41 protein-coding genes, 1 tRNA gene and 1 pseudogene (1 of these 43 running past the window's edge) are annotated in these 57,671 nt (G+C 47.7%); 22 read left to right on the forward strand and 21 right to left on the reverse strand.

Annotation, left to right across the window (positions count from 1 at the left end):
- Together EV202_RS07000 and nudC are read left to right on the forward strand one after the other, a co-directional pair.
- Nucleotides 1–215, forward strand: a pseudogene (locus tag EV202_RS07000) (IS5/IS1182 family transposase); the annotation flags it as partial.
- Nucleotides 216–382: 167 nt separating this feature from the next.
- On the forward strand, nt 383–1,192 hold the full coding sequence (gene nudC / locus EV202_RS07005; RefSeq protein ID WP_131926348.1) for an NAD(+) diphosphatase: 810 nt from the start codon (nt 383–385) through the stop codon (nt 1,190–1,192).
- Nucleotides 1,193–1,316: 124 nt separating this feature from the next.
- Here the strand turns inward: nudC and EV202_RS07010 are convergent, their stop codons facing one another.
- From EV202_RS07010 to EV202_RS07030, 4 genes are all read right to left on the reverse strand, one after another.
- Nucleotides 1,317–2,054, reverse strand: coding sequence for a Fic family protein (locus EV202_RS07010; protein WP_131926350.1), 738 nt, complete (start codon nt 2,052–2,054; stop codon nt 1,317–1,319).
- A gap of 186 nt (nt 2,055–2,240) precedes the next feature.
- Nucleotides 2,241–2,312 (reverse strand) — tRNA-Cys (locus tag EV202_RS07015).
- A 282-nt stretch (nt 2,313–2,594) separates the two neighbouring features.
- Complete coding sequence (gene feoB / locus EV202_RS07025) at nt 2,595–5,066, reverse strand: ferrous iron transport protein B (RefSeq protein WP_131926354.1); 2,472 nt, start codon at nt 5,064–5,066, stop codon at nt 2,595–2,597.
- Nucleotides 5,067–5,553: 487 nt separating this feature from the next.
- Nucleotides 5,554–6,561: an endonuclease/exonuclease/phosphatase family protein gene (locus EV202_RS07030; RefSeq protein WP_131926356.1), complete on the reverse strand. Its 1,008-nt coding sequence runs from the start codon at nt 6,559–6,561 to the stop codon at nt 5,554–5,556.
- A 254-nt stretch (nt 6,562–6,815) separates the two neighbouring features.
- Here EV202_RS07030 and EV202_RS07035 point away from each other — a divergent pair, with 254 nt between their 5' ends.
- From EV202_RS07035 to EV202_RS07045, 3 genes are all read left to right on the forward strand, one after another.
- On the forward strand, nt 6,816–7,067 hold the full coding sequence (locus EV202_RS07035) for a type B 50S ribosomal protein L31 (protein ID WP_106068279.1): 252 nt from the start codon (nt 6,816–6,818) through the stop codon (nt 7,065–7,067).
- Between the two features lie 79 nt (nt 7,068–7,146).
- Entirely contained in the window at nt 7,147–9,489 is a 2,343-nt protein-coding gene (locus EV202_RS07040; protein ID WP_131926358.1) for a transglycosylase domain-containing protein, read from the forward strand.
- A gap of 91 nt (nt 9,490–9,580) precedes the next feature.
- A complete protein-coding gene (locus EV202_RS07045; protein WP_106068281.1) occupies nt 9,581–11,092 on the forward strand; it encodes a M48 family metallopeptidase in 1,512 nt (503 codons plus the stop codon).
- A gap of 96 nt (nt 11,093–11,188) precedes the next feature.
- Here EV202_RS07045 and gcvT read toward each other — a convergent pair whose 3' ends face one another.
- The 5 genes from gcvT to cdd all read right to left on the reverse strand — a co-directional run bounded on the left by gcvT (nt 11,189) and on the right by cdd (nt 19,110).
- Nucleotides 11,189–12,274, reverse strand: a complete 1,086-nt coding sequence (gene gcvT, locus EV202_RS07050) for a glycine cleavage system aminomethyltransferase GcvT (protein WP_131926360.1) — start codon at nt 12,272–12,274, stop codon at nt 11,189–11,191.
- A 37-nt stretch (nt 12,275–12,311) separates the two neighbouring features.
- Nucleotides 12,312–13,535 (reverse strand): peptidase T, encoded by a 1,224-nt coding sequence (gene pepT / locus EV202_RS07055; protein WP_131926431.1) that lies wholly within the window; start codon nt 13,533–13,535, stop codon nt 12,312–12,314.
- A gap of 128 nt (nt 13,536–13,663) precedes the next feature.
- Nucleotides 13,664–15,073, reverse strand: coding sequence for an amidophosphoribosyltransferase (locus EV202_RS07060; protein WP_131926362.1), 1,410 nt, complete (start codon nt 15,071–15,073; stop codon nt 13,664–13,666).
- 1,172 nt (nt 15,074–16,245) lie between these two features.
- Complete coding sequence (locus EV202_RS07065; protein WP_131926363.1) at nt 16,246–18,408, reverse strand: glycoside hydrolase family 97 protein; 2,163 nt, start codon at nt 18,406–18,408, stop codon at nt 16,246–16,248.
- A 219-nt stretch (nt 18,409–18,627) separates the two neighbouring features.
- Complete coding sequence (gene cdd / locus EV202_RS07070) at nt 18,628–19,110, reverse strand: cytidine deaminase (RefSeq protein ID WP_106068285.1); 483 nt, start codon at nt 19,108–19,110, stop codon at nt 18,628–18,630.
- Between the two features lie 101 nt (nt 19,111–19,211).
- Between cdd and EV202_RS07075 the strand changes: the two genes are divergently transcribed.
- The 11 genes from EV202_RS07075 to EV202_RS07125 all read left to right on the forward strand — a co-directional run bounded on the left by EV202_RS07075 (nt 19,212) and on the right by EV202_RS07125 (nt 34,208).
- Nucleotides 19,212–20,135, forward strand: a complete 924-nt coding sequence (locus EV202_RS07075; RefSeq protein ID WP_131926365.1) for a glucosaminidase domain-containing protein — start codon at nt 19,212–19,214, stop codon at nt 20,133–20,135.
- A gap of 340 nt (nt 20,136–20,475) precedes the next feature.
- Nucleotides 20,476–21,726 carry an efflux RND transporter periplasmic adaptor subunit gene (locus EV202_RS07080; protein ID WP_131926367.1) on the forward strand — a complete coding sequence of 417 codons (1,251 nt, stop codon included), beginning with the start codon at nt 20,476–20,478 and terminating at the stop codon, nt 21,724–21,726.
- A gap of 30 nt (nt 21,727–21,756) precedes the next feature.
- Nucleotides 21,757–23,079, forward strand: coding sequence for an ABC transporter permease (locus tag EV202_RS07085; RefSeq protein ID WP_131926369.1), 1,323 nt, complete (start codon nt 21,757–21,759; stop codon nt 23,077–23,079).
- Nucleotides 23,080–23,124: 45 nt separating this feature from the next.
- Nucleotides 23,125–24,423: an ABC transporter permease gene (locus tag EV202_RS07090; protein WP_131926371.1), complete on the forward strand. Its 1,299-nt coding sequence runs from the start codon at nt 23,125–23,127 to the stop codon at nt 24,421–24,423.
- Nucleotides 24,424–24,860: 437 nt separating this feature from the next.
- Nucleotides 24,861–25,526, forward strand: coding sequence for an ABC transporter ATP-binding protein (locus EV202_RS07095; protein WP_131926373.1), 666 nt, complete (start codon nt 24,861–24,863; stop codon nt 25,524–25,526).
- Between the two features lie 41 nt (nt 25,527–25,567).
- On the forward strand, nt 25,568–26,188 hold the full coding sequence (locus EV202_RS07100; protein WP_131926376.1) for a GIN domain-containing protein: 621 nt from the start codon (nt 25,568–25,570) through the stop codon (nt 26,186–26,188).
- 3 nt (nt 26,189–26,191) lie between these two features.
- Nucleotides 26,192–27,484 carry an ABC transporter permease gene (locus EV202_RS07105; RefSeq protein WP_131926378.1) on the forward strand — a complete coding sequence of 431 codons (1,293 nt, stop codon included), beginning with the start codon at nt 26,192–26,194 and terminating at the stop codon, nt 27,482–27,484.
- A gap of 33 nt (nt 27,485–27,517) precedes the next feature.
- The gene (locus tag EV202_RS07110) at nt 27,518–28,765 is read left to right on the forward strand and encodes an FtsX-like permease family protein (protein WP_131926380.1); all 1,248 of its coding nucleotides are present in this window, start codon (nt 27,518–27,520) and stop codon (nt 28,763–28,765) included.
- A 29-nt stretch (nt 28,766–28,794) separates the two neighbouring features.
- Nucleotides 28,795–30,060, forward strand: a complete 1,266-nt coding sequence (locus EV202_RS07115; RefSeq protein ID WP_131926382.1) for an ABC transporter permease — start codon at nt 28,795–28,797, stop codon at nt 30,058–30,060.
- Nucleotides 30,057–31,307 carry an FtsX-like permease family protein gene (locus EV202_RS07120; protein WP_131926384.1) on the forward strand — a complete coding sequence of 417 codons (1,251 nt, stop codon included), beginning with the start codon at nt 30,057–30,059 and terminating at the stop codon, nt 31,305–31,307. Before EV202_RS07115 ends, EV202_RS07120 begins: the two co-directional genes overlap by 4 nt.
- A gap of 288 nt (nt 31,308–31,595) precedes the next feature.
- Entirely contained in the window at nt 31,596–34,208 is a 2,613-nt protein-coding gene (locus EV202_RS07125) for a sensor histidine kinase (RefSeq protein WP_131926386.1), read from the forward strand.
- Between the two features lie 16 nt (nt 34,209–34,224).
- Here EV202_RS07125 and EV202_RS07130 read toward each other — a convergent pair whose 3' ends face one another.
- Nucleotides 34,225–35,460: a fucose isomerase gene (locus EV202_RS07130; RefSeq protein ID WP_131926388.1), complete on the reverse strand. Its 1,236-nt coding sequence runs from the start codon at nt 35,458–35,460 to the stop codon at nt 34,225–34,227.
- A gap of 200 nt (nt 35,461–35,660) precedes the next feature.
- Between EV202_RS07130 and EV202_RS07135 the strand changes: the two genes are divergently transcribed.
- Entirely contained in the window at nt 35,661–36,860 is a 1,200-nt protein-coding gene (locus EV202_RS07135) for a pyridoxal phosphate-dependent aminotransferase (RefSeq protein WP_125238457.1), read from the forward strand.
- 20 nt (nt 36,861–36,880) lie between these two features.
- The gene (locus EV202_RS07140) at nt 36,881–38,125 is read left to right on the forward strand and encodes an ABC transporter permease (RefSeq protein ID WP_106068294.1); all 1,245 of its coding nucleotides are present in this window, start codon (nt 36,881–36,883) and stop codon (nt 38,123–38,125) included.
- A gap of 6 nt (nt 38,126–38,131) precedes the next feature.
- Here the strand turns inward: EV202_RS07140 and EV202_RS07145 are convergent, their stop codons facing one another.
- Nucleotides 38,132–39,304 carry a glycosyltransferase gene (locus EV202_RS07145; RefSeq protein ID WP_131926390.1) on the reverse strand — a complete coding sequence of 391 codons (1,173 nt, stop codon included), beginning with the start codon at nt 39,302–39,304 and terminating at the stop codon, nt 38,132–38,134.
- Between the two features lie 347 nt (nt 39,305–39,651).
- On the opposite strand from EV202_RS07145, the gene EV202_RS07150 reads away from it, so the two are divergent.
- Nucleotides 39,652–40,659, forward strand: a complete 1,008-nt coding sequence (locus EV202_RS07150; RefSeq protein WP_106068295.1) for a class II fructose-bisphosphate aldolase — start codon at nt 39,652–39,654, stop codon at nt 40,657–40,659.
- A gap of 387 nt (nt 40,660–41,046) precedes the next feature.
- Here the strand turns inward: EV202_RS07150 and EV202_RS07155 are convergent, their stop codons facing one another.
- The 7 genes from EV202_RS07155 to mce form a co-directional block, all read right to left on the reverse strand.
- Nucleotides 41,047–42,897 (reverse strand): glycoside hydrolase family 13 protein, encoded by a 1,851-nt coding sequence (locus EV202_RS07155; protein WP_131926392.1) that lies wholly within the window; start codon nt 42,895–42,897, stop codon nt 41,047–41,049.
- Between the two features lie 112 nt (nt 42,898–43,009).
- Nucleotides 43,010–44,362, reverse strand: a complete 1,353-nt coding sequence (locus EV202_RS07160; protein WP_106068297.1) for a tetratricopeptide repeat protein — start codon at nt 44,360–44,362, stop codon at nt 43,010–43,012.
- A 170-nt stretch (nt 44,363–44,532) separates the two neighbouring features.
- Nucleotides 44,533–45,693 (reverse strand): sodium ion-translocating decarboxylase subunit beta, encoded by a 1,161-nt coding sequence (locus EV202_RS07165; protein ID WP_106068298.1) that lies wholly within the window; start codon nt 45,691–45,693, stop codon nt 44,533–44,535.
- A 1-nt stretch (nt 45,694) separates the two neighbouring features.
- The gene (locus EV202_RS07170; RefSeq protein WP_106070400.1) at nt 45,695–46,135 is read right to left on the reverse strand and encodes a biotin/lipoyl-containing protein; all 441 of its coding nucleotides are present in this window, start codon (nt 46,133–46,135) and stop codon (nt 45,695–45,697) included.
- Nucleotides 46,136–46,160: 25 nt separating this feature from the next.
- Nucleotides 46,161–47,093: an OadG family transporter subunit gene (locus tag EV202_RS07175; protein WP_131926394.1), complete on the reverse strand. Its 933-nt coding sequence runs from the start codon at nt 47,091–47,093 to the stop codon at nt 46,161–46,163.
- A 31-nt stretch (nt 47,094–47,124) separates the two neighbouring features.
- On the reverse strand, nt 47,125–48,678 hold the full coding sequence (locus EV202_RS07180; protein WP_106068300.1) for an acyl-CoA carboxylase subunit beta: 1,554 nt from the start codon (nt 48,676–48,678) through the stop codon (nt 47,125–47,127).
- Between the two features lie 76 nt (nt 48,679–48,754).
- A complete protein-coding gene (gene mce / locus EV202_RS07185) occupies nt 48,755–49,168 on the reverse strand; it encodes a methylmalonyl-CoA epimerase (RefSeq protein WP_125238466.1) in 414 nt (137 codons plus the stop codon).
- A gap of 713 nt (nt 49,169–49,881) precedes the next feature.
- Here mce and EV202_RS07190 point away from each other — a divergent pair.
- The 3 genes from EV202_RS07190 to EV202_RS07200 all read left to right on the forward strand — a co-directional run bounded on the left by EV202_RS07190 (nt 49,882) and on the right by EV202_RS07200 (nt 54,184).
- The gene (locus EV202_RS07190) at nt 49,882–51,369 is read left to right on the forward strand and encodes a TolC family protein (RefSeq protein WP_131926395.1); all 1,488 of its coding nucleotides are present in this window, start codon (nt 49,882–49,884) and stop codon (nt 51,367–51,369) included.
- Between the two features lie 99 nt (nt 51,370–51,468).
- A complete protein-coding gene (locus EV202_RS07195; protein WP_131751306.1) occupies nt 51,469–52,824 on the forward strand; it encodes a sigma-54-dependent transcriptional regulator in 1,356 nt (451 codons plus the stop codon).
- 46 nt (nt 52,825–52,870) lie between these two features.
- Nucleotides 52,871–54,184, forward strand: a complete 1,314-nt coding sequence (locus EV202_RS07200) for a sensor histidine kinase (RefSeq protein WP_131926397.1) — start codon at nt 52,871–52,873, stop codon at nt 54,182–54,184.
- A 263-nt stretch (nt 54,185–54,447) separates the two neighbouring features.
- On the opposite strand, the gene EV202_RS07205 is transcribed toward EV202_RS07200, so the two are convergent.
- The 3 genes in view from EV202_RS07205 to EV202_RS07215 are tightly spaced (at most 45 nt apart) and all read right to left on the reverse strand, a layout consistent with a single transcriptional unit that may run on beyond the window.
- A complete protein-coding gene (locus tag EV202_RS07205) occupies nt 54,448–55,755 on the reverse strand; it encodes a phenylacetate--CoA ligase family protein (RefSeq protein ID WP_131926399.1) in 1,308 nt (435 codons plus the stop codon).
- Nucleotides 55,756–55,800: 45 nt separating this feature from the next.
- The gene (locus EV202_RS07210) at nt 55,801–56,382 is read right to left on the reverse strand and encodes an indolepyruvate oxidoreductase subunit beta (protein ID WP_131751304.1); all 582 of its coding nucleotides are present in this window, start codon (nt 56,380–56,382) and stop codon (nt 55,801–55,803) included.
- A gap of 4 nt (nt 56,383–56,386) precedes the next feature.
- Nucleotides 56,387–57,671 carry the 3' portion of a thiamine pyrophosphate-dependent enzyme gene (locus EV202_RS07215; RefSeq protein WP_131926401.1) on the reverse strand. Its footprint extends 308 nt past the window's final position, so only the last 1,285 of its 1,593 coding nucleotides appear in the window; its start codon lies off the right edge, out of view — the gene reads right to left on this strand; it ends in the stop codon at nt 56,387–56,389.

Raw genomic sequence — 57,671 nt, forward strand, 5'->3', positions numbered from 1 at the left:
GCATCAATAAAAGAAACGGGACTCCCAATAATACCGTTGTGGACGAACTGTTGTATGCTGAACGTTATGCCATTGAGAGGACCAATGCATGGATGGACAGTTACAGGACTATTTTAAATCGATTTGAAACAACGGTTAGGAATTGCGAATCATGGAACTATATTGCATTTATGGTAATTCTGCTAAGGAAATATTTGAGAAAAAGAAAAGTTTAAATCACTTCTTATTATAAATTGGTATCTTTGACCCATTGGAAACAGTTTATTGAGGCCTATTTACAATAAGGATTATTCCGTTGTGAATACATTAGGTGCCTCGGCCTTTATTCGGGGGCAATCCTCTGCCACGGCAGAGGATTTTTGTTTTGTGGAATATATGAATTATGAAAAAGAATATCAATACTAACGTTACGCAATGGTTTGTTTTCTTCAAAGACCAATTGCTACTGCATAAAGGGTATACGAACAATGGAGAGGCTATGTACAGTATACCTGTTGGAGAAGAATCGCCATTGGGACTTGATAATGGGGCCAACGTCCATGAGGTGGTTGCTTTCGCCGGTGAGCAGGCGAGGGCATTTGCGGTAAATGAGCCTATAGCGGAAACGGAAGAATGGGTGATGATGGGGTTGAGGGCATCGTATGATTATATCACTACGGATGCATATCGTTCTGCCGGGAAAGCTTATCAGATTCTTTATTGGGATGAACACAGCCGCTTCTGTCCGGTGTGCGGTACGGGTATGGAGCAACAAACTCCTATCATGAAGAAATGCCCTAGCTGTGGGAACGAAATGTTTCCGCCTGTTTCTACGGCTATCATTGTATTGATAAGAAAAGAAAAAGAGATATTGCTGGTGCGCGCTCATAACTTTCGGGGAACGTTCTATGGGTTAGTGGCCGGATTTCTTGAAGCTGGAGAGACATTAGAGGAATGCGTGGAGCGTGAGGTATTGGAAGAAACCGGTCTGAAAGTGAAGAATATCCGATATTTTGGCAGTCAACCTTGGCCTTATCCCAGTGGCTTGATGGTGGGCTTCATAGCCGACTATGAAAGCGGAAATATAAAGATACAGAAAGATGAACTTAGTGCAGCTGCATTTTTTTCCAAAGACTCTCTACCTGAGATACCACGTAAGCTGAGCATTGCCCGGAAGTTGATAGATTGGTGGCTAAGCGAAAATGAAGATTAAAGTCCTTTTATCTAATCCAATGTTGATAAGGAAGAGAGGATTGCTTTTATTCGGGATAGATAACAGTATAAACAGTATTATTGAGGTGATTTTGGAAAAGATGAAACGGGCAAGTGAATAATAACTATTCTATCTCTTTGATTCGTTCAATCTGACGATTCAGAAAGTAGTCGGCATAGAGGCTGCAATCTTCTTTTTCGTAGAAAGCTATCAGTCCTTTTCTGTAACTCAGAATATCGGAATCCTTTGTGGAATATACGGGAATGAGGCCTGCATTCATCAGAGCAATACTTTCTATCATCCTTGCAGTCCGTTTATTCCCGTCAATGAACGGTTGTAAACGAGCAAGATTACAATGCAAATATACCGCCTTTTCTAAATTAGTATATTCATCTTGTTGAAAAAGAATCTCGTTCAGCTTGCTTTCTATTTCTTGTGAGTTCTTGGGAGGAACGTAGTTCGTTCCGCTAATACGCACTGCTCGTACCCGTAATGCCCCCGATTCTTCATTAGATACTAATCCCGTAGAAATAGACTGATGTACTCTGAAAAGAGTGCGCTCGTCTATAATTTCTTGATTCTTTTCTTTGTGGATATATTCTAGTTCGGAAATGAAAGTGTTATAGAGGTTTTTAAGCATTTTGGCATCTTCGTATCTCTTTTCAGAAGTAATGCCGTCTTTCAGTAATGCTTCAGTTTCAACGTAAGTGTAAGTATTGCCTTCTATCTTCCCCGAATAGTAGCACCAAACGACAGCCAAATCCTTTATTTCATTGGAATAAAGTTCAGACAACTTGGAAAGGGGATTCTCTAAAATAAAAGAAGCCTTCTTTTGCTGTTCTTCGTTGAATATCGGTTTCATACCTTAGCATATTTGATGAGGTCATTTTCTATGCCAGTAAAAGTAATTATAAGGATTCTGCTTTTACTATGCATCCCTCACCCCTTAAATCACTGGAGAATCGTTGGTTTTAAACCTCTTTTTAATCCTTAAACCAAAAATCCTTGTAACTAATTCTGATATTCAGTTAGTTACAAGGATTAAAAGAGGTTCCTGGCGGATTCGAACCGCCGTACACGGTTTTGCAGACCGCTGACTAAGCCACTCATCCAAGGAACCAAAACAAACTCAAGAATGCTTTATTTCTCGATTGCGGATGCAAAGGTAGTACATTTTCCGTAACTTCCAACTATCCGCAGCAACTTTTCTTCTTTTTTTTCCTTTCTACTCCGCATTCGCCCCGCTTTTCATCCAGTAACTGCTTTAAGTCACAACCTGTGGCACAACCGGCACACGGATTCTCATTCTTCTCCGAACGACGAAAAAAAGAGTAAAAACTCATACCGATGCGTATGCAACAAAACAATAACAAAAAGGCTACTGCCCACTCCTGCCAATTACTCATACAAACAATCCTCCTATCTGATAAATTGCAAATGACATCAACCATGCCAATGCCGTGGTATATGATGCTGCAAACAACGCCCATTTCCAACTGCCCGATTCTCCTTTAATGGCAGCCAGAGTGGCAATGCAGGGGAAATATATCAATACAAACACCATGTAGGCAAAAGCTATCAGAGGAGTAATCGGAATACGTTCGCCCAAGCTCACCGCATCTGCTTCAGAATCGTCGGCATAGAGTACTCCCAGCGTGCTCACCACCAACTCTTTTGCTCCTACCCCCGAAAGGATGCCGATGCCCAGTTTCCAATCGAAGCCTAATGGCTTGATAACCGGTTCCATGGCTTTGCCGATACGGCCGATATAGGAGTTTTCCTGCTGTTCGGCCATCGTGTCGTAGGCTTCGTGATCGGGATAGTAGCCCAAAGCCCATATCACGATGGAGGCTACCATGATGATTCCTCCCATCTTGCGCAAGTATTGTGCGCCCTTTTCCCATGTATGGCGTAGAATGGATTTGGAAGTAGGCATACGGTAAGGAGGGAGTTCCATGACGAACGGGGTATCATCGCCTTTGACCAGAAAACGACAGAAGAGCCGCGCCATGACTACTGCCAACAAGATGCCGATGGCATAAATCGACAATAACACCAGACTGGCACTGTCGGGAAAGAAAGTTCCGACAAGCAAAAGGTAGATAGGCAGACGGGCGCTGCACGACATCAACGGATTGATGAGCATGGTGACCAGGCGGCTTTTCCGATTCTCGATGGTGCGCGAAGCCATTATGGCAGGAACATTGCATCCAAACCCCATAATCAAAGGAATGAAGGATTTTCCATGCAAGCCCATCTTATGCATAATCTTATCCATGATAAAGGCGGCACGTGCCATATAGCCCGAATCTTCCATCAAAGAAATAAAGAAGTAGAGGATGAGGATATTGGGCAAAAAGACGATGACACCTCCCACACCACCGATAATGCCGTCTATCAATAAATCCTTTAACGGGCCTTCGGACATGTTCTCGTGTATCAAATCTCCCAATGCCTCGACGAGCCACTCGATGCCTTGCATCGGATAGTCGCCCAACACGAAAGTGCCTTCGAACATCAGATACAGAAACAGGAAGAAGATGGGGTATCCCCAAATGCGGTGTGTGACGATGGAATCTACGATGTGGGTGACACGCGATGTATCCTGATGGTTGTCCACGTAGGTTTCGCGCAAGGCACCGGCAATGAAACCGTACTTGGCGTCCGTAATGGCTTGTTCGCTTTCTTCGTTTATCGCATTGCGAAGGCGTTGCTCCTCCCGGTCGCGAACCTCAAGAATGTCTTTTGCGTTGGAGAAAGTCTGTACTTCTTTTTCCAAATCCTTGTCGTTCTCCAGCAACTTGATGGCCAAGAAGCGGGTGGAATATTTATGGCGGATATTTTCGTTCAGGCCGATTACACGTTTCACCCCTTCTATGCTTCGTTCCAGCTCAGGTCCATGATTGATGTGGATGTGCCTGCAAAAGCCGCGTGTATGTTCCACTTCTTCTTTGTGGCTGCCGAAATCGTGGTCGGGCACGTATTCCTGGTGCCAATTGCGAAGGTCGTCTAAGATTTCGCTGTTCATCTTGCCTGTGCGATCCAGAAAATCGGCTCCTTCGTAGATATTTATAATTACATGAAACAGTTGGTCGATGCCTTTTCCGCTACGGCTGACCGTAGGTATCATCGGTACGCCGAAAAGCCTGCCGAGCGTGACGTAATCCAGCGTATTTCCACTGGCTTCCAGTTCATCGTACATATTCAGCGCGATGACCATGCGTACATTCATATCAATCAACTGCGTGGTGAGATAGAGGTTACGCTCCAGATTGGAAGCATCCACTACGTTGATAATGATATCGGGCGTTTCATTGATGATATGGCGGCGGACATAGATTTCTTCGGGAGAATAGGCCGAGAGGGAGTACGTGCCGGGAAGGTCGACGATACGGAAGTGATAACCTTGAAAATCGAAATATCCTTCTTTGGCATCTACGGTGACTCCACTGTAATTGCCCACATGCTCGTGTGCTCCGGAAGCAATGTTGAAAAGGGAGGTCTTGCCGCAATTGGGGTTTCCCACCAAAGCAACGTTGATGGTGCGGCGCTTTCCGAGCGCAAGCCGTTTGAGGTCGGCTTCGCCCAAGCGCACTTCTTCGCTCAATCCTTTGTGGTAATCCGGCTCCACGGCCTGTGCTTTGGCTTCCTGCTCACTGATGATTTCTATCATTGCGGCTTCTTGGCGCCGCAAGGAAATCTCATAGCCCATCACCTTGTATTTAATGGGGTCTTTCAACGGAGCGTTCAGCAGCACTTTCACTGTTTTTCCTTTTATGAACCCCATCTCTACAATCCGTTTGCGGAAACCGCCGTGCCCCAGCACTTTCACGATTACCCCTTTCTCACCGGTTTTCAACTCGGACAAACGCATACTCTCTTCCCTCTTTCTGTTTAATGATGCAAAGATAGTGTTTATGCACACATACCGCAAGCAATTTAGAATGTATTTAAATAATAAACAACCGGGAATACGGTTAGGTTCTCGGTTTTGTTTTCTTTAGGGTCTGTTTAAATTTTCTTCAAGATAATGCCGGGTAGAATACAAGCAGGCTTTTACCGGAGGGAATACGTTTTTTTATTCTTTACAAAAAATGAGTCGTTTGTAAAGATTTTCGGATGCGTTCTAAAATCCTTGTCCATTTTTACTAAAAATTCACCGGATTTTTAGTAAATCTTCGGGGAATTTTTAGTAAAAATCCGGTGAGTTTTTAGTAAATTTCTACCGACCTGATTTGCATAACGTTAGAAGCGTTTTTTTTGTTTATGATTTCTTTCTTGCCAAAAGTAAAAAAACACACCACATTTAAAAGCGTCATGTCATGCGCTGTCCCCTAAGAGCATTCAGCTAAACCCTTGAGTCATTTCCGCAGATAAACGATGGTGGGCAAGTGGTCGCTGTAACCGTTGAGCCAAGTCCTTCCGCCATGTGTACGCAGCAAAGCGCCTTTGTATTTCCCTTCCTGCTGAATCATGTAATCGCGTATGAACACTTCGTTATGGTCGTATTTCAATCCTTTCCGGGCTTTCAACAGAGGTTTGGAAATGAGAATCTGGTCGAACAGATTCCATTTGCCTCGATAAAGCAACGTTCCCACTCCCTTGTCTTCCAATGTCTCCCACCATGGGTTATAAAGCCCGCCTTTCTTCACCTGTTTGGGATATTTGCGTGTGCCGAGTTCCCGCAGGCTTTCGTCCATAGGGTCATCGTTCAAGTCGCCCATTATGATGAGCTTAAGTCTTTTGTCTTCACGCATCAGCGAGTCTTTCAGGGCTTTCACCTGCCGCGCCGCATGCACGCGCACCGGCGAATCTGCTCCGCGAGACGGCCAATGATTGACGATGACGCAAACCCGTTCGCCGGCCAGCTGTCCGTCCACTATCAGAAAACCACGTGTCAAATGCATCGTATCTCCCTTGAAAGGAGTGGAAAGAACCAATTCGGAAGCGGTGACGCTGAATTGCTTCGGGTCGTACAGCAAAGCACAGTCTACCCCGCGTTGGTCGGGACCTTCATAATGTACGTATCGATAGCCGGATATGGCCGGTTGTTTAACCAAATCGTCCAGCACCCTGCTGTTTTCCACTTCCGCCACACCGATGAAAGCCGGGCCTTCGGGCACTACATCCCGCGAAAGTTCGCCCAGCACTTTGGAGAGATTCCGCAGCTTCGATGCATATTTCTCGGCAGTCCATTTATAACTGCCGTCAGGCAAAAACTCATAATCGTCTTTTCCCGCATCGTGAATCGTATCAAACAAATTTTCCAGATTATAAAACGCCACACTATATACCTTTTGCTCCGTATTCTGCGCTCCCGATGTTGCAGCATAAAGCCAAACAAAGAGTAAAACAAGTAATTTCTTCATATAATTATTAAAATTGTTTTCTGCAAAAGTCAGAAATAAAATGCGATAAACCTACTTTCCCCGCCACTTTTTTCTGTTTCAAGGCCAACGCATCGGCTCAAACCGGGCGAGTTACCCCTCTCGCAACAAAATAAATCGCATTTTATTTTGCAGTGTCTCGGACTTGCACTATCTTTGCGCTCTGAAAAAGAAGACCATTACACTATTCATTACCAAAATAGTAACAGAATAATAATTATAAAACAAATATCAAAATGAAAAAAGGTATTCATCCTGAAAATTACCGTCCGGTAGTATTTAAAGATATGTCAAACGGCGACATGTTCTTATCTCGCTCTACTTGCAACACAAAAGAGACTATCGAATTCGAAGGTGAAACTTATCCGTTGGTAAAGCTCGAAATCTCCAGCACTTCTCACCCGTTCTACACCGGTAAGTCCAAGCTGGTCGACACAGCCGGTCGTGTTGATAAGTTTATGAGCCGTTATGGTAACCGCAAGAAATAATCAGTTTTGCTTAAAGCTGAAAAAAGGGAATCTTTTTCGTTAAAGGATTCCCTTTTTTGTTATACAGGAATATTTGGCTATGAGTAACGTTCTTCATTTTCTCGTTGAATCCTGCCGGAGGTCCGGCAAATGGTACAAAAGTCTCTATCGGAACAAGCCTTGGTATAAGAGAGTATTGGCGTCTACCGTCTCTTTCGTTGTTCTTTTCCTCATCTACCTTATCATGGTAGACATCAATTTCCTTTGGCTGTTCGGCAAATCTCCCGGTCTGTCCAGTATTCATAACCCCGAACAGCCCATTGCGTCGGAACTTTATAGTGCAGACGGAAAGCTGATAGGCAAATATTTCCGCGAAAACCGCAGTCCGGTAAGTTACGAAGAAATTTCCCCCATACTCATAAAAACACTCATCAGCACCGAAGACGAGCGGTTCTACCAGCATTTCGGCATCGACTTTCAAGGGGTGTTTGCCGCCGTCAAAGACATGGCCAAAGGCGATGCGCGAGGAGCCAGTACCATCACCCAGCAATTAGTGAAGAATATGTTCAAGGTACGCTCCCAATATTCCACAGGATTGCTGGGAAAAATTCCCGGCTTGAAATTGCTCATCATGAAATCCAAAGAGTGGATTACGGCAGTCAAAATTGAAATGTTCTACTCCAAACAGGAAATCCTGACAATGTATCTCAACACGGTAGATTTCGGCAGCAATGCCTACGGCATAAAAACAGCCTGCAAAACTTACTTCCACACCACTCCCCGTGAAATAACCTGCGAACAAGCGGCTACCTTAGTGGGGTTGCTGAAAGCCACCACAACCTATAATCCCCGCCTGAACCCGGAAAACAGCATGAAGCGCCGCAATGTGGTGCTGGAGAACCTGTGCAGAAACCACGGCATCACACGGGCCGAATGCGACTCTCTGAAGAAGCTGCCCATCAATCTGAATTATAATATCGAGACCAACCATGACGGGAAAGCCCTTTATTTCCGCGAAGCCATCGCCGATTATCTGGCTCCTTGGTGCAAAGAAAACCAAATAGATCTCTACGCCGACGGTTTGAAAATATATACCACCCTCGACAGCCGCATGCAACGATACGCCGAAGTTGCTGCAAACCGCCAGATGCGCATAGTGCAACGCAACTTCAACAACCATTGGGGCAATCAGGCTCCGTGGCGCGACCGCAATCATCAGGAAATACCCCATTTTATAGAAGACTTGTCCAAACGTACCCCAGCCTACAAGATACTGGCCGGTAAATATCCCGACCGTCCGGACTCCGTAGACTACTACCTCAACTTTCCTCATCGGCTGAGAGTGTTCGATTACGACATCGGCACTCGCGACACCACCATCAGCACCATGGACTCCATCCGATACATGGAACGCTTCATGCATTGCAGCTTTGTTGCCATGGAACCGCAAACCGGACACGTAAAGGCATGGGTAGGCGACATCGACTTCGGCTCATGGAAATACGACAAAGTGCTCTCCAAACGTCAACCCGGTTCCACCTTCAAATTGTTTGTTTATACCGCCGGATTCAACGAGGGCATGTCTCCCTGCGACTACCGCATCGACAAGCAAGACGTATGGAATGTCATCGAAAACGGCAAACCTACCCAATGGATTCCGCGCAACGCCAATGGCGAATACACCGGAGACACGCTTTCTCTGAAAGCAGCCTTTGCCCGCTCGATAAATACCATTGCCGTACAAGTAGGACAAGAAGTGGGTGTACACAAAGTAGCTGAGACGGCATACGCCATGGGCATCAAAACACCGCTGGAAGAAACGCCCGCCCTCAGCTTGGGGGCTTCGGATGTTTCTCTGTTGGAGTTGGTCAATGCTTATAGCACCGTCATCAATGAAGGAAAAATGCACGATGTAGTACTCATTACCCACATCGAAGATGCCAACGGAAAAGTAATCTACAAAGACGAGACCTCACAGAAACAAGTGCTCCCTTACGAAACCGCTTTCCTGATGACCGAAATGCTGAAAGCCGGAATGACCGAGCCGATGGGCACTTCGCAAGCCCTATGGGGATACGACCTGCACCGCTACAACACTGAGTTCGGCGGAAAAACCGGTACTTCATCCAATCATTCGGATGCATGGTTCGTAGGCGTCACACCCAAGCTGATAGGAGGTGCTTGGGTGGGCGGAGAACATCGCAGCATCCACTTCCGCACCGGAGAACTTGGACAAGGCAGCCGTACGGCTTTGCCCATATTTGCCTACTTCATGGAGCAAGTGCTGAAAGACAACAGTCTGAAAGGGTATCAGGCCCGATTCCCGCAAGCCAAAGAAAAAATTAAGAAGGAATATGGCTGCCGTTCCGTAATCCTGCGCCGCGACACCGACTCCATCGCAACAGACAGCATAGTTTCGCAGACAGTTCTTGAACTCGAATAGGGAATCACCTATCGGGAAATAGGGAAAAAAACAGGAAATAGGAGAAACCTTTTTCTATTTTTGTAAGACCAAACGAAAAACATAAACAACCATGAAACGATTTACCATTCTATTCTTCATGGCATGTCTCTTTGCGGCCACGGGGGTTGCGAAACCGAAAGTTAAAGATATCAGTGGAAGTATTGCCATCAATGGCGAACTGAAAAAAAACTATCGAAACACTCCGGCCGGTACTCCCGTCATCATTCGCCGTATAATCCAGAATCCCAAAACGTTCTCTCTTCTTTACGCCATAGAAATCAATGGAATACAGGAAACTATACCTGAGGAGGAAATGTACATAATCACTCTTTCCACTCCACAGACCGACCGGGAATTCTGGCAACAAGCATACTTTAAAAACCAGCTTTACAAGCATTTCAGCGAACGAGGTTACAGACATGAGTTGCGCCGGGAAATAGACGAGGAATGCAGCGAATATCTGGACAGGCTACATGAAATAGCCTATCAGGACGATTACATCACCTCCTATGTGCAAGGCGTATTTGCCAAACTTGCTCCTGCCGGCATCGACCCGAATCGCAACGAACAATTGAATGTACGTGTCATCCAATCTACCGAACCGGATGCCTACATGCTGCCTAACGGCTCCATGCTCATCAGTACAGGGCTTCTCTGTACGCTTGATTCGGAGGATGAGTTGGCTGCCATGATAGCTACCGAAATAGCCCACTTTGTACTTGACCATCAGGTAGAAAACATATATCGTGCCGAACGTCGTTTAAAAAACGCCGTTTTTTGGGGAAACGTATTTTCCGCAACTGCGGAAGCCGCTTTCGATATAGCTTATTGGAATAATGACAGCAATGCACTTACCGTAAGTACCATAGCTTCGTTGGGTGAAGTGGCATCGCTCTTAAGCATTCCTGCCATTAACCGACTGGGAATGAGATACAAGACTAATCAGGAGATAGCATCCGACCGCATTGCTCGCGATTTGCTCAGCCTCAAAGGATACAACCCCAACGGATTATCTTCGGCCTTAGGAAAAATCATCGACTATTACAACATTCGGCATCGCACCGAAAAAATCACCCGCTACGAAAGTACCCAATTGCTGCTAAAACGCATTGAGAAAGCTGGTAAAGCCGAAAGTCAGACCAGCTATCCTTATCTGAAGAAAACCAGTGACATAGTGACTTTCAATGCAGCCATGAATATGGCCAACCAACGTTACATGGATGCGGTCCGGCTCATTCAAAAAAACATAGACAACAATTTTGCCTCTACCCACGACTACGTTATTCTTGTCAAAGCGAAAATGGCTCTCTACAACACAGAAGATATCAACAACGAATGCCTCTCCTTGCTCGACAAAGCTCAGAAACTGGCAGGAAACAGTCCCAATCTGGATATTTACAAACAAAGAATACTGCTGTTAATGCGCATGAATAAACAATCTAAAGCCGCCAATTCTTTAAAAGAGTATCTCAGTTTGCTTGCAAAATATCAAGCCCAAGGCATAAAAGGGGAGGAAGAAGAATGGACTGCCAAAGAGATGAACTGGGCAGGAGAATTATTGGATAAGATAAGTAGAATTTAGAGGTTAGCGATTAGTGGTTAGCGATCAGCGGTAAATAGGGAACAAGTCAATCCTACGCCGCATGGTCACTAACCACTAACAGTTGCCCGCTGTCCGCTATTTACGGAACGGTGGTTTCACTACTTGTGCTTTCAGCTTACGCCCACGTACGTCAATATAAATCTCCGTATTTACTTTACTGTATTCAGGTTTTACATAGCCCATACCTATACCTATCTTACGGACAGGAGACATAGTGCCTGAGGTCACTACACCGATTGCAACACCATCCGCGCTGAACAATTCGCAACCATGACGAGGAATACCGCGATCAACTAACTCGAATCCTACTAATTTACGGACAGTACCTTCAGCTTTCTGCTTCTCAAGCATCGGACGATTGATGAAATTTTTTCCATCCACAAATTTTGTAATCCAGCCCAAACCGGCTTCAATAGGCGAAGTCGTATCATCCAAATCGTTTCCATACAGACAGAATCCCATTTCCAGACGCAATGTGTCACGTGCTCCCAAACCAATGGGTTTGATGCCAAACTCTGCGCCGGCCTCGAATAGTGCATCCCAAATCTTCATGGCAGCATCAGGATAGAAGTAGAGTTCAAAACCTCCGGCACCCGTATAGCCTGTATTGGAAATAATGACATCCTTTTCTCCGGCAAATTCACCATGCGTAAAAGTATAATAAGGAAGTTCGGAAAGGTTGATAGACGTCAGTTTCTGCAAAGCCAAAATAGCTTTCGGACCTTGTACGGCAAGTTGTGCCATACGGTCTGAAGCATTTTCCAATTCGGCTCCTTCCGTATTATGCGAAACACACCAGTTCCAATCTTTCTCTATATTGGAAGCATTTACAACCAATAAATATTTTTCCGGCTCGTATTGATAAACCAAAAGGTCGTCTACAATGCCTCCTTTATCATTGGGGAAACAAGTATATTGCACTTTACCCGGAGTAAGAGCTGCCACATTGTTTGAAGTAACTTTCTGCAAGAAAGTCAGTGCATGAGGGCCTTTTACCCAGAATTCTCCCATGTGGGAAACATCGAATACTCCCACTCCCTGACAAACGGTGAGGTGTTCATCAATAATCCCGGAATATTCGATAGGCATATTGTATCCCGCAAACTCGTGCATCTTAGCACCCAGCGAGATGTGTTTCTCTGTAAACGGAGTAGTTTTCATGATAACAAAGATTAAGTTATGGTATATTGTTTATAAATTATCTGTCGGCAACAAGGGCGGCAATCTTCACGATGACGTTCATAGCCTTTTCCATGCTCTGAACCGGAACAAACTCATAACGACCGTGGAAGTTCAGGCCTCCGGCAAAGATATTGGGACACGGCAATCCTTTGAAAGAAAGCTGTGCTCCATCCGTGCCTCCGCGAATGGCTTTCACGCGAGGTTCAACACCTGCTGCCTTCATCGCAGCGAAGGCTATGTCGATGATATGCATCACCGGTTCTATCTGCTCGCGCATATTGTAATATTGATCACGAAGTTCAAGGGTGGCAGTACCCAAGCCATATTCATCATTTATCTTTCTCACAAGATGCTCCATCTCCTTCTTGCGAGCTTCAAAACGAGTGCGGTTATGGTCGCGAATAATATAAGAAACCGTTGTCTGTTCCACTTCGCCATTGATGCCGATCAAGTGATAAAAGCCCTCATAACCTTCGGTATGTTCCGGAGTTTCATGAGTGGGAAGCATAGTTATAAAACGGTTGGCCACACGAATAGAATTAATCATTTTGTTCTTGGCATAGCCGGGATGCACATTGCGTCCCTTGAAAACAATCTTGGCGGCCGCTGCATTGAAATTTTCGAATTCAAGTTCACCCACTTCACCGCCATCCATGGTGTAAGCCCAATCGCAACCGAATTTTTCTACATCGAACTTATGAGCACCCAATCCGATCTCTTCATCAGGATTGAAACCTATGCGGATTTTGCCGTGCTTGATTTCTGGATGTTCCTTCAGATAAACCATTGCCGACACTATCTCGGCAATACCGGCTTTATCATCAGCCCCCAGCAAGGTTTTTCCGTTGGTCACAATCAGGTCTTCGCCCTTATGGTCAAGCAATTCGGGGAATTGCGAAGGCGAGAGAACTATATTTTGCTCTGCACAAAGTAGAATATCTTTGCCATCGTAATTTTCCACGATACGGGGGGAGACATCCTTACCACTCATATCAGGGCTTGTGTCCATGTGGGCAATAAATCCGATGACAGGCAACGGTTTATCCGTATTGGCAGGAAGAGTGGCGAATAAATAACCATTTTCGTCCAAAGTTATTTCTTCCAGCCCTAAAGCTTCCAGTTCTTCTTTCAGATACTTGGCAAACACCATTTGCCCCGGAGTACTTGGGGTAACTCCACTGTCTTCATTCGCTTGAGTATCAAAACTTACATACTTCAAAAAACGTTCTACTAATGTCATATCCATAAGGCTTTAATTATTTACGCTTGAAAAAGGTGTTTATTGATTGCCGTAAAGGTAGAAAAAGGGAAGTGAATAGCCAAGCAATTCACTTCCCTTTTTCATTTTTTCATATGGCATTTTGTCAATTAGAAGTGGCTGCTGCCATCAAAACAATGCGTGCAAACTTTGCATTTAGGCAGACCGATAGCCTCTACCAGGGTTTCCAGCGTATTGAATTTCAAAGAAGAAAGTCCGAACCGCTCTCGAATCACCTCTACCATTTTCTCATATTCCGGTGAGCCGGTGGTGGCATACTTATCCAGGTTTTTCGCATCATCTCCTTCCAATTCTTTGATGATACGCCGCGTGATAAGTTCCAAATCGCTTTTAGAGGCCGTAAAACCAATGAAAGGACAGCCGTAAATCAACGGGGGGCACGCAATACGGATATGTACTTCTTTGGCTCCGTATTCATAAAGAACTTTCACGTTGTCACGTAGCTGTGTGCCACGAACAATGGAGTCATCGCAGAATAACAGACGTTTCCCTTCGAGCATTGCCCGGTTGGGTATCAGTTTCATCTTTGCCACTAAAGAACGCATTTCTTGTTTGCTGGGTGTAAAGCTACGAGGCCAAGTAGGAGTGTATTTGGAAATGGCACGATGATAAGGAACTCCTTTACCTTCGGCATATCCCAAAGCCATGCCTACACCGGAGTCTGGAATACCGCAAGCACAATCTACTACCGAATTATCTTTTTGTCCCATTTTGAAACCGGAAGCAAACCGCACCTCTTCTACGTTTCTGCCTTCGTAGCAAGAAGTGGGAAAACCATAATATACCCATAGGAACGAACAGATTTGCATTTGCTCATTAGGCTTGCGCATCTGTTCCACGCCATCGGCTCGCAAACGGACAATCTCACCGGGACCGAGATAGCGTTCTATCTCATAATCCAGATTAGGGAAACTGCTCGATTCGCTTGTGACCGCATAAGCACCTTCTTTCTTGCCGATGACCACAGGTGTGCGGCCCCAATGATCGCGTGCGGCAATAATTCCATCTTCCGTAAGCAGTAGCATGGAACAAGAGCCTTTGATGTGCTTATACACATTTTCAATTCCTTCCACAAAGTTTTTGCCTTGTATTATAAGGAGAGCGATAAGTTCTGTTTGATTGGTTTTGCCCATGCTGAGCTCGGCGAAGTGCATGTTTTGGGCCAGCAGTTCTGTTTCAATTTCTTGTAGATTTACGATTTTGGCAACCGTTGTAATGGCAAAACGGCCAAGGTGAGAGTTCAGTATCAATGGTTGCGGATCTGTATCACTGATGATTCCTATTCCGGAATTCCCTTTGAACGTATCCAGTTCGTCTTCAAACTTCGTGCGGAAATAGGTGCTTTCCAGGTTGTGGATAGAACGGATAAATTCTCTTTTTTCTGTATTATATGTGGCCAGACCGCCACGTTTCGTTCCCAAATGGGAATTATAATCTGTACCATAGAACACATCAGCCACGCAATCAGCTTTGGCAACTGTGCCGAAAAAGCCTCCCATAAATCTTTTTTATTGTTGGTTACTAAAATTAACGGAGGCAAAGGTACAAAGAAGTTTTTTTTTCACGTTATTTTCTGTCGATACATATCTAAAAAAAACTTAGAGTCTATTTAACCGGAATTCGATATAAAGTAAGAATATCATCAGTTGCCTGCTATTTATGCTGTCTACCTCAATGGCCGGCTTCTCTTATGGTGTTCGATTTTTCTGTATTCTGTTTAATCGCAGTGTTACCTGAACTCGGTATAGGCTGCTCCTTTTGCTGAAGATGGGGGGGCATCCTGTCGGGCGGATATTTCCTGAATGCACCGGTTTACAGTGATTGGGCAGAAGAGAAGAGAGCCTTTCTGGCCGGCCGCCCTCGCCCTGTTTTGACAGCTGCAATCCTTTGTCGTGACAGAGGCAAGTGTTCAAGCCGACAGACACAAGTGTCTGACAAGGCAGGAGTAAACGCTTGATAACCAATGTGGTTTAGTTTTAAAATACAAGTCTCCGTATGAGGTTATCGACCTGCTTCTTATCCCGAATTCAGGCAGTGTTGTCTTGTTGAGAATTGATACTAAGTGTTTATCGAGAGGCATCCCTTGCAAGAGATACCTGTAGGCTGGTTTTGGTAGATATATATATCCATCGTGCTGCATCTATACTTCCAGCCGAGGACATCTATACTTCCAGCCGAAGACATCTATATAACCTGAATTCGGTATAAAACAAGATGTTATATGCCTGTTAAATACTTGTATATATCTTGCCGTTTTCCTCGCATATATGAGGTGCTGAACGTCGCATATACGAGACCACACACGTCGCATATACGAGACTACACACGTCGCATATACGAGACCACACACGTCGCATATACGAGACTTGGCACCACTGATTGACCCCTCCGGGAATGCCTCCGGGAGCGTTTTTTGTATAGGCGGAGTCTCTTTTTACATCGAACTCAGGTTATATAGCGAGCCGTGACGGGAAAGATAACACTCCAGAAAGTAAATGTTTTTCTTTTCCTGAAAGGCTTTCGGGATTGGACGTTCGTGATGTATCGTCAGATATCGAATGTTGAGTAGATAACCGGATAAAAAAACACCCTGCAAAACGAAAAACTCTTTGCAGGGCGCAATTAATACCTCTAAAAACTCTCTTTCCCTAATTAATGGACAAACTTTGATTCATTTCCATTTTTTCAGTGACTTTTTATCTGTGGAAGTGGCTTCAAACAAACTCAGGGCGAAACCGCCGCTGCGTGCTTCTTTCACAGATATCTTGGTCTTATGGGTCACAATGCCTTTTTTGATTTGATAAGAGGTGGGATTTGCTTGGTAGTCTGCATCTTTACCGTCCGCATAGAGGGTAGCCGCATACTGCTTACCCGGCTCCAAGAAATCAAGCGTAAAAGTGGCGGTACGCGCATTCTCATCCGTGATGCCGCCTACAAACCAATTGTTTGTGCCTTTTGCTTTACGGGCTACGGTGATGTAGTCACCCGGTTCTGCCTCTATATACTTGCTGTCATCCCAATCTACCGCAACGTCTTTGATGAATTGAAAAGCATCCATGTGCTTTTCGTAGTTCTCCACCAAGTCGGCAGCCATTTGCAACGGACTGTAAAGGGTGACGTAAAGAGCCAACTGTTTGGCAAGGGTGGTCTGAACTTGTCCGTGAGGCAGAGTACCCATAAAGTCAAGTTTCGTGTCGAATATGCCCGGTGTGTAGTCCATCGGGCCACCAATAAGACGATTGAACGGCAACAGCGTGGTATGGAACGGCTTACTGCCACCGAATGCTTCGTATTCAGTACCGCGCGCTGACTCATTAGCAATCAGGTTGGGATATGTACGGCACAAACCGGTAGGCCGCACAGCCTCGTGGGCGTTGACACAGATTTTATAATCGGCTGCTTTCTTCACTGCATAGAGATAGTGGTTGTTAAGCCACTGTCCGTAATGATGTTCTCCACGGGGAATCATATTTCCCACGTATCCACTCTTCACGGCATTGTAGCTATTGTCCACCATGAATTGATAAGCTTTGTCCATGTGTCGCTCGTAGTTGCGTATGGAACCGGAAGTTTCGTGGTGCATCATCAGTCTTACGCCTTTGCTCTTGGCATAAGCATTCAGCATCTTGATGTCAAAATCAGGATAAGGAGTCACAAAGTCAAATACATAGTCTTTCGATTTACCGAACCAGTCTTCCCAACCTTCATTCCAGCCTTCTACCAATACTTGGTCGAAGCCATGCCTGGCTGCAAAATCAATGTACTTCTTAACATTTTCATTGTTGGCTCCATGGCGTCCATTGGGCTTGGTTTTCGTATAATCCGTTTCGCCCAATTTTATAGAAGGCAAGTCATCTGTGTATGCCCAAGAACTTTTGCCGGCTATCATTTCCCACCATACGCCCACGTACTTCACCGGTTTAATCCATGAAACGTCTTCATAAGCGCAAGGCTCGTTCAGGTTCAATGTAATTTTAGACGCAAGAATATCGCGGGCATCATCGCTGACAATCACCGTGCGCCACGGCGAAGTACAAGGTGCCTGTAAATAGCCTTTGTTTCCTACGGCATCAGGTATCAACCAAGATTCAAACACAAAGTTCTTGTCGTCCAGATTCAGATGCATGCAAGAGTAATCTACCAAAGCTGCCTCATGGAGATTGATATACAAGCCTTCGGCTGTTTTCATCTGCAAGGAAGTCTGAACGCCGGTCGGAGAAAACTGCGTTTGTGAAGAGTTCTCGGTAATGGCTTCATCCATCAATCCACGAATCTCGGAGAGTTTGGATTCGGTGTAATCGTATTCCTGTGTATCATAGTCGCCCGGAATCCAAAATGCCGTATGGTCACCGGTCATGGCAAACTGTGTACGCTCTTCTTTTACAATAAAATAATTCAGATTCTTCTGCAAGGGAAATTCATAGCGAAAACCAAGACCATCGTTAAACAACCGGAAGCGGATAATCATATTCCTGTCTTGCACTTTCTGGTTAAGCGTCACAACCAATTCGTTGTAGTGGTTACGGATGTACTTCACTTCACCCCAAACAGGTTGCCACGTTTCATCAAATGTAGATGTGCTTGCGTTGGCCAGTGTAAAACCGTTCATCAGTCCGGAATCGTTCTTCAGTTCCAATCCTAATTTTGAAGGGTTAATTACACTTTTTCCTTTATAAAAAAGCTCGTAGACCGGTTCGCCTTGCGCATTTACCGAAAAGTTCAGTTTGAATTGTCCGTTGGGAGAGGTGATACTCTCTGCCATTGCTGCACTACTCATCATCAAAACGAGCAGGAAGCAAGCCATTTTTGTGCAGATTGCTTTCATGTTTCTCATGCTACAATTTTTTAATAAAGTTTGTAGTGCAAATATATATAAGAACGAGCGACTTCCCGATATCATCAGATTGAAAAGGGGGATGACTCACCGGAAAACGTTTGCATGAAGCTGCTGTTCTTAGTCACTGATTTCTTCCATAACCGGATTTTAATAATGGGAAGTGGCATGAACGGTTGTTTAAGACGAATTATCTTGCGATAATGTGCACAACAGGAGTCATCTCATGACCGAAGCATCGAATGACAAGGGAAGTAGTTCTCCTATATTGTTCAATTCATAGATTCCTTTTGTTCCATACAGTAATACACGCATGGGATGTTTGAAGCGTTTTTCCGTTTCGAGCATAACTTGCCGGCAGGCTCCGCAGGGTGGAATGGGAGCTTCCAGAAACTCACCGCGTTCATTGCGTGCTGCGATGGCTAAAGTGTCCACAGCTTGGTCGGGACATTGCGAGTTGGCGTAGAACAGTGTGGTGCGTTCGGCGCAAATACCCGAAGGATAGGCGGCATTCTCCTGATTAGAGCCTGTTATGATAATGCCGTTTGCCAGCCTTGCCGCAGCGCCTACCGAGAAGTGCGAGTAGGGGGCATAGCTACGTTTGGTAGCCTCGCACGCAGCGTCCATCAGTTCGCGGTCGGTGGCATTCAGTTCTTCGTATTCGTATATTTTAAGTGCGATTCGGATATTCAGTTCTTTCATATAGAAGAGGTTTATATTGTAATTAATGTTACAAAGGTAGAAAAGAGATTGGTTTTTTCAATTCTTTTGCGGACTTTTGTATCGAACTCAACTATTGAAACATGAAATGTATTTTCAGACTGACCGTGGTCATAGCCCTCATATTCACTTCCGTCGCTTCGATACATGCACAGCGCAGAAATCCCCGCTTCAATGAATATATCAAGCAATACGCTCCGCTTGCCGTAGACCAGATGCGGAAGCATAAGATACCTGCCAGTATCACTTTGGCGCAGGGCTTGCTCGAAAGCGGTGCCGGACATAGTCAGTTGGCACGCAAGAGCAACAACCATTTCGGGATAAAGTGTCATCGCACTTGGACCGGAAGTAAGGTTTATCATGATGACGACGCACGCGACGAGTGCTTTCGTGCCTATTCCCACCCGAAAGATTCCTATGAAGACCATTCTCTCTTTCTAAGGCAGGGAGTCCGCTATGCATTTCTTTTCAGCCTGAAGATAACGGATTATAAAGGCTGGGCGCGTGGGTTGAAAAAGGCCGGCTATGCCACCGACCCTTCGTATGCCAATCGATTGATTACGATTATTGAGGACTATGAACTCTATCAGTACGACAGTCGCGGTATGAGCAGGGGCGAAACCCGCAACTGGGAGAAGGAGCTGAAGAAGAAACCATGGCTTGCCCATCCGCATCAGGTGTATATTGCCAATGACATAGCTTACGTGGTGGCGCGCGACGGAGACTCTTTCCGCCTGCTGGGCAAGGAGTTTGACATCAGTTGGAAGAAGTTGGTGAGATACAACGACCTTCATAAAGACTATACATTGGAGGATGGAGACATCATTTATCTGAAAGGGAAAAAGAAAAAGGCCTCTAAAGCATATACCGTTTATATTGTGAAAGATGGTGATTCCATGCATTCCATTTCGCAGAAATACGGCATCCGTTTGAAGAATCTCTATAAGATGAATCGCAAGGATTCGGATTACGTTCCGGAGGTGGGCGACAGGTTGAGGCTGAGATAATGACCTGTATGCTGTGGGCTTACCTTTCCTATGCTGTGGGGAGAGCTCCTCTAAAGTGCGGGGTTACCATCCTTAAAGTGTGGGCTTGTGCCTGTTGAAGTGTGGGCTGACGTTCGCTCAGGTGTGGGGTTACGATTGCTCAGGTGCGGGCTTATACTTCCTTGCATGTCATAGCAGCGCTTCTGCCCCATCTTGTTCTTTCCTATCCGAAAACGTACAAGGTGTCCGAAAACGGACACCTTGTTTTTTATCCATTGAACTTACTTTCAGTGATTTATGATTTTGGCATGGTATTGGTATTAATTCTGTGTTATGTTCGCAAACAGTAAAAACAGAAACTATGGATAGAGAAATTCCGAAAGAGGTGCGTAAGAAAGAACGCAATAAGAAAATCATCCGTTACGGCATTGCCGGTGTGGCGGGCATCGTTGCGGTTAGCGTACTGATTTCATTGATGCGTACGGGAGTGAAGGTTAGCGACCTTGTATTCTCTAAAGTAGAGAAAGGCACGATTGAGGTCAGTGTCAGCGCATCGGGCAAAGTGGTTCCGGCGTTCGAGGAGATCATAAATTCCCCCATCAACACACGCATTCTGGAAGTATATAAGAAGGGGGGCGACAGTGTGGATGCGGGTACCCCCATCATGAAACTGGACTTGCAGAGTGCCGAGACGGACTACAAGAAGATGCTGGACGAAGAGCAGATGCGCAGTTACAAGCTGAAGCAACTGAAGCTTGACAATCAGACCAAGCTGACCGATTTGCAGATGAAAATCAAAGTCTCCGCCATGAAGCTGGACCGCATGAAGGTGGAGCTGCGCAACGAGCAATACCTCGACAGTCTTGGTTCGGGCACTACCGACAAGGTGCGCCAAGCGGAGCTCAGCTATAACGTGGCGCAGTTGGAGTACGAGCAACTGCAGCAGCAATATGCCAACGAGAAGGAGGTGCTGGCTGCCGAATATCAGGTGCGTGAACTGGAGTTCAGCATGTTTCGGAAGACTTTGGCCGAGACCAAGCGCACGCTGGACGATGCACAAGTCCGTTCGCCCCGCAAGGCCATCCTTACGTACATCGACAATCAGATTGGCGCCCAAGTGGCCGAAGGCAGCCGGATTGCCGTTATTTCCGACTTGAGCCATTTCAAGGTGGAGGGCGAGATTGCCGACACTTATGGCGACCGTGTGGCGGCGGGCGGCAGAGCCATCGTGAAGATTGGCAGCGAAAAGCTGGAAGGCTCGATAAGCAGCGTGACACCGCTCTCCAAGAATGGCGTGATATCCTTTGCCGTGCAACTGAACGAAGACAACAACCGCCGGCTGCGTTCGGGGTTGAAGACGGATGTCTATGTGATGAATGCCGTGAAAGAAGACGTGATGCGTGTGGCCAATGCAAGCTATTACGTAGGGCGCGGAGAGTACGAGCTCTTTGTGCGCAATGCCGATAAGGAGATAGTGAAACGCAAAGTGCAATTGGGCGACAGCAATTTCGAGTTTGTGGAAGTCGTCGGTGGTCTGAAGCCGGGCGATGAAGTGGTGGTGAGCGATATGAGCCAGTACAAGAACAAGAACAAACTCAAACTGAAAGACTGAAAACAAGTTTATTTAATCTCTATGATGGTTATGATAAAAATCTATTTCAAACAAGCTTGGGCATTGATGAGGCAAAACAAGCTCTTCAGCGCGCTCTACATCGTGGGCACGGGGCTTGCCATCGCCATGACCATGATTGTGGCCGTGGTATATTACGTCAAGCTGGCTCCCGTCTATCCGGAGGTGAACAGGGCAAATACGCTCTATCTTACCAATGCCCGTTTTAATAAGAATCCCGGCACCGACCGTCAGCATACCTATCAATGGGGTGTGTCCTACAAGGCTTTGCAGGAGTGGTTTTATCCGATGAAGAATGCGTTGGTCGTTTCGGCCTCTTTGAGGAACGACATGCAGGAGAACAGTTACATCCAGCCGGTGGATGGAAGCGGCGATTTCTCCGTATCCGTCAAGCTGACCGACCCGGCCTTTTTCCGTATCTATGCTTTCCGTTTTCTGGAGGGAAAAGCGTTTACGACGGCTGATTTGGACGGAGGCGTCCATACGGCCGTGATAACGGACGAGCTGGCCCGCCGCCTTTTCGGCACCGTGAAGGGAGTGGAAGGACGCACGTTCAGCCTGAACTATGTGGACTACCGTGTATGCGGCGTGGTTCGTTCGGCCAGCTGCCTGACAGGCGAGTCGTATGCGCAGGCCTATCTTCCTTACAGCGTGTCGCCGGACTATCGGGATAAGGAATACGGATTCGACTATCTGGGAGCGTTCAACCTGACTTTCCTTGTGAAGGACAGCCGTCAGGGTGAAGCCTTGCGGGCGGAACTGAAAGAGATTGTCCGTAAGGAGAACTCGATGCACCCCGATGACTGGACAGTGGATTTCTATGAGCAGCCCACCACCCATTTGCGCAGCGTATTCCAAGAGTATGTAAGCCGTGAGTTCGATGCATGGGCCACGGTGCGCTACTTCGCGCTGATACTGATTGTATTGCTGCTGGTGCCTTCGTTGAATTTGAGCGGTATGATTTCGAGCCGCATGGACGGGCGGTTGGCCGAGATGGGCGTGCGCAAGTCGTTCGGTGCCGGGAGGCGGACGCTGCTCTCGCAGGTGATGTGGGAGAACCTGCTGCTGACGCTGATGGGCGGTGCGCTGGGGCTGCTGCTGGCATGGCTGGCGATTTACGTCAGTCGCGAATGGGTATTTACGGTATTCGACAGTTGGCCGGGGAGGGTGCCCGAAGGAGTGGACGTGCGTGTGTCGGGCGAGATGCTGTTTGCCCCGTTGGTCTTCTTGGCGGCATTGGTGGTATGCGTGCTGCTGAATCTGTTGTCGGCGTTGCTTCCCGCTTGGCATTCGTTGCGCCGGCCGATTGTGAACTCATTAAATGAAAAACGTTAACCGTCTCATTCTTCCCATGAGAGGTGATAAAATGGAGATATCGTTATGTTCAGACTCATATTGAAGAATCTTTGGGCACGCCGCCGTCGCAACGGATGGCTGTTGGCCGAGTTGTTGCTGGTAAGCATCCTCGCTTGGGTGATATTAGACCCCGTTATTGTGGTGACGCACGACCGCAGCATTCCCCTCGGCTATGATGCCGACCGACTTTGCCTGGTTTCGCTGGCCGCTTTGCAGCCGGGCGCTCCGGGCTATGATGCGGAGAAGCGGGACTCGGCCACGCTGATGGACAATTACATGAATTTGGTGCGCCGTGCCCGTAGTTTCGAGGGTGTGGAGCGCACAACGCCGCTGATGGGTTTTTGTTATCCTTGCTCGCAAGGAAACAGCAGCAACGTCATGATGGCCGAAAACGACACACTGCGTTATCAAATGTTGTGGATGCAGTTTCTGCCCCATACGCAATTCTTCGAGACCTACGGCTTTCGTCCGGCAGCGGGAAGAACGCCCGAACAACTGTCCGACTACGACTATGCGAAGAATGACCTTGTACTCTCGGCGAATACCGCCCGAGCGCTTTTCGGACGGAGCGACGTGTCGGGCAAGCGTTGTTGGAGTGCTTATGCCAATGATACGACTTACTATCCGGTGGCCGGTGTGCTGGGAACGTTCAAGGCTTACAGCGAATGGAAGCCTGTCATGGTTGCTTTCCGCCCCATGCTGTCTGTCGATGCGACCAATATACCGGAATACGTCCAGATATTGGTTCGGCTCAAGGAGGGCGTCAGCATGAAGCGTTTTCTGCACGACTTCCGTCCGTGGATGGTGAAAGAACTCAGGGCAGGCAACCTCTTTGCCCGGCAGGTGCGCTCCTACGATGCCATCATTGCAGAGCGCGAGGCTACAAGCGCAGGGCCCATCTACCGCCGCAATCTGGCGATGGCGGCTTTCTTCCTCATCAATCTTTGCCTGGGCGTTATCGGCACTTTCTGGTTGCAGACGCGTACACGGCGTGAGGAGGTGGGCGTGATGCTCTCGTTCGGAGGAACGCCCGGCCACATCATACGTATGCTGATGGGCGAGGGGGCGGTTCTCACTGTGACGGCTTCGCTTGTCGGTTTCTTCATCTACCTGCAATATGCCCTGAAGGAGGGGCTGCACAAGGGGCTGTCATGGATGGAGGGGACGGCCGACTCTTACTGGGTGAGCGACTTCACGCAGCATTTCATCGGAGTGTCGCTCATCATCTTCATTCTGCTGCTTGCAGTGGTGATGACGGGTATCTTTTTCCCGGCACGCAACATCAGCCGCATTTCTCCCACGGAAGCCTTGCGCGACGAGTAGGGAAGTGCTGTTCTATCTGTGTTCTATGAGATACTGATGTCATTGCTCATGAGATACGTATGTCGTTGCTCATGAGATACGTATGTCGTTGCTCATGAGATACGTATGTCGTTGCTTATGAGATACGTATGTCGTTGCTTATGAGATACGTATGTCGTTGCTTATGAGATACGTATGTCGTTGCTTATGAGATGCTGATGTCGTTGCCCATGAGATGCTGATGTCGTTGCCCATGAGATGCTGATGTCGTTGCCCATGAGATGCTGATGTCATTGCCCATGAGATGCCGATGTCGTTGCCCATGAGATGCCGATGTCGTTGCCCATGAGATGCCGATGTCGTTGCCCATGAGATATATACGACGTTGACAACAGTATATATATGTGTCTGAAAAGAGAATAATAAACCAAATAATAACAATTTAATACTTTACCATTATGATTAAGTTAACAGGCATCAACAAGATTTATCGTACGAACGAGATTGAGACCGTAGCATTGGAGAATGTAAACCTCGAAGTGAACAAAGGCGAGTTCCTCAGCGTCATGGGACCGTCGGGTTGCGGCAAGTCTACCTTGCTGAACATCATGGGCTTGCTCGATGCTCCCACCGGCGGCACCATCGAAATTGCGGGCACCGGGGTAGAGGGCATGAAAGATAAGGAACTGGCCGCTTTCCGTAACCGGAATCTGGGCTTCGTGTTCCAGTCTTTCCACCTGATTAACTCATTGAATGTGCTGGACAATGTGGAGTTGCCGCTGCTGTACAGAAAGGTGTCGGCCAAGGAGCGTCGCCGGCTGGCTGAAGAGGTGTTGCAGAAGGTGGGGCTGAGCCACCGCATGCGCCACATGCCCACGCAGTTGTCCGGCGGTCAGTGCCAGCGTGTAGCCATTGCCCGTGCCATTATCGGCAATCCGGAGATAATCCTTGCCGATGAGCCTACGGGTAATCTGGACTCCAAGATGGGTGCCGAAGTCATGGAACTGTTGCACCGGCTCAACAAAGAAGACGGGCGCACCATCGTGATGGTGACGCACAACGAAGAGCAAGCCAGGCAGACTTCAAGAACAGTCCGCTTCTTCGACGGACGGCAAGTGGGATAAACCAAGAAGACGGCAAAATATTTATTTAAAACAAGGCAATTATGAAAACAAATGTAATAGGTGTCATCATCGCTTTGGTGTTGGCATTTGCCGCTGCGGTAGCCGCATGGGCACAGGACGAAAAGGTGAGTGAAGTTCGGAAAGTGGATGCTTTCTCTTCCATAGAGATACATTCGGTAGGCACAGTCTGTTTTACGCAAAGCGACGCCTGCTCGTTGAAACTGGAAGGCAAGGAAAAGTACGTGAAGGGCATGACCACCACGGTGAAGAACGGCCGTTTGGTAGTGAGCTTCAAACACAATGGCGAGAAGAACCGCAATATGAAGGAAGGGGTAACGATATACCTTTCCGCCCCCGATTTGAAACAAGTGGACTTTAGCGGCGTGGGCAGGTTCAGCTGCGAGGAAGCGCTGAAGCTGGACGATGTCGTTTTCAGGATAGACGGTGTGGGAAATCTGGATGTAAAGGATTTGACCTGCAACACGCTGAAGGTGAAACTGAACGGCGTAGGCAGGGCTTCCGTCAACGTGAAGTGCGATTACCTCGCTGCCAAGGTGGACGGAGTGGGAAGTGTGACGCTGACAGGCACGGCCGGCAGTGCCGACATATCCAAGGGCGGCATAGGCAGTGTGAATACACGTGGTTTAAAGATAGGACGTTGAGCTATGATTAAGCATTATTTCACACAAGCGCTGGCGCAGCTTCGTCAGCAGCCCGTCATCAGTGCCGTCAGCATAGCAGGCACGGCACTTGCCATTTTCCTCATCATGCTGGTGGTGATGCTGCAACAGGTGCAGGTGGTGCCCTTCGCTCCCGAAAGCAACCGCGACCGCTTTCTGCATGTCAAGTGGATGAGCATCAACCATAAGGACTGGGGAGAGGGGAGCACCAGCAACGGGCCGATGAGTGTCCGCACAGCCCGCGAATGTTTCCAATCGTTGAAGACGCCGGAGGCTGTCACCATATATGCCTTCCAGACGGTTTCCACACCCGTTTCCCTGCCGGGGCAGCCTGCCACAGGCATCGACCTGCGGCAGACGGACGACGTGTTCTGGCATGTGTTCGATTTCTCTTTCATCGGCGGGAAGCCCTACGACAAGGCCACGTTCGATGCCGGAAGGCCGGTGGCGGTGGTCACGGAAAGTGTGGCACGCCATCTCTTCGGCACGACGGACGTCATCGGGAAGGAGTTTCTGCTGAATCATGCCCCCTACCGGGTATGCGCGGTGGTGAGAGATGTCTCTACGCTTGCTTCCACAGCCTACGGGCAGGTATGGATACCGTTCACTTCCACCGGCTTCGAGAAAGACACTTGGAACGACCACATGGGAATGGCCAGCTGTACGATGCTGGCCCGTCATCGCAGCGACTTCCCCGCCATACGCGAAGAGGTGGAGCGACGCAGGCAGGAGTATAACAAGGTCATCGGCGAGGAAGGCTACACGCTGATTTACCGCAACCGCCCTTACGACCAGGAGAAGAATGCGCTTGTGATAGGGGCCAACATAGAGCCCGATGTGAATGCCGCGCGGCGTCAACGGCTGATTGTTTTCGCCATCCTCCTGATTGTGCCTGCCATAAACCTGAGCAGCATGACGCAGAGTCGCTTGCGCCAGCGTGTGGCCGAGATAGGTGTGCGGCGTGCTTTCGGAAGTACGCGCATGGAAATCATGGGGCAGATTGTGGCGGAGAACATGGTGGTGACACTTTTGGCCGGCGTGCTGGGGCTGCTGCTGAGCGTGGCCTTTGCCTATGCGGCCGACATGATGCTTTTTGCCGAAGGATTCCGAAAGACGGTAAACGTGCCGGTGGTCGACGCCTCTATTCTGATACATGCCTCCACCTTCGGTTGGACACTGCTTTTCTGCTTCGTACTGAATGTGTTGAGCAGTGGTTTCCCGGCATGGCGCGCTTCGAGAGTGGGAGTGGTGAACGCATTGGGAGGACGTCTGCATTAAGATGCTATTTCTAAAATCTCAAACTATACATCAATGACTAAGAAATTATTGACACAGATAAAGAACGAGTGGCAAAGCAATGTCTGGCTGGCTCTGGAGCTGTTGGTGGTCAGCGTGGTGATGTGGTACATTGTAGACTACATCTATACAAGTGCGGCCACTTATCTGGAGCCGAGAGGCTTCGACATCGAGCATTGCTACCTTATCAATATGGGGATGCTGACGGACAAAAGCCCCGATTATATCCCCAACCAGACCCGAGAAGACCGCTATAACGACGTGCAGGAGATGCTGAACAGGCTGCAACACCGTCCGGACGTGGAAGCCGTAAGCCTTTCGCAGAACTCCTTTCCTTATAACGGAAGCAACAGTACGACGATGGTGCGGTATGATACTTTAGAGTCGCATCAATGGACGATACGCAGCCTTGTGACGCCCGATTTTGTACGGGTGTTCCGCTACCGGGGCACGCGTGGCGAAACACCGGAACAGTTGGCCGAAATCCTGAAGGATCCGAGGCAGTTTCTTGCCTCGGATAATCTTTACAGAAAGTACGACCTTACGATGACTTCGTTGGTGGGGAAGCCTTTCTTCCTGTTCGGCGACACCGTCAATGCGATTAAGCTGGGCGCAGCCTTGCAGAATGTGAGGTATAGCGACTATCAGCAGGCCCGCAGTTCCTACCGGATGGTCTACAGGTTGCCGGATAACATGATGGATTACAGCAATGAATGGTGCGTGCGGGTGCGTGCCGACCAAGACCGTGACTTCATCGACCGCCTGAAGGCCGATAGCGAGAAACTCTATCGCGTGGGCAATCTTTTCATAGCCGAGGTGCGCTCGTTTGCCGATGTGCGCGAAAACTTCCAGCGGAGCTGGATGTCGCAGTTGCGCAACTACGTGGTGGGCATGGGCTTCCTGCTGCTCAATATCTTTCTCGGTTTGCTGGGCACGTTCTGGTTTCGTACGCAGCAACGCAAGTCGGAGATTGCTTTGCATAAAGCGCATGGTGCAACGGACGGCGGTGTATTCAGGCGTTTGCTGTGCGAAGGCTGGCTGCTCCTGTTGTTAGTCACCCCGTTGGCATTGCTCGTCGATTATCATCTGGCCGATTTGGAACTGAACTCTTGGCGCAACGGAACCACACTGGAGTGGGAGCGTCTGCTGTTGTGTGCCGTCATCAGCTTCCTGTTGATGGCACTGATGATTGCCGTCGGCATCGGCATCCCCGCCCGCAAGGCGATGAACATACAGCCTGCCGAGGCGCTGCACGACGAATAGGTAATGAATTGGAACTTAAATATAAAGGAATGAAACAGATTGTCTCTCAAGCCATCCGGCTGATGCGACAGCATCCTTTCCATGCTGTCATCAGTGTGACGGGAACGGCTGTTACCATTGCTTTCGTAATGGCGGTGGCGATGATTTATGATTTTCGTACGGCTGATATGGCTCCGGAAGCAGACCGTTCCCGGCTGATGTATGTGGGCGATGCCACGACCTATCGCCGCAGCAATCATAGCGATGTCAATAACGGTGGAATAGGCCGTATGGCATTCGAAGCACTTTTCAATGATTTGGACGGTGTGGAAGATGTGACTTGGTATCGCGGTGTATCCAAATCCATCTGCGGGCTGCCGGCTTCCAAATCGACCTACAACTATTTTGCCCGTCCGGTTGCAGGCAATTGGTTTGATTTCTTCCGCTATGAGTTTGTTGCCGGACGCCCCTTTACCGCCGAGGAATACGATGCCTCTCGTTGGGTATGTGTCCTTACCGAACATGCCGCCTTACAGCTTTTCGGTACGACGGACGTTGTGGGCGAGGAACTCCGGATAAGCTTCTTTCCGGCGCGTGTGGTAGGTGTGGTGAAGGATGTCAATGCCATTTTCCAGACAACCTATGCCGATATCTTCACTCCTTTCTCCTTGGAGAATGAAGATGGTTACTCCAACCGCACGGGAGGCTTGCGAGGCATTCGCCGCTGTGTGCTGAAACTCTCGGCCGATGCCCGGCCTGCCGACATCCGTGCGGAAGTGCAACATCGGCAAGACCGCCTGAACAGCTCCGCGGCCGAATATGCTTTTGAGTTGACGTCTCTTTATACCCATGTCGGGTATACGTTCTTCCGCGACAAAAGCATCAGTGCCTCGTTGGTTTACGGGCTGCTGGCGATGGTGTTGCTCATCGTTCCCGCCATCAATATTTCCGGCATGACGCATGCGCAGATGCAGGAACGCGTCACCGAGATAGCTGTGCGCAAGGCCTATGGGGCTTCGAACGCTTCCATCCTTTACCGCTTGTTCGCGGAGAACCTGCTTGCGGTTTTTGTCGGCGGTGCGCTGGGCTATTTGCTCTCTTGCCTGCTGGTATGGTTGGGGCGGACATGGTTGTTCGGCACGGGCGATGTAGAATTGTCGGGCATCAGTGTGGGCGGAGGTCTGCTGCTTCGGCCCGTGCTGTTCGGGCTTGTGTTTGTCGTTTGCCTGTTGTTTAATCTGCTATCGGTGCTGTTGCCGGCCTATATGGCTTCGCGACGCAACATAGCATCTACTTTGAAAGGAGAAGAAAAATGATAAAGAGCTTGTTCAGTCAGATATGGAATCGGCGCCGTTCCAATGCATGGATAGGTGCGGAATTGTTGGTGGTGCTTGTGCTGTTGTGGTACGGCATCGACCTGATATACAATTACGAGGCGGCTGCCCGCCGGCCCAAAGGCTATGATACGGAGAATGTGTTTCATGTGCAGCTCACCATCGAGCCCATGCTTTCGCGCGATTCTGCCATGATGAGCCGTTCTGCCGAATATCTGGAGCAGATATACGGTCTCATCAGCCGCTATCCCGGTGTGGAGTCGGCTTGCTACTATTGGGGAACTATTCCCTATACCGAGCAGGTTATGTTCGAGGGATATGCCCCTCATACCGACTCTACCCATGTGGTGCACTGCAACATTCGTTACGTCAGTCCCGACTATTTCGACGTGTTCCGCCTGAAACCTTTGCGCGGCACTTTCGATGCAGCCCATTGGCTGAAGGACGAATATCCCATGCCCGTCATGATGAGCGTTGCGTTGAGCGATTCGCTTTTCAGTGGGCGCGGCGGGGTGGGAGAGACGTGTTTCAATCCTTATTATATGCAAAGTGCCCGGCCTGAAACGAACTATAAAGTGATGGCGGTGCTTCCCGCCCATAAGACGGATGAATACGAGCGCTACCAACCTTTCATCTACCTCCCGGCCACCGCTTCCCTGCCGGGACATTGGGCCGTCATTGCCGTCCGTGTGTCGCCCGGTTCTGCGGCCGGCTTTGCCGAACGTTTTACGGCCGACATGCAAGGCCGTCTGGCCATCGGCCCCTACCATCTGTACGACATCCGTTCGTATGCCGACATGAAGGAGGCCTTTGATATCGAAAAGGGTACGGTGAATTATCTGAACACCACTTATGCGGTGATACTTTTCTTTGCATTCAATGTCTTTCTGGGAGTGTTGGGCACTTTCTGGTTCCGTACCCGCAAACGGAGAAGCGAGATAGCCTTGCGCATGGCTATGGGCTGTTCTCGTCCCGGCGTTTTCGGCTATTATGTGATGGAAGGAATGCTGTTGCTGGCTCTGGCGGCGTTTCCGGCCTTGATTATCTGTGTAAACATGCAGGCGGCCGACCTCACGGTGCACACATTGATGGATGTCACTCCGGGGCGTTTCTTCTTATGTTTCGCTGTTGCGGTGTTGCTGTTGGCCGTAATAATCATGCTCGGCATCTGTTTCCCTGCCCGCAAGGCGATGCGGATACAACCTGCCGAGGCGTTGCACGATGAATAGACTTTTTTATCCTTTTTCGGTATTCGTGCATTAAGATGCGGGTGATGCCTCTATAGAGATGCGGGTACTCTCTCTATAGAGGCGTTGACACTCTCTCTATAGAGGCGTTAATGCTCTCTCTATAGAGACGCATGTGTTGTCTCTATAGAGAGATTGGCCGCATCTCTATAGAGAGGCGAATGCCATTGTAGCCATAAGATGTTTTCTCATTAAAAAAAGCCATTGAAATGACAAAACCATTATCTTTGCGAATGTAATGACCGATTTAATGGGCAAACAGCGTATACTATGAAAAAACTCTTTCTATCTCTGCTCTTGGGAATGACAGGTGTGCTATTCGGAACGATCTCGGGTGCAGACCGTGCATACAATATACTGTTTATACAGTCGTATACCAATAATACCCCTCACCACGATTTGCTTATCGAAGGGTTGGAAAAAGGTTTGAACAAAGAAAATGTCAAAGCAGATGTCACTGTGGAATATCTCAATGCCGATTATTGGCGTTATGTTTCGGAATGTGCGATTATGCGCCGCATTTGCGAACGGGCGCGGCAACGCCGGACGGATTTGATAGTGACGGCAGGTGACGAAGCATTTTATGGTTTGATGAAGTGTGGAGATTCATTGGGATATCAGTTGCCGGTTGTCGTTATGGCTGTTAAATACCCGAATGAAGAGTTGATGAGAAACTTGCCCAATGTTTCAGGCTTTACGGCCGAAATAGATTTCAGAAAGCTGCTCGATGAGATGAAGCGCATATTTCCGCATCGTAAAGAGGTTGTTTGCCTTTCCGACAGTTCTCTGCTCAGCCGTAGAGGAGTGAAAGCTTTTGAAAATGTATGGTACGAGTTCCAGAAGGAGAATCCGGAATATACCCTTCTCGGCAGTAATGTGCAGAAGCAATCTCCTATAACAGTCATCTCTTCCGTTTGCTACAGCTATAATGCTTATAATCGTATTGTGGTTGCTCCCAAGTGGAGTCCTTTTCTCTCTTTCATAGGTAAAAATTCCAAGGCGCCTGTCTTTACCGGGCAAAATCTGGCACTGACAAACGGAGTGTTCTGTGCTTATGACGTGGAACCTTTGGAAAGTGCTTTGGTGAGCGGAAAACTGGCAGCACGGATATTATTGGGAAAAACCACTCCTTCAACTCATGGGATTGTCAATCTCGAAGGGACGTTTCTGTATGACTACAAGCAACTGGCTTTTTTTCATGTGAACGGCAATGTTGCAAACAAGCATGGCGTAGTCATGAACATTCCTTTTAGCGAGCGTTATACGGCATGGATCATTACCTTTTATTTGTTTGTTGTGGCATTGCTGGTCGTACTGGTAATCCGATTGATACGAACCAACAGAAAGGAAGCCCGCCGTCGCATTCAAGCCCAGACCCGCCTCTTGATTCAATCGCGGTTGGTGGAACAGCGAAAAGAGTTCGATGATATATTTTACTCTATCCGCGACGGTATTATATCTTATGATACCGATTTGCGCATTCATTTTATCAACCGCTCGTTGAGGCAGATGCTCGGACTCCCGTTTAAGGTGCATTCGGCTTGTTCTTACGAGGGACAGGTGGCAGGATCTGTTTTTCATATATATATCGAAGGAAAGAGTGTCATGAATGACTTGTTGAAGCAGGCTCTTGTGCAACAGAAGATTGTACCGATTCCCTCCAATGCTTTCATGCGTGAAAATCGGAAAGGACTTTACTTTCCCGTATCCGGCGAGGTTGTGCCTGTTTTTGCCGGAGGCAGAATAAATGGTGTCGTATTGATATGTCGTAACATTTCTGAAGAAGAAAGACAGAAACGTCTTTTTCGTATGGCTATGGATGAGAGTTCCATATACCCGTGGCAGTTCGACACACACACGCAACGCTTCAACATCTCCGAAGGCTTGCTGTCTCATTTGGGTTATTCGGCAAACCGCGGACTTATGACTCCCGAAGAGATGCAAAGCTTGATACATCCCGATGACCGGGAATCGACTCATAATAGCTTTTTGGATCTCTTGCATGGAAAATGTGCCAATGTGCGTATGAGTTTCCGGGTGAAGAAACCCGAAGGGGGTTATGGATGGTGGGAGTGTCGTTGCGCCAGCTATAAAGGGTTGACTGCTGATTCGCCCTATATGGTGCTGGGCGTAGGGCAGAGCATCCAGCGATACAAAGACACGGAGACCGCTCTGATTGCTGCCAGAGACCATGCTTTGCAGGCCGATAAACTTAAGTCTGCTTTCTTGGCGAATATGAGTCATGAGATACGTACTCCGCTGAATGCGATTGTAGGATTTTCGGATTTGCTGAAAGACTTGAACTCTTTCACTACAGAAGAAGTGCAGGACTTCGTAGAACTGATCGGGGTCAACTGCAATTTGTTGTTGGCTCTGTTCAATGATATTCTCGATTTGTCGCGTATAGAGGCGGGTACGATGGATTTTAAAATCTCCGATTACAATCTTACTTCCATCATGCAAGAGATATACAGCAGCCAACGCATTGGGATGCCCCAGGGAGTGAAACTCTGCATTAAATGTCCTGTGGATGGAGAACAGTCTATACAGACGGATGTCGTCCGCTTGAAGCAGGTTGTGAATAATTTGATAAATAACGCCAAGAAATTTACCCTACAGGGCAGCATTACGTTAGGATATACAGCCGACGAGCCGGGATACATCACCCTCTTTGTGGAAGACACCGGTAAGGGCATTTCGGAGAAGGAACTCAAGCATATCTTCAATCGTTTTTATAAGGGGGATAACTTTACTCAAGGCGCCGGTTTGGGATTGAGTATTTGCCAGACCATAGTAGCCCGTCTCAATGGAACAATCTTCGTTTCTTCTGAAGTGGGAAAAGGAACGCGCTTCGAGGTGAGGTTGCCTGATAAGATAAAATGAAACGGATGTAAGCGGATTATTCGATCCGTTTACATCCGTTTGCTTGCAGAAACTCGTTCAGTGTGTTCTCATAATTGCCGTGCAGCATGATGTGATGGTTGCCTAACGGCGTTTTGAGGAAATAGTCGGCGGAAGAATTCAGTTTTATCCTTACTTGCGTGCGGCACATATTGATGTAGTTTGTGTTTTCGGTGAGCGTACCGGTGGTTAAGTAGTATTCGTCCAAACTCTCGCTTCCGCATTTTACGATGGTTACGTCTCCTGTGGGCAAGAGTCCCTGAATGCCTATGCCGCTTTCCGTTTCAAAATGATTGCGGATAATGAATTTTTCTGTCTGGGTGATGCCGATGGTGCAATGGGCCAGTATGATTTCGTTGGTGCGGGCGTTAATCATGGAAGGATTGGCCATGAAGGAGGCCTTCCCGGTCAATGCCTTGACGGCCAGCATGCTGAAAACCGACTGTAAATCCCCTTCGCATCCGGCCACGATTCCTTCGTCGTTCAGCAAAGCAAGTGCAAGACAACCGGTAGTTCCTGTCTGCTCTATCAGCCGGAAACAACTCAGGGTTATGGCGTTCAACCTCTCTTCTGTCACTATTCTTTTGACGGCACGGTAAAGGCGCATGGCTTTTACCAAATCTTCGGGGGTGGCTTCGCGGCAGGCCAATGCTTTTCCGGCCAAATCGGCACATGCCTGGCCTACTTCATCGTCTGTGATTTGTTCGTAATATTCATACACACGTTCCAATGGAATATCTGTGTATTCAATGCCCCAACGGCGTTTGGCAAGCAGGTAATCTACATTGCTGGCCACCAACCAACCCGCCGGAGTGCCTATCACGCCGACACGAGTCCCTGAAAGATTGCGTTGCGCCATGAAGTTGCTGTGAAGAACGAAGATGCGTTTGACAATCTCCGACAGTTCCCCATGAAGGATTTCGCTTTTCATTCCGCGTCCGCGCAGCCATGACGATATTTCGAGTGCTGCGGCCAGCGAGTTCTGCATGCCGTCTGCCAAAAGGATGGCAGGGCGGGGCAGGGATTCGAAATGTTGGATGACCAATCGTTCCACACCTCCGGTGGCAATGAACAGGATGCTGAAATCATCGGACGAGAGTTGGTCGAGATTTTGGTAATCGATGATATTGACGGTAAAATATTTTTCCAGCTCTGTGAGTATCACTTCGTGAGAGTTACGGACAGTGGTCTGTTTATGCAGGATAGAAGCAAAAGCTATTAGGTTGATGACCATGATGTTGTTTTAGTTTTTACTGTTTGCTTTTGTGAGCAAAGCTCTTTTCTTGTTTGCAGATTCAAAAATAAGGGTTTCTTTCTATATGACACAACGTTTTTACGATAAAATAAAGTTTCTAAAGTTTTTATGTCCATGCTTCCTTTCGGTTTCGAATAATTGCGCTACATTTGCAGTTTCAAATAATAAAAAAGACTTCAATGCCAACAATATCTATTCGTGGAACGGAGATGCCCGCATCTCCCATCAGAAAGCTGGCTCCTCTGGCAGACGCCGCCAAACAAAGGGGCATACATGTATTCCATCTGAATATCGGACAGCCCGACCTCCCTACACCGCAAGTTGCTATTGAGGCGATAAGAAATATTGACCGGAAGATTCTGGAGTATAGTCCCAGTGCGGGCTATCGCAGCTATCGCGAGAAGTTGGTGGGCTACTACGAGAAATACAACATCCATCTCACGGCCGACGACATCATCATCACTTCCGGCGGCTCGGAAGCCGTATTGTTCTCTTTTCTGGCCTGTCTCAATCCGGGAGACGAAATCATCGTGCCCGAACCGGCCTATGCCAATTACATGGCGTTTGCCATCTCGGCCGGCGCTAAGATACGCACCATTGCCACTACCATTGAAGAGGGCTTCTCGCTGCCCAAGGTAGAGAAGTTCGAGGAGCTGATTAATGAACGTACGCGCGCCATACTGATTTGTAATCCGAATAATCCGACAGGCTATCTTTATACACGACGTGAGATGAACCAGATTCGCGACTTGGTGAAGAAGTATGATTTATTCCTTTTCTCGGACGAGGTGTACCGCGAGTTTATTTATACGGGTTCTCCTTATATTTCGGCCTGCCATCTGGAAGGCATTGAGAACAATGTGGTACTGATTGATTCCGTGTCCAAGCGCTATTCCGAATGCGGCATCCGTATAGGGGCTCTGATAACGAAGAACAAAGAGATACGCGATGCGGTCATGAAGTTTTGCCAAGCCCGCCTCAGTCCTCCCTTGATAGGACAGATTGCCGCCGAGGCTTCCCTTGATGCAGGCGAGGACTACCTGCGTGATACGTATGATGAATATGTGGAGCGGCGTAAGTGCTTGATTGATGGACTGAACCGCATTCCCGGCGTCTATTCTCCCATTCCGATGGGAGCATTCTACACCGTGGCTAAATTGCCGGTAGATGATTCCGACAAGTTCTGCGCTTGGTGTCTTTCCGATTTCGAGTACGAAGGGCAGACGGTCTTTATGGCTCCGGCATCAGGTTTCTATACTACGCCGGGTGCCGGGCGTAACGAGGTGCGCATTGCTTATGTGTTGAAGAAAGAAGACCTGACACGGGCGCTCTTTGTCTTGCAGAAGGCATTGGAGGCTTATCCGGGGCGTACTGAATAAATGGCTGTCGGGCACAGGGTATGGATTTATCTCGTTTCATAGCGCTTCGCATTTATCGTAATGCACAACCGGGAAAGCAAGTTTCCCGTCCTGCCGTACTTATCGCCATGATTGGCATTGCCATAGGTCTGGCGGTAATGATTATTGCCGTGTCCGTAATCATAGGTTTCAAGAGCGAAGTGCGCGATAAAATTGTAGGCTTCGGTTCGCACATACAGATAAGTAATCTCGATGCCGCACGTTCCTACGAAACACGCCCCATTGCAGTGGGCGACAGTATGATTGCCGCTCTTACCGATTATCCGGAGGTGAAACATGTGCAACGTTATTCCACAAAGCCGGGCATGATAAAGACCTCCGACGCTTTTCAAGGGATGGTTTTGAAAGGTGTAGGCCCTGAGTACGACAGGACATTCTTCCGTCGGCATATCATTGAAGGCGAGTTCCCGCAGTTCAGTGATTCGGCATCCTCCAATCGTGTGGTCATTTCAAAGATACTTGCCGATAAAATGAAGTTGAAGCTTGGCGACAAGATTGATACGTATTTTATTCAGGATGACGTGCGTGCCCGCCGCCTGAAGATTGTGGGCATCTATCAGACGAATTTTTCCGAATACGATAATCTTTTTCTCCTTACCGATCTTTGTTTGGTAAACCGCCTGAACGGTTGGCAACCCGATCAGGTGAGCGGGGTGGAGTTGGAAATCCGCGACTATGGCAAGCTGGAAGAAACCACCTACGAGATAGCTGCCGATACGGATGAGCATCCCGACCGTTATGGCGCCGAATATTGCGTCCGTAATGTGGAGCAACTCAATCTTCCGATCTTTGCTTGGTTGGACATATTGGATGTGAACATCTGGGTTATCCTCATCCTTATGATTGGAGTGGCTGGTTTCACGATGGTGTCCGGTCTGCTGATTATCATTATAGAGCGTACCTCCATGATAGGTGTGCTGAAGTCTCTTGGGGCTGATAATTTTACTATCCGTAAGGTGTTTCTTTGGTTTTCGGTCTTCCTTATCGGCAAGGGGATGTTGTGGGGAAATGCCATCGGACTTGTCTTTTATTTCGTGCAGCGCTGGTTCGGTTTATTCAAACTCAATCCGGAAACGTACTATATGGCTACGGTTCCGGTATCTTTCAATATCTGGCTGTTTTTACTGCTGAATGTCGGCACTTTATTGGCCGCCGTGCTGATGTTGCTGGGACCTTCTTTCCTGATTACGCGCATCCATCCCGCCACCTCCATCCGTTACGAGTAAGAGGTTTCACTTTCTGAGGAAGTTGCTTCTTTTGCGGAACAGACAGTATAATTTCCAACGCATGGATTGCATTGGTTGCAACAAATCGAACAAGGGGAGCGTGAAGTAGTATCTGCGTTTCTCGTTCAACTCTTTTGCCGTTTGATTGATGACGATGGCCTGCACGATGAAGCGTAGCAGGAAAAATGTGAATGCAATTCCTGCCACCGACCAGTTAAAATGCAGCACGCCGGTGATGAGCAGGGTTATCCATACCACATAGAAAGCCATACGTGTAAAGGTCTCTCCTCCTGCCAGCCAACGTTGTATTCCGTGATACAGGTAGGACGTAGAAGTATATCCTATCTTCTCCTCTCTCCAGTCCTTGGCCCGCCAGACGGGTTGCATGCGTACGGTGGCGTCTGCGTCCGTCTCCACTCGTGTATTGTTGGCTGTGGCTATGCGGTTGATAAATAGGTCGTCGTCTCCTCTTTGCAGGTTGAGGTGGGCGGAAAATCCTTTTTGCTGATAAAACAGCTCTTTCCTATAAGCAAGGTTGCGCCCTATGCCCATGTATGGGCTTCCAGCCAAGGCAAATCCCAAATAGCGCATGGAGATGAACAGGTTGTCGAAAGACACCTGCTTATGTAGCCAGCCTTTGCCCCGCTCATATCCGCTGTAGCCTAAAACCACTTGAGTACGCGATGTAAAGTTGCGTGCCAGCAGTCGCAACCATTGGTTGCTTTGTGGCCGGCAGTCGGCGTCGGTGAATACTACCCAATCATACTTGCTGGCTTTGATACCGAGTGTTACAGCCAGCTTCTTACGGCTGATATAGCGGGAAGATTCGGGTATGAAACTATGGTACAGATGCGGATATTTCTCTTCGAGCAAAGTCAGGTAGTCTTTGCTTTCATCGGTGTTTCCGTCATTGATGACGATGACCTCGTATAAGGGATAGTCTTGCTCCAATACGGATATCAGGTTGTTGCGCAGATTCTCTGCTTCATCGTGGGCGCAAATAATGACCGACACGGGCGGAAACTCTTGCGTGAAATGCGTGTCTCCCCGTTTCACGGCACGGTTGCGGAGGTGGATACGATTGTACAGACAAAAGTAATAAAGGGTCTGTATGATGAACAACGTGCTCGTTGCGGCAAGCAGTATTTTTTCAGAGTTCTCTAATGCAAATGCTTCCATATTGGGCATGAAACGTTTTATGATGCACAAAGGTACGAAAAAACGCCACAGTGGAAGCTTGGTGGCGAGTTTTTTTTAGGGACTGAAAAGAAACTCGGAAAAAGCAGTCGCTGAAGATAAATTTATTGATAGAACCGTGTAAGTAAAAGGTGGGTGATAAGCAGAAAAATGCCATTTTTTGTAACATGGAGATTGCAATATTCTGTTAAACGAAGCCAATAGCTTTGAAATAGAATGTAATTGGTCGCGAGAGCCCGAACTTTTATTCCGGTCGGGTGGTTTACTTTAAAGGATAATGCTTACTTTTGCATAGAATTTTTATTCACTAACAATAAACTTTAAACAAAATGGTAAATTACAAAGATTTAGGATTGGTAAACACAAAGGAAATGTTTGCTAAGGCTATCAAAGGTGGATATGCTATTCCGGCATTCAACTTCAACAATATGGAACAGATGCAGGCTATCATCAAGGCTGCTGTTGAAACTAAATCTCCTGTGATTCTTCAGGTATCCAAGGGTGCCCGTCAGTATGCCAACGCAACGTTGTTGCGCTACATGGCTCAGGGTGCTGTGGAATATGCCAAAGAATTGGGTTGTGCACATCCGGAAATCGTTCTTCACCTTGACCACGGCGATACGTTCGAGACTTGCAAGTCTTGTATCGATTCAGGTTTCTCCTCAGTGATGATCGACGGTTCTCACTTGCCCTACGAAGAGAATGTGGCATTGACCAAGAAGGTGGTTGAGTATGCCCACCAGTTCGATGTAACGGTAGAAGGCGAGCTTGGCGTATTGGCCGGTGTTGAAGACGAGGTTTCTGCCGAACACCACACATATACTAACCCTGAAGAAGTGATTGACTTTGCTACTCGCACAGGTTGCGATTCATTGGCTATCTCGATTGGTACTTCTCACGGTGCTTACAAGTTCAAACCCGAACAATGCCATGTAGATCCTGCTACCGGTCGTCTGGTTCCTCCTCCTCTGGAGTTTGCCGTATTGGATGCCGTAATGGAGAAACTTCCGGGATTCCCCATCGTTCTTCACGGTTCTTCTTCAGTTCCTCAGGAAGAAGTTGATACCATCAACAAGTTTGGCGGTAAGCTGGAAGCTGCCATCGGTATTCCAGAAGAAGAATTGCGTAAGGCTGCCAAGTCTGCCGTTTGCAAGATCAACATCGACTCAGACTCTCGTTTGGCAATGACTGCTGCCGTTCGCAAGGTATTTGCCGAGAAGCCCGCAGAGTTCGACCCGCGTAAGTATCTGGGTCCGGCTCGCGACAATATGGAGAAGCTCTACAAGCATAAAATCGTTAACGTGCTTGGCTCGGACAACAAATTGGCGCAGCTGTAAGTTAGCTATTCGTCATAGAGAATGAAAGGGGCATGCCGGCAGTGGCATGCTCTTTTTTTATATGCTAAGAGAGTGAATCAAAAAACTTGGTTTTGATTCACTCTCTTAGTTCATACTTATTTTCTTGCTTTATAGGCATGTTGCAGTCCGGTGGATGTTTGCCTCTTATTTGTTTGTATGTAATTTATACCATATCTTCCTCCGGCCTGAGCCTCCCTGATAACCGAGATTTTCTCCGACACCGAGGAAGACATCGTTCCTCGGTGAGGAACACCCTCTTCCTCGGTGTCGAGTAGCTTGTTCCTCGGTGAGGAACTTTGAGAGGAGTTTTTCGCTACTTTCCTTTGTAAAGAAAAAGGATTGTTAAACCGAGCGGATGACTTTATCTTATAGCTCGATGACCAATGATTCTCTGGCTGCCATCTTCAACTCTTCACTGAAAGTGATGGTTCTGCCGCTGAGGATGTCTTTCCCTTGTTTATTCTCTTTCAAGATTTCCTTATAGAACTTCAATGGTACGCTTGTTTCAGCGTCCGTACCGTTGAGCATCACGAATACGGTTTTCCCTTCGTGTTGGCGGGCGTAGGCATATACGCCGTTCTGCACCATGAATTGTACCATGCTGCCTTTGGCTATCACCTCGTTGCCTTTGCGCCAGTTCAGGATGGTTTTGTAGAAGTTATAGCACTCGTTTTGCAGCTTGCTGCGTCCGTTGGCGGTAAATGCCGTTGCTTTGTCATCAGCCCATCCGCCGGGGAAGTCCTTACGCACGTAGCCGTCGCTTTTGTGCTTCACACCGGTCATCATAATCTCCGTTCCATAATAAAGTTGCGGGATGCGGCGGGTGGTGAGCAACAGTGTGGAGGCTTGTTTCAGCATCGGCAGGTTGTCGCCCTCACCGAGAAAACGGTCGGTGTCGTGGTTTTCGATGAATGCGAGCACGGAGGCAGGGTTGGGGTAGAGGAAGTCGTAGACAAAGCTGTTGTACACACGGTCCAGTCCTTTGAACCAAGTCTCCGTCTGTTCGGTTTTGGCTATGTTTATTTTGTCGAAGAAACTGAAGTCCATGACGGTTTTCAGGTTGCTGTTCTTCGGTGCGGAAAGCTTGGAATCCTTCTGCCACCATGCCGTGTAGGCCGGTTCGGTGACCCATGTTTCTCCTACGGTGTTGTAGTTGGGATATTCTTCGTTCAACTCCTTCATCCAATGGCTCATGGCGTCATAGTCGGCATACGGGTAGGTATCCATGCGTATGCCGTCGATGTCGGCATATTCAATCCACCAGAAACTGTTCTGCACCAGATAGCGGTAGACGTGCGGGTTCTTTTGGTTGAGGTCGGGCATGGTGGGCACAAACCATCCGTCGTTCATCTGGTGCGTGTCGAATTTGGAAGCGTAGGGGTCGATATGGGGAGTCAGTTTGAAAGAGGTCTGCACGAAGTTCTTTTCGTGGTCGGGGTTGTTGAACCAGTCTTTTGACGGCATGTCCTTAATCCATGCGTGTTCCACGCCGCAATGGTTGAAAATCATATCCATCACAATCTTGATGCCTCGTGCATGAGACTTCTCAATCAGCTGTTTGTATTCTTCGTTGGTGCCGAAGCGCGGGTCTACTTTGTAATAGTCGGTGGTGGCATAGCCGTGGTACGAACCTCCGGTCATGTTGTTTTCCAATACGGGGGTAAACCACAAGGCCGTCACGCCAAGGTCGGAGAAGTAGTCGAGGTGCTGCTCTATGCCGGCAAGGTCGCCGCCATGACGGGCGTTAGGGTCGTTGCGATCCACTTTGTATTCGGCCATTCCCGGCAGTTGGTCGTTATCAGGATTGCCGTTGGCAAAGCGGTCGGGCATCAGTAGGTACAACGCATCGGAAGCATCGAAGCCTTTGTGCTCACAACCTTTCTTGTCGCGAGCTTTCAGCTCATAATCTTTCAAGATTTTCTTTTTTCCTTGCTTGAAGGTGAGCGTCATCTTGCCCGGTTTCACGTCTTTGTCCAGTTTCAAATAAACCAGCAGATAATTGTTGCTTTCCAACTTCACGGTGCTGCTCAGTGAAACGCCGGGATAGTCGACGAATACCGACGCATTTCCGATGTCTTCGCCATATACCATCAGCTGGAGCTCCGGATTCTGCATTCCGGCATACCAGAACGGAGGGTCGATTTTGTTTACGTTCATAGCTGCATACGTAGAAAGAGTGAGCAATAGTGCTCCAAGGATAGAGAATACTGTTTTCATGATAGTAACTTTACGGTTAATTTCGTGCTAATTTAAAATAAATGACGGAGAAAGCATTTGTCTTCTCCGTCATTATACTTTTTAATATTACGCAAACGTTTTCTACATATGGCTATCTGACAGGAATAAACCTTGCCGTGTCTACCTTTCCTTTGAAGAAATCCTCTTTTTTACGGCCTTCTCTGATGTTTTTCAGCCATTTTTCGGCGGCATTATACCGATTGTCTTCTCCGATAATGACTGTTCCGTTGCTGTCCACCTCTTGCGGCATCTCTTTTTTGTTCTTAGGGCGGGTTCTCAGATAAGCTTCCAGATACTGCTCGGCTCTTACTGCATCCTTCAACCAATAATAATAGATGTGGGCCGCATTGTACAGCAGCTTGTGGTTGTTTGTATCATATTTTTTGTATTGCTCTATAAGGGTGTTGGCTTGTTCCTTATATTGAGCAGCCATTTTATAACAATCTGCCATACCCACGTAGAGGCGTATCATGGTGCTATCGCTGGGGAGGCTGAGTGCAATGGCTTGTTCCAGATAGGCCACACCTTCCTTCTTCCACGAAGTTTTGGAGCAGGCACGCCCCAAGTAATAAAGCACGTTTACGTTTGTGCGGTCTTCTTTGAGTGCCCGCTCCAGCAGGTCGTGTGCCGGATAGAAGTTGTCGATGGCGTAGTAGCTGATTCCGGCATAAAAGCAGGTCTGGAAGCTGCTGTCTTTTTCTTGCAGCAGTTGTTCGTATCTTTGTATCGCTTTCGGATAGTCTTTGTTTAGACAGTAAGCCTGCGCATTGACCCTGTTGACAAGCACATTGGTAGAGTCTATCGTACGATATTTCTCTGTAATGTTTATTGCGTCTTCAAATTGCCGGCCGGCAATGTAGATATTCCCCAGCTTGGCAGCCGACAGATAGTCCTCTGGGTATCGTCTCTGTATGTCCTGATAAGCATCTATTACCCGGTCTACATTGGAGTTGTCGCAGATTTGCTCCATGCTTTCGGCTCTGAGATGAAGAACAAAGGCGGAGCTGTCTTTCATTGCCAGCAGATTGCTCTCTTGGAAAGATTCGTGGTACCTCTTTATGTTCATTAACAGACTGATATATTGAAGGTGCACGTATTTGTTTTCCGGATTCAGCTTTAGTGCGCTTTGATAGTATCCCAGCGCTTCGCCGTAGCGGGCCAGAGATTTGCAGCACTCGGCTGTTTCGATGTATGCTCGCGGATTGAGTGAATCTTGTAGCACTACTTCCCTAAAGACGACCAAAGCCTTGTCCTTATCTCCCAATCCTTTCAGGGCCTTTCCTTTTTGATAGAGCAACGGGACGGTTGCCTCTTCTTTATTGATAAGCATCAGAGCAGTTTCATAGTCATAATTGGCCATTGCCTCCTGAATGGAATTGATGTTTTGTGCCGATAGCAGGGCACAGCAGGCGAAGAAGCAGAAGCAGAGAAGTTGTTTTCGCATGTCTTTTGGTTTTATGGTATTATGTAATTGCCTGCAAGTTAATAAAAGGAAGATTTGCTACGGAATTTTCGTAATTTATTTGAGATAGATTAACAAAAGAATAAGGCTACCTCGCTTTTTAGGTCGAGATAGCCTTATTATGGATAAAATATAAAGTGGGAAATCTTTTATTACATCAAGAAGCCCAGCAAGATACCGGCTGCCACAGCAGAACCGATTACGCCGGCAACGTTCGGCCCCATGGCGTGCATCAGCAGATAATTGGTAGAATCATATTCTAAACCTACTACTTGTGAAATGCGCGCAGAGTCGGGCACGGCAGAAACGCCGGCATTGCCAATCAACGGATTAATCTTATTGTCTTTCTTCAAGAATAGATTGAAAATTTTCACAAAGATTACTCCCGAAGCAGTCGCGATGACAAACGATAAAGCACCCAGACCGAAAATCTTGATTGAGTCGAATGTCAGGAACTCGGATGCTTGTGTGGAAGCACCTACGGTAAGTCCCAACAAAATCGTAATGGTATCAATCAGCGGTCCGCTGGCTGTGTTGGCCAAGCGACGGGTAACACCACTTTCTTTCAGCAAGTTACCAAAGAACAGCATACCCAACAAAGGCAAACCGGATGGAACAAGGAATGTGGTGAGCAACAAACCGATAATCGGGAACATCACTTTCTCTGTGTGAGAAACCACGCGAGGAGGTTTCATGCGGATCAGACGTTCGTGCTTGTTGGTCAACAGACGCATGATGGGCGGTTGTATCACCGGCACCAATGCCATGTACGAATAAGCCGACACTGCAATGGCACCCATCAAATTCGGAGCCAGCTTGGAGGAGAGAAAGATGGCCGTCGGGCCGTCTGCACCACCGATAATGCCGATTGCACCGGCCTGCATGGGGTCGAACCCTATTGCAAGGGCAATCATGTATGCACCGAAGATACCGAACTGGGCAGCAGCACCGACCAGCATCAATTTAGGATTCGATATCAGTGCGGAAAAGTCCGTCATGGCACCGATTCCCAAGAAAATGAGGGGTGGATACCAGCCGGAAGTTACTCCCTGATACAGAATGTTAAGTACCGAGCCTTCCTCATAGATGCCGACCTTCAATCCGGCTTCCATGTTGAAGGGAATATTGCCTACCAATATACCGAAACCGATAGGTATCAGTAGCATTGGTTCGAATTCCTTGGCCACAGCCAGGTATATGAAGAACAAACCTATCAAGAGCATTGCCACGTGTCCACCCGTTGCGTTGGCAAACCCCGTGTATGTCCAGAAGTCGGCAAGGTTGTTTCCTATGAATGTGATAAATTCTCCCATATTATTCGATGATTACGAGATCAGTTCCTTCGAGAACAGAGTCTCCTTTACTAACATTGATAGCGGTAATCTTTCCATCGCGGTCGGCGTTGATGCTGTTTTCCATTTTCATGGCTTCCAGGATGATGATGAGCTGTCCTTTCTTCACCGTATCGCCTACGTTTACTTTGATGTCGAGGATGACACCCGGAAGCGGAGATTTTACTCCTGATTTACCGGCAGAAACTGCGGCCGGCTTACTTACCGGGGCAACCGGTGCTGCTGCCGGTGCAGTTGTTGCAGCCGGACGAACTATGGGCTTAATGGGAGCAGACTTTACTTTTTGCTCCATTTCAACGTTGTAAGGAGTACCGTTCACTTCCACGTGAGCGATGTTCTCTTCAATATCTTCAATGGTAACGTTGTACACATTACCGTTAATTTTATACTTATATTCTTTCATCGTTTTATTTTTTTTCGAAGTGACTTTACTTTTTGTGAGGGGTTTCACGCAATGTGTAGATTTTGGAACTCCATGGCGAATAGCTGCGTTTTACACGCGTAATGGTAAGCACGGTGTCTTCCACGTCGTGTACGTCGCTTTGCATTTCGTGCATAGCCATGGCAATGGCGGCAAACACCTCGCCCGGAGCTTGTCCGAGTTGTTTCTCTTTGGCTTCCTGTTTGTCGGTGATACCTTTTGCTGTCATAGCATTGCGTGCGCTGAGGTTCACGGAAATCTTACCTACGATTTTGAATGAAATGTAAAGCAATATCAAACCAAAGAATACCACACTCATGGCCGAAATGGACATACCGATACCTGTGTTGTCATGTTCCTCAAACTTCTCCATCTTGGCATTGCTGTCGATGGTTTTGTTGTTGGTGCTTGGCGTCACATACTTGTCTGCACTTTCGCCTTTTACTTCCCATTCGGATGAAGCGTCACTGACGCGTGCGTACGATTGATTGGCTTTAAGGGTGTTGCCCGGTACAATAATCTGATCCAGCAAACTCTTGCCGGAGTCGTATAGTCCAATCCAGTTGACATTCAACGTGTCCAGCTTGAAGTTGGTATGGAATGTTCCGCGTCTCGGTTCTCCGTCAGCCCAGAAGAGTGCATGTTGGCGTGGTTTTACCAGTGTCAGGACATCACCTTTGGGGATGAAATAAGTAACGGTATCATTACCCGGACTCCAATGTTTCAGGTAGCAGCCGGCCAAGTCGGCACTGCCATATGATTTATTGAATATTTCAACCCATGCACAGTGTACGCCATAGTCGTCTTGGTAGTTACTTTCGTTGTTAACCAGCACTTCGTTCAGCAATAGCTTTTTGTTGGATTTCTGTTCTCCGCAGGAAGAGCAAAGGCAGGCCACCAGTAACAATGAAAGAAATATTCCGATTTTTGTTTTGTTCATAATCGTTCTTGTTTTAGTGTAAAAAGCCTGATTACAAAGGAATATTACCATGTTTTTTGGCCGGGTTGGACAATTTTTTTGTTTGCAGCTGCTGCAAGGCGCGGATAATGCGGAAACGCGTGTTGCGCGGTTCGATGACATCGTCGATGTAGCCGTACTTGGCTGCATTGTAAGGATTGGCAAACAGCTTGGTATACTCGGCTTCTTTCTCTGCCAGGAACTGTGCCGGATTTTCTTGATCTTTGGCTTCGCGGGCATACAACACCTCTACGGCACCTGCGCCACCCATTACGGCGATTTCAGCAGTAGGCCAAGCATAGTTCATGTCACCGCGGAGCTGCTTACAGCTCATCACAATGTGCGAACCGCCGTACGATTTGCGAAGAGTGATGGTTACTTTGGGCACAGTGGCTTCACCGTAAGCATACAGCAACTTGGCGCCGTGCAAAATGACACCGTTGTATTCTTGTCCTGTTCCGGGAAGGAAGCCCGGCACGTCTACCAACGAAACAATGGGGATATTGAAAGCATCGCAGAAGCGGACAAAACGGGCGCCTTTGCGAGAAGCGTTGCTGTCGAGCACACCTGCCAGATACTTGGGCTGGTTGGCTACAATACCTACTGATTGTCCGTTGAATCGTGCAAAGCCGATGATAATATTCTTGGAATAGTCTTTCTGGATTTCGAGGAACTCGCCGTTATCTACGATGGCACCGATTACTTCGTACATATCGTAAGGCTTGTTCGGATTGTCGGGGATGATGTCGTTCAGGGAATCTTCCAGACGATCGATCGGGTCAGTGCAATCTGCATAGGGGGCTTCTTCCAAGTTGTTCTGTGGGATATAGCTTAACAGCTTGCGGATCAAAGCCAAAGCTTCTTCTTCTGTCTTGGCGGTGAAGTGTGTCACACCCGATTTGGTAGAGTGAACGCTGGCTCCGCCCAGATTTTCCTGGCTCACGTCTTCGCCTGTCACTGTCTTAACAACCTTCGGTCCTGTGAGGAACATGTAAGAGGTACCTTCCATCATTAGCGTGAAGTCTGTAAGGGCGGGGGAGTAAACCGCACCACCGGCACAAGGGCCGAAGATTCCGGAGATTTGAGGAATGACTCCGGAAGCAAGGATGTTGCGTTGGAAGATTTCAGCGTAACCAGCTAATGCGTTGATGCCTTCCTGGATACGTGCGCCACCTGAATCGTTGATACCGATACAAGGTGCGCCCATCTTCATGGCCTGATCCATAATCTTGCAGATTTTCAAAGACATGGTTTCGGACAATGAACCGGCAGAAACTGTAAAATCTTGTGCAAAGATATAAACCAAACGACCTTCGATTGTTCCGCAGCCGGTTACTACACCATCGCCGGGATAATGTTTCTTCTCCATGTCGAAGTTGGTGCATCGGTGTTCTACGAACATATCCATTTCTTCGAAACTTCCTTCATCGAGAAGCATGGATATACGCTCGCGGGCCGTATATTTACCCTTCTCGTGTTGCTTTGCAATCGCTTTTTCACCACCACCCATACGTGCGGCGGCACGGCGGTCTATAAGCTCTTTAATCTTTTCAAGTTGATTACTCATATTCTTATTAATGATTTATGATTTATAAACTATGATATACTGATGCATGATTTATGACGGCGACGTCTTTATAAATCTATCCTTTCTCGCAGAGTTCAGTCAGTACGCCGAGCGTTGATTTCGGATGCAGGAATGCTATGTTCATGCTTTCTGCACCTTTGCGTGGAGCCTTGTCGATGAGACGGATGCCTTTCTCCTCAGATTCTGCAAGAGCGTTGGCCACGCCGTCTTCCACAGCAAATGCCAGATGGTGCATACCGCCGTTTCCGTTGTTCTTCTCAATGAATTTGGCAATGGTGCTCTCAGGAGAAGTAGGTTCCAGTAACTCAATCTTTACGTCGCCTACTTTCAGAAAGGCTGTTCTAACTTTCTGGTCTTCTACTGTTTCAATGTTGTAGCATTTCAGACCAAGAACGTTTTCATAATACGGAAGGGCTTCCTCGATACTTTTAACGGCGATGCCCAAATGTTCAATGTGTGAAATCTTCATAACTGTATTATTTAATGTTACTTATAGTGTTTCTTAAGGTGTAAAACAGCACAAAGAAAGAAAAATCTTCCTTAATAAAGAAATTTTTCGCCAAATAATTCGTGAAGAATGGTGCTCATTCAATTCTTTGCAGAATTATATCTGAGTTCGGGATAAGTGGTTGCTTTTGCTAAAGATGAGGGGGTGGATCCTGTCGGGCGGATATTTCCTGAATGCACCGGTTTACGGTGATTGGGGAGAAGAGAGCCTTTCAGACCGACCGCCCTTCCCCTGTCTGACAGCTGCAATCCTTTGTCGTGACAGAGGCAAGTGTTCAAGCCGACAGACACAAGTGTCTGACAAGGAAGGGGTGAATGTCTGATAACCAATGGAGTTTGACTCTAAAATACAAGCCGCCGGGTGAGGTTGTCGACCCGCTTCTTATCCCGAATTCAGATAATTATGATAGGGAAGAAGGAGTTGCATCGTTTCAAAGCCGTGTAAAGGTGTCCTTATACGAAGAAAACGCAGGCTTGATACGGAGGATACCTACTTGTAAAAGATGTGTATTAATGATTTTCATTTTCTGAAAAATGGGAGAAAAAGCTGCAAAGGCCGTCCGTAAACGAACAATCGGAGTGTCCGAAAACGAACACCCATGCCGTTTGTGTGCGCTCCGGCTTGCTTGGCATGGTCTTTGCCTTTTTTGTCAATGATTATTTTAAAGACCTGACATGAAAAGAAAGACTTTACTTGCAATTTGCCTCTGGATGCCGTTGGCAATCATGGCACAGAACGATACGGCGGGACATGACCGCAACATGACTTTGACGGAAGCCATTGCTTTGGCGCGTTTGCAGTCTGTGGATGCCGCCGTTGCGTTGAATGAACTGAAAACGGCTTATTGGGAATATCGTACCTTTCGGGCCGATTTGCTACCGGAAGTAAATTTTATAGGAACATTACCTAATTATAATAAGTCGTACAGTACTTATCAAAATTCTGATGGTTCTTATGGTTTTGTGCGTAACAATACACTGGGCCTGTCGGGAAAATTTTCTATCGATCAGAATATCTGGGTTACGGGAGGGCGGTTGTCGCTGACTTCATCTCTTAATTTTATCAGGCAATTAGGCTCCGGAGGCACCAAGCAATTTATGTCTGTGCCTGTGAACCTTGAACTGAAACAGCCCATTTTCGGGGTAAACAATTTGAAATGGAACCGCCGTATCGAGCCGGTGCGTTATGCAGAGGCCAAGGCCGCTTTTGTTACCGCCACGGAGGAAGTGACAATGAAAGCCATCACCTACTTCTTCCAGTTACTTCTGGCCAAAGAATCACTTGCTACGGCAAGGCAGAACAAAGCAAATGCCGACCGCCTTTACGAAGTGGCCATAGCCAAGCGAAAGATGGGGCAGATTTCGGAAAATGATTTGCTCCAGCTCCGGCTGAATGCACTGCAAGGCAAGGCCGATGTGACAGAGGCGGAAAGCAATCTGAATGCTAAGATGTTCCGGCTTCGCTCTTTCCTCGGGGTGTCTGAACAGGAAAATTTAAATCCTGTGCTTCCGGCTTCCGTTCCCGATATTAATATGGAGTACGACCGTGTGCTGAATAAGGCCTTGGAACGCAATTCGTTTGCGCAGAACATACGTCGCCGGCAGTTGGAGGCCGATTACGCGGTGGCCGCAGCGCGGGGAAATCTGAGGAGTGTTGATTTGTTCGCCAGTGTGGGATATACCGGGCAGAACCAGAGACTGTCGGCTGCCTATCGGGATTTGCTTGATAATCAAATAGTACAGGTGGGGGTTAAAATACCGATTCTCGATTGGGGTAAGCGACGCGGCAAAGTGCAGGTGGCAAAGAGCAATCGGGAAGTTGTCCTATCAAGGATTCGGCAGGAACAGATGGATTTCAATCAAGATATTTTCTTGTTGGTGGCCAAGTTCAATAATCAGGCAGAGCAATTAAGTATTGCCGAGGAAGCGGATGTCATTGCCGAGAAGCGTTATAGGACAAGTGTGGAAACTTTCATGATTGGTAAAATCAGTACGCTCGACTTGAACGATGCGCAAAATTCCAAAGATGAAGCCCGTCAAAAACATATTTCCGAACTATATGATTATTGGTATTATTTGTATCAACTCCGTAGCTTGACACTGTGGGATTTTGAACGAGACACGGAATTGGAAGCCGATTTTGAAGATATCATAAGAAAGTAGGCAGACTTGTCTGTATTCTTTTTTTGTGAAACTTACTCCTGCTTTATGGTGATAATCATAAAAAAAGCATAATTTTGTAGGGAACAAACCGTAGACTTTATGATATTGATAATAGATGACGACAGTGCCGTGCGCTCTTCTCTCAGTTTTATGCTGAAGCGTGCCGGTTATGAGGTGAAAACAGCTCCGAATCCTCGTGAGGCTATGGAAATAGTGAGGAGCGAGACCCCTGCATTGATTTTGATGGATATGAATTTCACTCTTTCCACCACGGGTGAAGAGGGGCTTACACTGTTGAAACAGGTAAAAGTGTTCCATCCTGATGTGCCTGTTATTCTGATGACGGCGTGGGGAAGCATTCAGCTGGCTGTGCAGGGAATGCAGGCGGGGGCATTCGACTTCATCACCAAGCCTTGGAATAATGCAGCCCTTTTGCAACGCATCGAGACGGCTCTTGCACTTTCTTCTCCATCCGAAGGAGGGTGTGGGGCGCAGGGAATGTCGCTGAACCGCAGCCATATCATCGGTAAGTCAAAAGGGCTGATGGAGGTGCTGGATACCGTGGCACGCATTGCCCCTACCAATGCTTCCGTGCTGATTACGGGCGAAAGCGGGACAGGAAAAGAGTTGATTGCCGAAGCCATACATATCAACAGTCGGCGTGCGAAGCAACCTTTTGTCAAAGTCAATCTTGGCGGTATCTCTCAGAGCTTGTTCGAAAGCGAAATGTTCGGGCATAAGAAAGGGGCGTTTACCGATGCGAGTACCGACCGTATAGGGCGTTTTGAACTGGCCAATAAAGGTACCATCTTTCTGGATGAGATAGGCGATCTTGATTTATCCTGTCAGGTAAAGCTGCTGCGTGTGTTGCAGGATCAGACGTTCGAAGTGTTGGGCGACAGTCGTCCGCGTAGGGCTGACGTGCGTGTGGTTTCGGCCACTAATGCCGATTTGTCCAAGATGGTTTCCGAACGCACGTTCCGCGAAGACCTCTTCTATCGTATAAACCTGATTACCGTAAAACTTCCTTCCTTAAGGGAACGGCGCGAAGACATACCTTTGTTGGCACGTCACTTTGCCGATCGTCAGGCGGAAATCAACGGCTTGCCGCATACCGATTTTTCGGCGGATGCCTTGAACTTCCTGTCACACCTGCCTTATCCGGGCAATATACGCGAACTGAAGAATCTGGTGGAGCGCACCATCCTGATTTGTGGAAAAACTGTGCTCGATGCCTCCGACTTTGATTCCCAATGCCAGAGGCGTGACGAGCCGGCAAAAGCCTCTGAAAGAACAGCGTTTGCAGGTATGACACTGGACGAGATAGAGCGGCAGACGATTTTGCAGGCGTTGGAACAGCATAAGGGTAATCTCAGCCAAGTAGCTGTAGCGTTGGGCATCAGTCGTGCTGCACTATATCGGAGGCTGGAAAAATATAATATAAATTATGAATGACGGATGAAACGCCATGCGTCATTTGTACTTATAATCATCACGAACCGTGCGTATTAAATTTTTCTTTTTCATCCTTGTCCTTTTTTTATTGGCTCTGAGCGGAGTGCTGGCTTATATACTGGACGGAAAACAATCCTTGCATCTTTATTTGCTGGAGGGACTCATCGTTTTTATTCTGGTCTATCTGATAGTGTTCTATAATAAAATAGTGAAACCGATGAACACAATCGGAAGTGGCATGGAGTTGTTGCGCGAACAAGACTTCAGCAGTCGGCTTAGCCGGGTGGGGCAATATGAGGCAGACCGCATTGTGAATATCTTTAACCGTATGATGGAACAGCTCAAAAATGAGCGTTTGCGGCTGCGTGAGCAGAATCACTTTCTGGATTTGTTGATTCAGGCCTCGCCGATGGGAGTAATTATTACCACACTCGACGGTGATGTGTCGCAATTGAACCCGATGGCGGTGAAAATGCTGGGAGTGCGGCCGGAGGAAGCCATGAACAAACAGTTGGGGCAAATAGATTCTCCTTTGGCGGCAGAGTTGGCTGCAATCCCTAAAGAGATGACTTCGGTGGTGCGTCTCAATGATTCCAATATTTACAAGTGTACCCATTCTTCATTTGTTGACAGAGGGTTCAAGCACCCGTTTTTCTTGATAGAGCGCATGACGGAGGAGGTGATGCGTGCCGAGAAACGTGCGTATGAGAAAGTAATCCGAATGATTGCGCACGAAGTGAACAATACCACTGCCGGCATCACCTCTACGCTCGATACAGTGGAGCAGGCGCTTTCCGAAGAGAGCGGGATGGAAGATATTTGCGACGTGATGCGCGTCTGTACCGACCGTTGCTTCTCCATGAGCCGTTTCATCACTCGCTTTGCCGACGTGGTAAAGATTCCCGAACCTACATTGTCTCCTGTCCGGCTGAATGAGCTGGTATCTATGTGCAAGCGCTTTATGGAAGGTATGTGCAATGACCGCAATATCTCTTTGCAGTTGGAGTGTAATCCGGAGGTTGACATGGTTCGCCTTGACGTATCTCTTTTTGAACAGGTCTTGGTGAACATCATCAAGAATGCTGTCGAAAGCATAGAAAGCAATTCTGATAATATGCAGAAACCGGGAGAAATAATCGTGAGGACCGCAACTCCCGTTTCCGTTGAGGTCATTGACAATGGCCCCGGCATAAGCAAGGAAGTGGAGGCAAAACTCTTCAGTCCCTTCTTCTCTACTAAACCGCACGGGCAGGGAATCGGGTTAGTGTTTATCCGGGAGGTTTTGAGCCGACATGGATGTACTTTTTCTCTGCGTACTTACAACGACGGATTGACCCGCTTCCGTATATCATTTCCGTGATGTGTTTTTACGCTTGTACAAGTGTGAGGCTACGGTTGTACAAGCGTAACCCTATACTTGTACAACCGTAGCCTTACAGTTGTACAAGTGAGGGCTTACACTTGTATAAGTGTAAATCGCTCATTCTTAGTATGTGAATTTGAGGTTGTGTACATGCGATTGTCCCCTCATCCCTTTCTTGCATAGATTGTATGCGGAGCTTGGAACAAGGGGAATTATCTTGGTGTTTCGTAACCTTGTTATAGTTGCGGAGGCTTTTATGTTTATCTGTTGTCTCGCAAGTCTCTTACTCTGACAGCTTTTCCTTCGCTTTGAGGCAGAGACCCTTTCTTGACAAGCCGTAGTTTGGGAGTGACTAAGACTTCATCTTTCAATTGGCGGGTAATCTCTTTACGGACTTTTTCCAATTCAATGTAATTGTCGGTAGAAAGATCGCTGATCTCCACCTCCACAATCATCTCGTCCTGGTTATTCACCGTTTCGAGTGTGATGAGGTAATTACTACCTAATTCGGGGAACTGCACCAACACTTTTTCCACCTGCATGGGGAAAATATTGACCCCTTTGATGATGAACATGTCATCGCTGCGGCCTTTGATGCGATCGATGCGGAGATGGGTACGCCCGCAAGGACACCGACCGGGCAGAATACGTGTAAGGTCGCGCGTGCGATAACGTATAAGCGGCATCATTTCACGGTCCAGCGTTGTCAGCACCAACTCGCCGATTTCACCTTCCGGCACGGGTTCTCCCGTTTCGGGATTGATGATTTCAACAAGATAGCAATCTTCCCAAAAGTGCATTCCATTTTGTTCGGTACACTCGAAAGCTACTCCCGGACCATTCATTTCTGTCATGCCAAAGCTATTGTAGGCCTTAACGCCGAGCATGTGCTCTATCTTCTTCCGTTGTTCGTCGGTATGAGGTTCGGCACCGATCAGAAGAGTTTTTAAACTTGTGGCGGCAGGGGCTATCCCCTCTTCCTGAAAGACTTCGGCCAAACGTATCGCATAGCTGGGGATGGCGTGAAGGGCCGTAGTCTTGAAATCGGTGATGAATTTGATCTGACGTTTGCTGTTGCCGGCTGCTGCCGGTACGGTCAGTGCGCCCAGACGTTCGGCACCATATTGAAAACCTAATCCTCCGGTGAACATTCCATAACCGGAACTGTTCTGGAAAACATCGGTTTTTCGGAGTCCCACCATGTAGAGGCAACGAGCCACCAAGTTTGCCCAAGAGTCCAAGTCGTGTTGCGAATGTACAATGACGGTAGGAGTTCCTGTCGTACCGCTGGAAGAGTGAATGCGCACACCGTCTTCGTGCATATTGCCGGCTACCAGTCCGAAAGGATAATGGGCACGCATATCGGCCTTAGTGGTAAAGGGGATTTTGCGTATATCTTCTACGGACTGAAAGCTGTCGGCAGTGATGTTGTGTTGTTGAAAAACGGTTTTATAAAAAGGAGAGTTGGCAGCTATGGTGATAGTCTTTTTAAGTCGTTGAAGTTGTAACTCCCGTAGTTTTTCACGGGACATCGTTTCAATCTCCTCTTCCCAGTATTTGTTATTCATGGTCTTTTTTATTAGAATAGTCGGAGTATGTGGTTCATAAATGGTTTATATCAATTTCTCTGCAATCTCTTTGCCGGCTGCCAATGCTTTGAGGTTCATTTCGACAATGGCTTCTCCTTTGCGCAGGAAGATTCCGCGAATGCTGTCTTGCACTTTCGCGTAATCAATGCCGAGGAAAGGAATGGTTGCACCCAGCAGAACAATATTGGCTACTCGTGTGGAACCGAGTTCTTTTGCCACTTCATTTACATTCAGTACAATTTTGTGCGGCAGTTTGTCAAGCTCCGCCTTTATCGCTTTTTCATCCGGATAGTTGGGGATATTGATAAAAGGCACTTCGTTAGTGACCAACCAACCGTCGGGACTAAGATAAGGGAGGTAGCGTAAAGCCTCCATCGGCTCCAATGAAATGATAAGGTCGCATTTGCCTGTGGGTATTAAATCGGAGGCTATGGGACGGTCGCTGATGCGCAGATTGGATTGCACATCGCCGCCTCTTTGGCTCATCCCGTGAACTTCTGCCTGCTTCATATATAACCCTTCTTTAAGGACGGCTTCGCCTATTACGGTGGCGATGGATAGAATGCCTTGTCCTCCCACGCCGGAAAGTATGATGTCTTTTTTCATGGTATTACTTGTTTCGTTTTTTACGTGCTAATGTTTGGATACATTCTCTGCGGGGAATAATGACGGATACGCCGCGGTATTCGATTTCTTCCCGGATGACTTGTTTCATCTCTTCGTAGTTTTTCTTCAAGGGGATCACAATGCGTATGTGTTCCGGAGCTACTCCGAGACCTGTACAGATGGCTTCCAAACGTCCTGTACCGGCAGAGTCTTGTCCTCCGGTCATGGCAGTAGTTTCATTGTCGGAAATAACGATGGTCACGTTGGTGTTCTCGTTGACGCAGTCCAGCAACCCCGTCATGCCTGAGTGCGTGAAAGTGGAGTCACCGATAACCGCCACTGCCGGGTGCAGGCTTGCATCTGAAGCACCTTTGGCCATTGTTATGGAAGCACCCATGTCTACACAGGAGTCGATGGCGTTGAACGGAGCGCCGACCCCCAAAGTATAGCAACCGATGTCGCTGAAGATTTTATGGTTGGGATATTCTTCTCGCAAGACTTGCGTGAGTACCGTGTACATGTCTCGGTGACCGCATCCTTCGCACAGAGCCGGTGGTCTCATCTCGACCAGTGACGGTATGCCGAACTCGGACTTATTCTGTTTACCCAAGGCTTGAGCAACGTTGTCCGGGTTTAATTCACCGTCTTGCGATAGCGTGCCGTCCAAACGCCCTTTCACTTTTACTCCGATACCTAAATAGCCTTTCAGTTGCTTTTCAACGAACGGCTGTCCGTCTTCCAATACCAGAATCTCATCGCATACTTCTATCAACTGCGTCAATTGTTTCTTGGGAAGCGGATATTGACCGATTTTCAGTACCGGATATTCGCAGCCATCGGGATAGTTTTCCATCAGATAGTTGTAGCCGATGCCGCATGCCACGATACCTAATTTCTTGTTGGGGCCATCTGTGTATTGATTATATACGGAACTTTCAGAGGCTTTGATGAATTCATCCTGGCGTTGCAGTAAAGCTTTGTAACGTTTGCGCGCGATTCCGGGCAACAGAATGAATTGGCTCGGATCTTCACTGAACGACAGTTCGTTTTGAGGTTGTTGCTCTTTGCGCTCTACTCCGGAACGTGAGTGTGCCAAACGGGTAACGATGCGCATCAGCAGAGGCTCACCGGTTTGCTCCGAGAAACGGAATCCGTTGTAGACCATATCATAGGCTTCCTGCTGGTTGCTTGGCTCATACATCGGTATAAGTGAAAAGTCGCCATAGAAGCGGCTGTCTTGTTCGTTTTGCGAAGAGTGCATACTGGGGTCATCGGCTGCAATGACAATC

It is taken from the genome of Prevotella heparinolytica (genome assembly GCF_004342845.1).
GTDB lineage: Bacteria > Bacteroidota > Bacteroidia > Bacteroidales > Bacteroidaceae > Bacteroides > Bacteroides heparinolyticus.

Coding starts and splice junctions, on each gene's coding strand:
- nudC (WP_131926348.1), top strand. CDS start 383: ATGAAAAAGAATATCAATACTAACGTTACGCAATGGTTTGTTTTCTTC.
- EV202_RS07010 (WP_131926350.1), bottom strand. CDS start 2,054: ATGAAACCGATATTCAACGAAGAACAGCAAAAGAAGGCTTCTTTTATT.
- feoB (WP_131926354.1), bottom strand. CDS start 5,066: ATGCGTTTGTCCGAGTTGAAAACCGGTGAGAAAGGGGTAATCGTGAAA.
- EV202_RS07030 (WP_131926356.1), bottom strand. CDS start 6,561: ATGAAGAAATTACTTGTTTTACTCTTTGTTTGGCTTTATGCTGCAACA.
- EV202_RS07035 (WP_106068279.1), top strand. CDS start 6,816: ATGAAAAAAGGTATTCATCCTGAAAATTACCGTCCGGTAGTATTTAAA.
- EV202_RS07040 (WP_131926358.1), top strand. CDS start 7,147: ATGAGTAACGTTCTTCATTTTCTCGTTGAATCCTGCCGGAGGTCCGGC.
- EV202_RS07045 (WP_106068281.1), top strand. CDS start 9,581: ATGAAACGATTTACCATTCTATTCTTCATGGCATGTCTCTTTGCGGCC.
- gcvT (WP_131926360.1), bottom strand. CDS start 12,274: ATGAAAACTACTCCGTTTACAGAGAAACACATCTCGCTGGGTGCTAAG.
- pepT (WP_131926431.1), bottom strand. CDS start 13,535: ATGACATTAGTAGAACGTTTTTTGAAGTATGTAAGTTTTGATACTCAA.
- EV202_RS07060 (WP_131926362.1), bottom strand. CDS start 15,073: ATGGGAGGCTTTTTCGGCACAGTTGCCAAAGCTGATTGCGTGGCTGAT.
- EV202_RS07065 (WP_131926363.1), bottom strand. CDS start 18,408: ATGAGAAACATGAAAGCAATCTGCACAAAAATGGCTTGCTTCCTGCTC.
- cdd (WP_106068285.1), bottom strand. CDS start 19,110: ATGAAAGAACTGAATATCCGAATCGCACTTAAAATATACGAATACGAA.
- EV202_RS07075 (WP_131926365.1), top strand. CDS start 19,212: ATGAAATGTATTTTCAGACTGACCGTGGTCATAGCCCTCATATTCACT.
- EV202_RS07080 (WP_131926367.1), top strand. CDS start 20,476: ATGGATAGAGAAATTCCGAAAGAGGTGCGTAAGAAAGAACGCAATAAG.
- EV202_RS07085 (WP_131926369.1), top strand. CDS start 21,757: ATGATAAAAATCTATTTCAAACAAGCTTGGGCATTGATGAGGCAAAAC.
- EV202_RS07090 (WP_131926371.1), top strand. CDS start 23,125: ATGTTCAGACTCATATTGAAGAATCTTTGGGCACGCCGCCGTCGCAAC.
- EV202_RS07095 (WP_131926373.1), top strand. CDS start 24,861: ATGATTAAGTTAACAGGCATCAACAAGATTTATCGTACGAACGAGATT.
- EV202_RS07100 (WP_131926376.1), top strand. CDS start 25,568: ATGAAAACAAATGTAATAGGTGTCATCATCGCTTTGGTGTTGGCATTT.
- EV202_RS07105 (WP_131926378.1), top strand. CDS start 26,192: ATGATTAAGCATTATTTCACACAAGCGCTGGCGCAGCTTCGTCAGCAG.
- EV202_RS07110 (WP_131926380.1), top strand. CDS start 27,518: ATGACTAAGAAATTATTGACACAGATAAAGAACGAGTGGCAAAGCAAT.
- EV202_RS07115 (WP_131926382.1), top strand. CDS start 28,795: ATGAAACAGATTGTCTCTCAAGCCATCCGGCTGATGCGACAGCATCCT.
- EV202_RS07120 (WP_131926384.1), top strand. CDS start 30,057: ATGATAAAGAGCTTGTTCAGTCAGATATGGAATCGGCGCCGTTCCAAT.
- EV202_RS07125 (WP_131926386.1), top strand. CDS start 31,596: ATGAAAAAACTCTTTCTATCTCTGCTCTTGGGAATGACAGGTGTGCTA.
- EV202_RS07130 (WP_131926388.1), bottom strand. CDS start 35,460: ATGGTCATCAACCTAATAGCTTTTGCTTCTATCCTGCATAAACAGACC.
- EV202_RS07135 (WP_125238457.1), top strand. CDS start 35,661: ATGCCAACAATATCTATTCGTGGAACGGAGATGCCCGCATCTCCCATC.
- EV202_RS07140 (WP_106068294.1), top strand. CDS start 36,881: ATGGATTTATCTCGTTTCATAGCGCTTCGCATTTATCGTAATGCACAA.
- EV202_RS07145 (WP_131926390.1), bottom strand. CDS start 39,304: ATGGAAGCATTTGCATTAGAGAACTCTGAAAAAATACTGCTTGCCGCA.
- EV202_RS07150 (WP_106068295.1), top strand. CDS start 39,652: ATGGTAAATTACAAAGATTTAGGATTGGTAAACACAAAGGAAATGTTT.
- EV202_RS07155 (WP_131926392.1), bottom strand. CDS start 42,897: ATGAAAACAGTATTCTCTATCCTTGGAGCACTATTGCTCACTCTTTCT.
- EV202_RS07160 (WP_106068297.1), bottom strand. CDS start 44,362: ATGCGAAAACAACTTCTCTGCTTCTGCTTCTTCGCCTGCTGTGCCCTG.
- EV202_RS07165 (WP_106068298.1), bottom strand. CDS start 45,693: ATGGGAGAATTTATCACATTCATAGGAAACAACCTTGCCGACTTCTGG.
- EV202_RS07170 (WP_106070400.1), bottom strand. CDS start 46,135: ATGAAAGAATATAAGTATAAAATTAACGGTAATGTGTACAACGTTACC.
- EV202_RS07175 (WP_131926394.1), bottom strand. CDS start 47,093: ATGAACAAAACAAAAATCGGAATATTTCTTTCATTGTTACTGGTGGCC.
- EV202_RS07180 (WP_106068300.1), bottom strand. CDS start 48,678: ATGAGTAATCAACTTGAAAAGATTAAAGAGCTTATAGACCGCCGTGCC.
- mce (WP_125238466.1), bottom strand. CDS start 49,168: ATGAAGATTTCACACATTGAACATTTGGGCATCGCCGTTAAAAGTATC.
- EV202_RS07190 (WP_131926395.1), top strand. CDS start 49,882: ATGAAAAGAAAGACTTTACTTGCAATTTGCCTCTGGATGCCGTTGGCA.
- EV202_RS07195 (WP_131751306.1), top strand. CDS start 51,469: ATGATATTGATAATAGATGACGACAGTGCCGTGCGCTCTTCTCTCAGT.
- EV202_RS07205 (WP_131926399.1), bottom strand. CDS start 55,755: ATGAATAACAAATACTGGGAAGAGGAGATTGAAACGATGTCCCGTGAA.
- EV202_RS07210 (WP_131751304.1), bottom strand. CDS start 56,382: ATGAAAAAAGACATCATACTTTCCGGCGTGGGAGGACAAGGCATTCTA.